Raw genomic sequence first — 57,671 nt, 5'->3', positions numbered from 1 at the left:
ACAAAGCTCTTATCTGATTATTGGGAAATAGCCAACTGGTATTTTGCCCATAATGAAAATGAACAGGCTGAAAGGATATATAAAGAAATTTTAAAAAATGAACCTGATCAAATAGAAGCTGCGTATATGTTAGGGGCACTTTATGATGAATGGGGAAAATACCAGGAAGCAAAAGTTTTATACGACAAAGTATATAAAATTACAGGAAATATACAGTATAAATTATATTCGGAAATGGATTTGAAAAGGATAAAATAATGATCACATGATTCAGAAATAAAATTGCTTATAAGTAGAAAAATTAGTTTGCTAACTCCCAAAGCCTTTCGACTTTGCATAAAAATCACCCCAAAGCCATCAGATTTCGGACAATAAAGTATCTCCAACCCCTTCAGTGCCCCCTCCGGCCCCTTCCATAAGCCCCTATAGCCCCTTGACTAAGGAGGTATCTCCCCTTCGGAACGGCCTGTACCCCCTTATGCAACCCCCTATAACCACTTCACTAAGCCCCTTCACCCCCTTCCATAAGCCCCTTCACCCCCTTCCATAAGTCCCTTCACCCTCTTGGATAAGGGGCTATACCCTCTTCATAACCCCCTCTACCCCCTTAGGTAAGGGGGTAACTGTACCTGCAGAAATATAAAGTGTGAATGAAATCAACCGTTTTTTTAGAAAAAATAACCTGATGTTTGCCTGAATAAAGCACTTTTAAAAATTCTCTCCAACTTTTTCCTATCTTTAAACCACGAATATGCTATTAAAGACTGATCCGGAAAATAAGCCTGAATCACTGAAAGTATAAAACAGAACCCAACACTAAAACCCATACCATTGAAAACAAAATTATTATTCCTGTCATTTTTGAGTTCACTGCTGGCTCATGCGCAAACCCTTAATTTTAAAAGTCTCGCCAATATGTCGGTAGGCAGAGGAGCTGCAACCTGTGTCATTGTAGATGATAATATATACGTGATCAATGGATATCAGGAAAGCGGAGGCAATGCCAACTATATTGAAAAATATAATATTACTGATAACAAATGGAGTGTTCTCAATTCTATTCTAAGTCCCAAAAAATTTGCTAATTCGGAGACTTATGATCATAAAATTTATATTTTTAACGGTTGGGGAAACAGCCATCTTGAAATTGTAGACCTTGCAACCCTTAAAGTAACGAAGGGTGCTGTTAACCGCTCCTACACAGGAAATGCAGGTTCTGCCATCCATAACGGAAAAATATATGTGTTCGGCGGCAGCGGACTCAACGGCGCTGCAACCACTGCCTTTTCCAACAGGTTCCAATATTATGATATTGCTTCCAATACATGGCATCCATTACCGGATATGCCCACAGCCAGAGAAGCAAAGGGTAAGATTGTGAATGACAAGCTTTATGTCATTGGCGGTTTTAACGGTACTTCATCCCGCCTGATCAATATCTACGACATCAACACCAACCGGTGGACCGATCAGATTACAATGCCAGCCGGGATATCCGGACATGCATTAGCGGTATCCGGTGATAAGATTTTTATTGCAGGGGGCTATAACAATCAGACTTTTCTGGCCTATTTTGATACGGCAACCAATAAATTCCATCAGCTGTCATCCAATATGATCCCCAGAAGACACGCTGCAGCGGAAGTATATAACAATAAATTATATATCATCGGCGGAAGTACAACATCTGTAACCAAATCAGCTATTAAAAGCTTACAAGCAGCTGATATTTCTGAAAGCGCTCTCTCTTCAAATGCAGCCGGGGAAAACCGTGAGACTAAAACAAAAGTCTATACCAACGCATCCAGAGACGGTTTCATCATCAGCAATAAAAATAACAGCAATCAATTTGAATTTACCGTGTACTCTTTAGATGGAGAAGTGATCAACAGGGGCTTTGCCTATTATAACAGAAATATAGATTTATCCAAAGTACAAAGAGGAACTTATATTTTCAGTTTTAAAGATGAGAAAGGCATTTTGCAGAAGATTAAAATTGTAAGATGATAGTAAGCTTCAGACACACAATTCCGTCATAATAATCCGGAGACTAATTAATACCAGATACACCAGCATGCAAGACATGTTCTATGGAAGGTATTATTCGATAAATAAAACTTCAACATCAGAATTCTCCTCCTATATTTAAATTTATTCACAAAAGCTTTAGCCGATAGTAATACATGAAAACTACAAATGGAAAATATTTTTAAAAACTACGAAAAAACGTTAACCCGAAAACACAGTATTGGCTTCACTCCCAAATATAAAGAAGAATTCAGAACATTTGTCAACGAAGTACTTTTTATTGCCATTGCAGAAAAAACATTTGAAAAATTAGGCTGGGATATCGTTTATAAAGATGATCAAAGTATCGAAGCAAAATATAAAGATACAGGATGGATAAATGAGCGTTGGACGGAAATTATTACAGCAAATTATAAAAATGGCGGAGTCCTGGTAAAAAGCGAATCTTTAGGTAACGAAATATGGGACAATGGAAAAAACTCTAAGAGAGTTAAACTATTTATTTATGCTTATCAGGAAACCTTAAAAACGTTCAATATACAAGCGCTTAAGGATCTCGAAAAGGAAATAGAAAAGAAAAATAACTGGGATGACTATATAATCCCTGAAACACTACCCCAACCAACACCAGCAAAAATTCCTACTATCACACTACCAGTTATTGGTGGTATATTTATTTCCCTGATTACTGGATTTCTGGTAGCGTGTCTTTCTATAAAAGGGCTATATTTTATTGGTCTTTTTGAGTTTCTTGTAGCAACAGCTCTTGTTTGTGTGATGAAATATTTAATTAAATTCTCTAATTATACTGATTTTAATAAACTGTTATATCTACTAGGCGGAATGATCGTGCTAACATATGCTTCAAATGAATATTTTCAGTATGAAATAATTTTAAACACGAATAATCTTGAGAGAATTGGATTTTGGAATTTCCTAAAAATAAGATTTTTACACGGCTTTACAGTTAACAAAATAAATTTAGGATGGATTGGATGGATCATTATATGGATTGTACAGCTTGGGTTAACAGGTATTTTTGTTTACTTTAGGTTAGCCTCTGTACTTACGAAATATGTCATTGAAAGAGTACCGGCTGAAGTTGTTGATTTTGCATTTTATCATGCAGTTAAAGATAAGTCAGAGGAAGAGATCAGAGCAGAGCTTGCCAACAAAGGATGGTCACATGTACAATCTCAAAATGAAGTTTTTGAGGCCATTGGTGGCCATCAAAATGTAGTAACCCTGAATAGAATTAAATAAATCAGATCATATTCAACATTACTGCCATTATACAAATAGCATGAAAAATATAAATCCAATTGTGATTTTTCTAGCCCTGATGCTTCATTTAAATATCAGTGGACAAACCTTCAATATCACCGAACGCCAAATCCAAATCAATACGAACAATATTTTCAGACCCGCTTCAAAAGTTGAAATGATAACTTCGTTAAAGTTTAAAAATGATTATTATTCAATATTTGAAGAAACCCAAATGTATGACTTTGGCCATAAAAGAAAGTATCTGATAAAATATAACCTTCAGGGGGAGATACTATTCTCAGAAAAATTACCGGAAGAGCTTTCCAATAGCTATTATCTGGATTTGTTTGCACTGGACGGTCATGTATATGTTCAGCTCAATAATAATACAAGATATGTACTTGATACAAAGAGTAATCAGTTTATAGAAACTACTAAAGGCGATGATCTGGTGTATAAAGATGACAATTATAAAGTTATGTATAAAAGTTTTGGAGAATGGGGACAGGCAACATGGTTTATCAACACAAAAGATAAGTCAGAATTTTTTGCAAGCTTAAATGGCAAGAACATTAATTTTTTAGCAGGAAAGTTTTACATCACCAATCTTTCTGTCAAAGTATACAATTTATTTCTTAATCCAAATAATATTTAACCATGAAAAAATTATCTTACATTTCAATTTTCCTGTTTAGTTTACAATCATTTGCTCAGGCTGGACCACCTCCGGTAGCCTACCCAACTGAAGAAAATAAAATTTTAATCGATAAACTGATGGAGACCACCGAATTAAAAAGCTATATCTATAATTACTGCATTGACAGAATAAATCTCGCATCCAGATTAGAAAAATGGGATGAAAACAAGAAGAACGAAATCATAAAAAGCATTCATCTCGAAAAAATGGACGATGCCGTCTATAACTCATTCAGCAGTTATACAAAGGAAGAGTTACAACTGCTCATCAATTCATTCAACAAATTATCAAAAAGAAAATCATATATATTTCCAATGCCTTCAATCTTACAGGTGAGAATGGAAGGGTTTTCTAAATCATTAATTAACGGAAACTATTTATATTTGAATGAAAAGAAGTAAAATATTTTACGTACATAAAATTGATGATATATCTCCGGATTGATAAAAATAAAGAGAAATGGGGCCAGTGAAAGTATAAAACTTAGCCAGCCTGCAACACCGGAAGCTAGATTTGAAAACTAATAACCGTACTATGACTGCTCAGGAACTTGAATTATTATTAACAGACAGAGCCCGGACATCTGATCTCAGACAGAAAGCATTTGACACGCTTCACAAAATACTTTCCGAAGACCCTGACGAACTGATAGGAGGTTTCGCACCCGGTGAAATTACCTTCCTGTTTGACGGCTATCAATATCTGACTGAACAGAGATACAGCGAACCTATTATCAGAGCAAGAATAGGTATATATGTGGAAAATGATATGTATCTTGGAAATTCAGAACCCATCGGATATTATGATCTTGAAATGGATTTTGACGGCGAAATAGTGGATGACTGGTTTGTTATCGAAAAAGAAAAGTACCTGAAAGACATCGGAATCATATCCTATTTTCAGGGAATGAACAAAAAGATGCCTTCTCAATATCTTACCGGAAATCATGGCGAATATGAATTTGTTTCTTACATATCCTTAATCGGAACGTTATTCATCAGCAAAGAATTCGAAAGTTCCGGAGTATTCGTCAACAAAGCAAATACTTATCTGAAAACCGATGGCAAACCCTTACCTGATAAAGATTACTTAAAGGAATGCCGATATTTCCTGAAAATAATGAGCCGCTACCTGATAGAAAACAACCTGATCAGTGAAGAATTGAAACAAAGATTAGACTTGAAACGTGAAAAATAAAGTCTCCATTTTTTATCCCTCCAACTTTCCCTTATATTTGTTTCCACAACGGTCTGATCAATGATGAGGACATAAACCAAACAAAAAATATGACAACAAAAGAAGAATTCTGGGACAGGAAAAGAAAATTAAATGATGATTTTCTCGTAATGAGTTCCCTGTCAAATCCGGCCACCGAAGAACAGATTACAAGGTATGAAGAAAGTACAGGTTTTACATTCAGTGAAGATATTAAGGATTTCCTGACAACATTTGGCTCCTTGCTTTTTGAAGTTAAAGAAGAAATATGGAAACGGCCCGAAGAGTTTGATGTTCTTCCAGCCTGGAAATTCGGGTACGGCTTTTTTGTGTACGGGCTTTCGCAGGATGAAGAAATGCCTTCATGGATGGGGTTTGAAGAGAAACATGCCGAAGCTCTTGAATATAAAGAAAAGCCTCTGGGCCAATTATTTTTCAAACGCAGCGGAAATCTGTACAGAGCCTATACAGACAACGGAATCATAAAAATTGAATATGACAAATATGACGAGGAAGATTATGAAGTATTTGAAGGAAACATTTATGACTTTTTAATCAAAGAAATTGACAAATTAGAAGAAGATTATCAGGAATATATCAACGAAGGAAAGTCATGATCTGAATATGAAAAAAGCATTTGAATTTCTTACCCATTTAAAAGAAAATAACAACCGGGAATGGTTCGCTAAGAACAAATCTGAATATGATGCCATTGTAAAAGAAAATAAAGTTTTATTTACGCAGATCTATCATGAACTTCAGGAGCATGATCAGCTTAAAGGAATGCATATTTTCAGGATTTACAATGACGTCCGTTTTTCCAAAAACAAAACACCCTATAAAACCAATTTCGGAGCGGGATATTCCCGTTCGAAGCCTATGCTGAGAGGCGGATATTATATTCAGCTGGAGCCGGGAAACAGTTTTGTAGGAGGAGGCTTCTGGGGTCCGGAAGCCAAAGATTTACTCCGTATCCGTAAAGAATTTGAAATCAGCAGTACAGAAATTGAAAAAATTATTTCCGATACAACTTTCATCAAATATTTTGGAGAACTTAAAGGTGATGCTGTAAAAACAGCACCACGGGGTTTTGATAAAAATCATCCGGCTATAGACCTGATCAGAAAAAAACAATTCCTGGTAATGCGGGAATTTACTGATAAAGAAGTTTTATCAGATAATTTTCAGAAAGAAGCAGTACTTACCTTGCTTGCCATGCGTCCCTTTTTCGATTATATGAGTGATGTACTTACGACGGATCTGAATGGGGAACCTTTGTTTTAAAGTTGATGTATTCAACTAAATAATCTGTTTTTTATTCTATTCTACTTATTTGTAATTTAGCCAATCCTAAAAAACAAAACCATGAAATCCTACATTTTATTTTCTCTTCTTTTTATTTCCTGCATAGTAACCGGCCAGGGAAAAGAATACCCATCCATAAAAAAGGAGATTTTCCTGAAGGCATTTATATGACCCTGGAAGATGTTTTAAATAAAAAACCGTCTTCCACCGGAAATGTTTACGACTTACAAAAACCTCTTAATTGATGAAAAACTATACCATTATTTGCTTCTTTCTTTTTTCCTGCATGATATGGTCTCAGGAAATAATATATCCCCAATACACTTACAAAAAAACGTAAACAGTATCAATACTATAAAAACAGATAACGTTTATTTCTTCTATTTTAAAGAAGTACAATACATTGGACCTTTTGTTAAAAATATTTCACTTGAGTATGTTGAAAATGATCGATACAGTAAATTACTGGATCATAACTATAGATATGAAAACTTTGATACTCTCAATGATGAACTTAAAAAACGAGAATATAAAGATCTCCGTATTTTTGTGGATACATCTCAAAAAACACCATTATCTAAAACTGATATTGATAGCACAAAAATATCATATGCAGACCGTCTTGCCAAAATAGACAGTTTAAATGCTGGTTTAAAGCTGTCAAAAGAAATCCCACTCATTATAAGGTACTACGACGGATTTCCTGTTACCATTTACAATATGGAGGAAAAGGAACGTTTAATCGGTTTTGGTAATAATATAATACTAGAACTTGAAGGCCTCGATAAAAATCACCAATGGAAAAAAATATACGGTTTCAGAAGATACACATGTGGAACAGGTATTAAGTTTTTCGTCTTAAAACCAAAAGAAATAGCAACTGTGTTTGAACCTCGCTTAAGCGGCAATTTTAAAACAAAATTCAGATACAGATTGGGAAATATTCTTTCGAATGAATTTGATGGAAGTATCAATGATAAATATTTCGAAAATAAAGATTAATTTATTCTTTTGTTAATTACATTTGCCATTATTTTTATTTGTTTTGTGGTTCTTGTATTTTCAGTAGCAAAACTGTATTATCCGGAAGAGAAAGATTATGATTCATTTGAAAAGGAAATGGATAGACAGCATGAATATGACGGGATTTTTCAATACACAGAAAAAGGGTTTTATATTAAGCAAAATAATAACTCTGAATTTATAAAATGGGATGAAATTATTTCAATATATTTTTTCAGTGTCCCAACTCCATTCAGTGATAGAAAACAATCCGGGCTTGAAATCATTACGGGTAATAAAAGCTATGAATTTGATCATAATGTAACACCGGGAATCGTAAAATTAGAAGATCAGCTTTCCTTGAATCTTCCAACCTGGGATATAGATTCTCCAATGGTCAGAATTAATAATTTCGGGCTTGAGAAAACAAAGTTATTTGAAAAAAATAGTTCTAAATTACAATAAGTCAGAACTGTTCTTCAACGAAAAATATTTTCTGCAATAGCATGTAACAATATCACACCTAAAAGTGTCTTATTATAAAAGCTAAATGAAGTTTATTGTAACCTGCCTCGTTTTATTATTCTCTTCTGTTTCCCTTTTCTCACAGAAATCCCAAAACCTGGAACAGCTATTCTCAACGTACGAAAAAGCCGGTCTGTTCAGTGGTTCTGTTCTGATTGCTGAAAAAGGAAAAATTATTTTTGAAAACAGCTATGGCTACAGGAATGCACCTAAGAAGGAGAAAAACACCAATAACAGCATTTACCGGGTTTTCTCCACCACCAAAATGTTCACGGCAGCTGTTATTTTTCAATTGGAAGAACAGGGAAAATTATCTCTGAACGACAAACTCTCCAAATATTATCCTGATTTTCCGAAGGGTGACAGCATTACTATAGCGCATCTGCTTTCCCATACATCAGGAATTCAAAATCATACCAACTCTGAGGATACTGTAGATGAAGAAACATTTTTACAGTTTATTTCTGCAAAACCTTTGAATTTTTCCCCGGGCAAAGACTGGGATTACTCCAATTCCGGATATTATATTCTGGGGTATATTATTAAGAAAGTTACAGGGCTGGAGTATGATCAAGTCATAGAAAATAACATCCTGAAACCTTTGAAAATGAATCACAGTGGATTCAACTTTAATAATGTGACAGATAAAAATAAAGCATTGGGTTATGAATTTCTATCCGATAATAAATCTAATGAAGCATTACGTTTCAAAACTGACCATCCTTTTGCAGCAGGAGCCATGTATTCTACGGTGGAAGATCTTTTCAAGTTTAACGAAGCATTAAAGAATTATACCCTCCTGAAAAAGGAAAGCACTGATAAAGCTTTTACGCCTTATCTCAAGGATCATTATGGATTAGGCTTCCAGATTTCGACTGTTTTTGACAAAAAACGGGTGGGTCATGATGGCGGCGGACCAGGTTACAGGAGCAGATATTACAGAATTCCGGAGGATGATATTTGTGTGATTGTCCTATCAAATTCAGAACTTTCGCACACAGATTTTATCTTTCCCCTGGTGGAAAAAATACTGTACAATAAGCCTTATGATATTCCTGCTATTGCAAGAGTGAGCGCAGAAGACTTAAAAAAGCTGGAAGGAGTTTATTCCACCGAAAATTCAAACTTTTACATCAGAAGTGCTGATGGAAAGCTGGTCTTTAAAGAAGGCAGCTATCCAAGAAATGCCTTGCTTCCAAAAAGCAGGACCTCATTTCAATTGGATGAAAAATTTTCCTGTACTTTTAGGCCGGATCAAAATGGAAAAATAGATACTGCTGTTATACATTTCTGGGACGGAACGGTAAAAACAGCCAAAAGAAACAGCAATACTCTTACATGGGGAATTATTGGAAATGCCACCCCCAACGGCTGGGACGGGAAAGATATTCCGTTACAGGCAGATCCTAAAAACCCGATGTTTATTTTCTGAAAAATTATAAACTGAATAAGGGTAATCTGAAATTCAGGTTTAATAATGACTGGGGGTACAGCCTTGGACTGAATAATGATAATCAAAGTATTGCCTTTGATGCCTATGACTTCCCCATTTCGGAAGATGGAATTTATGATATTGTCCTCGACATGACCGATGCTGTAAAACCACGATACAGCATCAGGAAATCAAACCCATAAAATTGCCATTTGTAAGTAAAAATACACATTTTCAAACCGTTCTGTTTTCAGAACGGTTTTTATTTTTAATATCCATTGTTATTTTTTATTATTTTTATCTCACACAAAATCAAACTACAAAATATATTTTATGCCTCATTTTATTATAGAATGTTCACAGGATATTCTCCGGCAGAGAACCCCCGATGAATTACTGGATGCCGTTTATGAAGCAGCTGATGCAACAGGTCTGTTTGCTCCCAATGATATTAAAGTAAGGCTTCAGCCCTTTCAGTATTACAGATTAGGTACAGGTAAGAAAGACTTTTTACACGTATTCGGTTATATCATGCAGGGCCGTACGACAGATCAAAAAGCTGGTCTTTCAAAACAGATCACCAGCCGGCTTTCCGAATTGCTGCCTGAAATTTCCTTTCTTTCTGTCAACATCAGTGATTTTGAAAGAGCAACATACAGCAACAAAGCACTCCTCAATCCTGAAAATTCAGATCAGGACCGGCATTTCGGATTATAGCATCATTTCTCAAACCCAATAAATATAATATTATGAGCTTAAAAGCATTAGTCAGCAAAAGTGTACAGTACAACAACTGGGTGGTCAACAAATATATTGACTGGCTATCCACAAAGTCAGACGAACAGCTGAACCGGGAAACCATTTCAAGCTTTCCAACAATCTTAAAAACCCTGCATCATATCTGGCAAACCCAGGAATACTGGTGGAGCCACATTTCCGAAAATAATGATTTTGATTTTACCAAAACAGCAGAAGCTACCAGCAAAGAGGATGTTTTCAATGCTATAAAAAACAATTCACAAAAGCTGGTAGATTATGTGGAAAGCTTGACTGAAGAGGATCTTTCTAAAAATGTAAAGATAGAATCCCAATGGTTCCAATGTGACTTTTCCAAGTACGAATATATCCAGCATGCCATTCTTCACGGCACCTACCACAGAGGACAGATTGTAACAATGGGAAGAAATATCGGAATAACAGATGCTCCTATGACAGATTTTAACTTCTGGAATATTTATAAAGACAAGTAATAAAGAGTACAGTTTTGTGGATAAGTTGAAAACTAAATCTCATACCTCTGCAGGATTCCAGGTAAACAACTGGATACAAGTTACTTATATCACAAACATACAGTTATCCACATATTGAAATATCTGTGGATAACTTTTTATATGCCAATGTACCGCTGTGGATAAACTATGGATAAGTTTATCAGTCATTAAAAATAACCCCGATAACATTCTATAATTCAATAAATTAAAAATAAAATTATTTTTTGCAGAATTTTCAGCATAGAAAAGTCTGTGGATAAGTTATGTGAATAAGTTATCCACAGTTACATCTTCATATATTCATCTTTCAAATTCGAATAATGAACATTTATTCATAATTTATTATGTATACTTTTTTATAAATTGCAGTAAAAACAAATCACCAAACAAAGAAATAAATACCACAAAGCAATTCTATTCAAGTAATTAAGGATATATTTACCAAAACAAACTACAGATATGATAACGATTCTTGTTTATTATTCCCGATTAAATAAAATCTAAACAATCATTAACAGACATCTGCGCAAAAATAATTGTAACACTATGATGAAAAAGTTATCCACAAATAAAAACAGATTGAATAACTTAATAATCCCTCATTCAAATGACAACAACAGACATCAAAGAAAACATCATCCCTTATCTCGGGGAAACTGCACCGTACATTTCCATTCCTGAAAAAATTATTTATAACGGAAGCAGGATGGAAGCTGAAATTTCAGATTATGATTTCAGCAATGAAAATTTTCAAAACTGATAAAGATATTATCATCATTAGGTAGCTGTAACCTTTACAGACTTTTAAATACTTCATCCGGAGACCCGATTTATTTTATGGGTGAAAAGGTAAGGATAAGGCAACTTTCCTATAGAAAATCAGATTCCGCCTCCATCACCTGTGAGAGCTTCCTGGAATCCAAAAGAAAAGGTAAATCTTCACTCCTGATGAGAGATCATCACTCCGGGGAACCCCTCTACTCTTTCGAGCTCGATTATCATATTATAGCGAAAGATACGTTCAGACTTTTTTATAAAGACTATTTCAATGATGCTCCTGTGGAATATTATGATGAAAATCTTCCCGAAGGCAGGATTACCATAGAAGATGAACATACATTTAATGTTTTACTTAACCCTTTTACGCCTAACCAATGTAAAGGTCATTTTGAAAATTATCCTATCGTACCTTCTGTTTTTATCATGAACTGTACATTAAGGGAAATTCTTAATTTCATGGGAAATACCGGCACATATGAAATAGACAGCCTGGAAGGTTTTGCTACCAGGGCTATGCCGACAGGAATAGAATACAGAATTGAAATTTCTCACCAGCAGTTCTTAAAGAATCTTATTTTCTTCAAATGTGAAATAAAAGATCTCCTGGGAACACCTTATGCCATTATTATAGTCAACCTGAGATCAACTGATAAAAAATAAATTTCACAGCCCTGTATTTAAATGCAGGGCTGCTTTTACCATCTAAATCATTGAATTTCTAATAGCCTTTTCGTAAATTGGGCTAAAAATAAAGTACACCAATTACTCATTGAAATGGAAAAATATACAATCTCATCAGATGGCCGGAAAATTCATTATAAAGAATCGGGCAACGGAAATACAACTTTAATTTTTATCCACGGATGGCTCGGCAACACAGAGTGGTGGGCAGATCAGCAGCAATATTTTGCCAGCCGGTATCACATTGTACTAACAGACCTTGCAGGACACGGAAAATCTGATTCATCCAGAAAAGAATGGACGAGTGCCCGATATGCCGATGATATTAAAGCGGTTGCTGATGCTGTTCATTCGCAGGAAATAATTCTTGTGGGACATTCCATGTCCGGAGCCTATGTTCTGGAAGCTTCTTTACAGATTCCGGCGGTAAAAGCTATAATTCTGATAGATACATTGAAAAACCTGGACGAATCATTTACTGAGCAGCAAGCTGAAGAAGTGCTCTCTCAATACAGAAAGGACTTCAAATACACTGTGGAAAACTTTCTGCCGCAATTTTTATTTGCAGAAGGAACTCCACCCGCTGTAAAAGAAAGAGTACAGCGTGAATTCCTTCAAAACGATCCTGAACTGGCAATCAATGCTCTGTGGCCTTTATATAAAACAGACTTCAAAACAATTGCAAAACAGATTCAGGTACCCGTTATAGCTATTAATTCAGATGCTTCTCCTACCCATTTGGAAAACAACCGGAAATATCTGAAAAACTATGATTATGTAACCATTGAAGGCGTTGGCCATTATCCTATGCTGGAAAAGCCGGAAGAGTTTAACAGGATACTTGATCAGGTCATAAAAAGATTAGACTAAAAAGCCATTAAACAATCAATATGCAGAATACCCGAATTTTCGCAATGCCTTTTGCAAGTGTTTATCCACATTACGTTCAAAAAGCAGAAAGGAAAGGACGCACTAAAGAAGAAGTTCATGAGATTATATTCTGGCTAACCGGATATAATGAAAAAGAGCTTCAGGAAATATTAGATCTGAAAACAGATCTGAAAACATTTTTCGAAAAAGCTCCTCAGATCAATCCGAATGTTTCACTGATCAAAGGCATCATTTGCGGATATCGTGTGGAGGAAATTGAAGATGAACTGATGAGAAATATCCGCTATATGGATAAACTGATTGATGAGCTGGCAAAAGGAAAGAAAATGGAAAAAATTAAAAGAAAAAATTAAAATTTCAATGTACGAATGGAATTATTTTTACGGAGCTATCATGCTGGATGAGGACTATAGCGGTTTTCTAAACTTCATTAACAATAAAATGCAGTATCAAAAATATTTTTATTTGCATCCGGAAATTTTCTCCCGTGCTACCCAGGAACCAGCTTATTATTATGACAATATTCTTATTTCTTTTGGAAGGACAGAAAGATGGCTTATCGACGATACAAGGGAATTACAAAACTTTATTCGTGAATTTGAAGAAATATTGAGCCATCTTGATTTTGAACATGCTCAGATAAAGACAGGAGGAATAAACTCTGATCATTCTTTCTTCTGGTCAAACAAAGAAAAGATAACAAGGTCTTATCAGTCTGATATGATGATGGGTATTCTGAAACATTATCAGATAAGACTTTATGAAAGCGAAAAGTATTATTTCGGACTGGGAGAGATTAATCTATCTACAGGAATCTTCAACAGAAAAAATGATGACCATGATCTAAGCTCCTTTGACAGACAATACAAGAATTTCAGCTATCCTTTTTAAAGGGCAAAAATTACACAATTCTTTTCCCTAATTCAAAAAACTTCCCGAAATTAGCAGTCTGTGCGTTAAATACTATTCAATGAAATAAAAAATTTAATTACAACATACAGCAAAACTTAGTATAAGTTTTCTTCGGGGCAGGGTGAAATTCCCTACCGGCGGTTACAGTCCGCGACTCCTTTCTTTTGAAGGGACTGATCTGGTGAAATTCCGGAACCGACAGTTAAAGTCTGGATGGGAGAAGAAAATGAGATGATCAGTAAGATTCCTTATGGGCTCTTATTGTATCGTATTTCATTTCCATGTACCGAAGACTATTTTAACTTTTAAAAGTAAAATAACATGGAAAAATTATTGGAACAATTCGGAGCAAACTCCAGAGAACGTGTAGAAAAAGCACTTGCAACGTTACAACAGGGAAAAGGTATTCTTTTAGTAGATGATGAAAACCGCGAAAACGAAGGCGATATCATCTTTCCCGCTTCCACAATTACAGAACAGGACATGGCACTTCTGATCCGCGAATGCAGCGGTATTGTCTGCTTATGTATTTCTGAGGAAAAAAGCCGCCACCTCAACCTCCGTCCGATGGTGGAAAACAACAATTCAAAAATCAAACCGCATTCACAATTTCCATTGAAGCCAGGGAAGGCGTAGAGTCTGGTGTTTCAGCCAAAGACCGTGTCACTACGATCAGAACAGCTGTTGCCACTGATGCACAGGCAGAGCATATTGCAAGTCCTGGCCATGTTTTTCCCTGATCGCCAGAAAAGGTGGTGTATTTGAAAGGCGTGGTCATACCGAAGGCAGTGTAGATCTTGTAAAAATGGCTAATCTGGGTGACGATGCCGTACTTTGTGAACTGACGAATGAAGATGGCTCTATGGCAAGACTTCCTGAAATTGTGGACTTTGCCAACAGAAAAGGGATGAGTGTCGTAACCATCGAAGATATTTATGCTTACCGCAAAATGATAATGAGCAATTAGACTTAACATTTTTAACGCACAGAGCCGCCTGTTGATATGATCAGCAGGCGGTTTTTTCAAAAATTCAATTAAAAACAAAATAAATTAACATTTGAATACTATTTTTTAATTATTTTTAACAAAAATTTCTGACTATGAAAAAATCTTTACTCCTTTTATTAGGAGCATCTGCCATGTTCTCTGCGCAGATCACGCTTACCAAAGCAGCCAATGACCCTATTGCCGGGAATGTTGTTAATTACAACCATGTAACCGGAACTGTAAACAACTCTGCAACAGGAGCCAACGTTACGTTCTCAAACCCAGGCCTTACAATGGGCATCTCGTCACAAACGACCTATTCGGTTCCTACTTCTACTGAGATAACAACTTTTCCAGGTTCTACTATTAAAATGATAGATGGGGCAACTACCGTTTATTATAAGGCATCTGCCACTAAGCTGGAAATCACGGGAATTGTAAACCCTCAGGCCACCTTAAACTTTAGTGTGGACAACGGTACCTATATCAGTTATCCGCTAACTTACGGACCCGCACAAAACGACACAGCCAAAGGAACCTTCTCTTCATCTTCCGCCAACGGATTGTTCAGCGGTACAATGACGGCCGTTGCTGATGCGTACGGAACCCTGATTATAGGAAATCAAACGTACAGCAACGTGCTCAGGGTAAAATATACACAAAACTTTAATCTGTATCCGACTTTTGATATTACTTATTCCAACCCTATCGGAACACTTACCAATACCGCTTATGCTTATTATGATGCTTCTCACAGATACGCACTGCTAAGTTCCACAAGCGGAAATATCAGCATTCCGTTGTTGAGCATCAACCAGACAGTAGCCACCGCATTGGCTTTGAATGAAACATTCCTGTCAACCAGCAATGCCGTAAAAAAAGAAAACTTAATGGTTTATCCTAATCCTGCTCAGGACTTTATAGGCTTCAAAGGAAATACGGATAATTATTCCAAAGCAAATATTTACAGCCTGGATGGAAAGCTGGTTAAAACATCAGATATAAAATCCGGAAACGTACAGATCTCAGACCTTCCGCCAGCGTCTTACTTCATTGAGATCAGCGGAAAAAATGCTGCAGACACAAAAAACACAAAATTCATCAAGAAATAACAAAAGCAAAATCCCCGCTCCTACAAGTGAGCGGGGATTTTTTTATTAAGATTCAAATTAGCCTCTAAAGGTGGCTGCAGGAGCCGTTTCATTATTAAGCTTTCTCTGCATCTCCGTTCTTTTCCTTTTGAAAAATCATAGCTGAGCCCCAGTATAAACATCGGTTTATTGTTCATCATCTGAGTATGAAGTCTATAATCAACCAGGCTCTCCGGTAAACTTTTTGTTTTATACCCGGAAGGCATTCCTATCCAGTACATCCCTATTGAAAATGTCCAGTTTTTATGTTTATAGCTCACAAAAATATGGTTCTGGCTTTCGTTTGTATTCAGGAAAGCCCCGCTAAGGCTGTACACCGGAATATTAACCTGATATTGTACAGAAAAAGATTTATACTCCGGAGAAACTACAAAATAATTTCCTAAATAATCATTTTTAATCAAAGCACCGTTACTTTCAGAAGTAGGTGCAATCACAGTTTTTACTACAAGCAGACTGTTTCCGGAAGGTTTAAAGCCAAAATATTTATTGTTAAAAGAATAGGTCAGGTTATTGGAAAATACCTGTTGAGATTTCAAGAAAGGATTTCCTCTCTGAACAACATTAGGTGCCAATTGCACTACATTACTGCTCAAAGCATTACTCCACGGACTCACCGGACTGTAACCGGATGTAAAACGAAGATTCTGATTGCTTTTAATGAAAAAGTTTTTTACAGTACTGTTTGGTTTTTGCAGGCAGCCTGGTATTCTCACAGGTAGGGGTTAATACTGTTAATCCCCAGAGTATGTTCCATGTAGACGGCGGAAAAGACAATCCGGTTCAGGGAAGCCCCACGGCAGCACAGCAGGCCAATGATTTTGTCATCAAATCAAAGGCAATGCAGGAATATGTCTCCGGATTTTCATTCCCATCTGTTTCCTGAAATACAAGTGAATGACGAAGTATTGGTCTGTGAGGCCATCTTTATGAACCTTTTGAAAGAACGGCCGGAACCAATAGAGATCCTGCAGCAGCCAGCCCAAATCAGCACCACAGAGAAAGAGTTTTATGGATTCTGCTGAAAATTTATCAGTCAGGAAATTTTAATATGTAGTTTTTGGGCTAGGTGTCATGAATTTAAAATGACAGTGAGTACAATCAATTTTTACAATATTTTTTTCTGTTATTATTGATTATTGAGATTTTTGCATACAAAGCTGTTTAAACTTTTTTAAAGAAAGCGTTTCCATAAAATCAGCAATTCAGAGTTGCAAAAAAAAGAACTAAAATCTGGAACTCATAAGCAAAGATAAACCGGTAAGGTTTGAAACTTTGAATATAGCCCGGAGAACTCTACGTTATTTGGCCTTTTCTGTCTTGTTGCTCAGGAAAATAAAAGTTTAAACAAGTTTAATTTTAACAAATAATATTTTTGACTATGAAAAAAACAATACTCTTTTTATTAGGGACTTCTGCCATGTTCTCTGCGCAGATTACGCTTACCAAAGCAGCCAACGATCCTGTTTCCGGAGATCTTGTTAACTACAACCTTGTAACCGGAACTGTAGACAACTCTGCAACCGGAGCTAATGTTACTTTTTCGAACGGAAGTCTTACAATGGGCGCTTCATCACAAACAACTTATTCTGTTCCTACTTCTACTGAACTTACTACATTTCCGGGTTCTACGATTAAAATAATGGATGGAACAAATACCATTTATTATAAGGCATCTGACACTAAGCTGGAAATTACAGGAATTGTAAGTCCACAGGCCACCTTAAACTTTAGTGCAGATAACGGAACTTATAATAATTATCCAACTTCTTTTGGAACCGCTCAAAATGACACCGCCAAAGGGACTTTCACCTCATCCGTAGTCAACGGGCTGTTCAGCGGTACAATGGCTACTCAGGCCGATGCATATGGAACTTTGATTATAGGCAGCCAGACGTACAGCAATGTTCTTAGAGTAAAGTATACCCAGAACTTTAATTTATATTTATCTTTTGATGTAATTTATTCCAACCCTATCGGAACAGTTACCAACACAGCATATGCTTATTATGATGCTTCTCACAGATATGCGCTGCTGATTTCCACAAACGGAAATATCAGCATTCCGTTGTTGAGCATCAACCAGACAGCAGCCACTGCATTGGCTTTAAATGAAACATTCCTGTCAACCAGCAATGCCGTGAAAAAGGAAAATTTAATGGTTTATCCTAATCCTGCGCAGGATTTTATCGGCTTCAAAGGAAATACGGATAATTATTCCAAAGCAAATATTTACAGCCTGGACGGAAAGCTGGTTAAAACTTCAGATATAAAATCCGGAACCGTACAGATCTCAGACCTTCCGCCAGCGTCTTACTTCATTGAGATCAGCGGAAAAAATGCTGCAGGCACAAAAAAAACAAAATTCATCAAGAAATAACAAAAGCAAAATCCCCGTTCCTACAAGTGAGCGGGGATTTCTTATTAACATTCAAATTAGCATCTAAAAGGTGGCTGCAGGAGCCGTTTCATTATTAAGCTTTCTCTGCATCTCCGTTTTTTTCCCTTTTGAAAAATCATAGCTGAGCCCCAATACAAACATCGATTTATTATTCATAATCTGAGTATGAACTCTATAATCTACCAAGCTTTCGGGTAAACTTTTCGTTTTGTATTCCGAAGGCATTCCTATCCAGTACATTCCTGTGGAAAATGTCCAGTTTTTATGTTTATAACTGACAAAAATATTATTCTGGTTTTCGTTTGTATTCAGGAAAGCCCCGCTAAGGCTGTACACCGGAATATTAACCTGATATTGTACAGAAAAAGATTTATACTCCGAAGAAACTACAAAATAATTTCCCAAATAATCATTTTTAATCAAAGCACCGGTACTTGTCTTCACGGTTTCAGAAGTAGGTGTGATCACAGCTTTTACTACAAGCAGACTGTTTCCGAAAGGTTTATAAGATCCTGTAAGCTGTACGCCATACCGCTGTCCGTTTTTACCATTTTCATAAGTGAGTGCATAGCCTCCCAATACGTCATCCTGAACATAATACTGATTGATGATCCTGTTGGTATACCGGTAAAATAAACCTGCATTAAAGTCAAAATATTTATTGTTAAAAGAATAGGTCAGGTTATTGGAAAATACCTGTTGAGATTCCAAGAAAGGATTTCCTCTCTGAACAACATTGGGTGCCAATTGTACTACATTACTGCTCAAAGCATTACTCCACGGGCTCACCGGACTGTAACCTGATGTAAAACGAAGATTCTGATTGCTTTTAATCTGATACGCTAAAATAACCTTCGGAGTAAAAGTCCATTCATCAAAAGTATTCTCTGCACTTTTGTTGTGAATATTCGTAAGACCTGCACCGATACGATAGCTGAATTGATCAACTTTTCCAGAAAATTCTGTATAAAAATACTGCTCCAGATAATTAACGCTGTATTGGGAATAGCCGGCAAGGTTATTGAGGTCGTTGGAAATGGAAGACCTTGAAATACGGTATCCGGACGAAAGCTTTCCTGCTTTAAAATCATGGGTATGTGCCAGCTCCCCTACCAGACTTGTCTGCTTTGCTTTCAGCATCATATCATTATCATATACTGACAGACCTGAACCTACAATCCACTCGCCTGCTGTTTCGGAAGTATTGGTAGTATAGTGAGATCCCACTACATTAATGCTCAGCTCATCTTTTTCACCAATCTTTTTTGAATAGTAAAGATCCAGCCTGGGAATTACATAATCTGAACCATTATTTTTAAACATTGCATGCTCCTCTTTCAGGACATCTTCAGTAAATATACTCTGCCCTGTTCCTTTTGAAAACCTGCTGAAAATATCCATATTCAGCTTGGCCTGAAAAGCATAATCATCAGGGACCAGCCTGGTATACCGCACAGCGATATTCTGGAAAGTATAGCCGAAATGATCCGTCCTGTTTTCATCAGAACGGTAATGTTTACCGTTCAGCTGATAGTCATAGATACTGTTTACCCTTCTGTCATTATAATCCCTCAGATTCAGGGAATATTCCAGCCCGAAATTATTTTTTCCTTTTGTATAATCGGCATAGGCAGATCCATTCACAAAACCTGTATTCAAAGCTGTGGAAACATCAGCACCAAAAACATATCCCGTTTCCGTAGACCTTGTCAGAATATTAACTACAGTATCAGCTCGTGTTGCCCATCTTGCCGGTGGTATATCATAATATTCCACCTTTACTACTTCACTGGGTGCTACACTCCGGATCTGCGTATCCGTAGCTTCAATTCCATTGATAAGAAATAATGTCGTTCCTCCTTTTGTACTGGTAACCGTATTCGCTACAGGATTCAGCTGTAATTCCGGGAGGGTGCGAAGGAGATCTTTTGCATATCGGGCTTTTTCCAGAGCCTCCTTATCAAAAGTATAAACGGCTTTATCCGCAAACTGTTTTTTCCGCTGAGATTTTAAAATAACTTCCTGAATTTCTTTGGCAGCCGCTACATCAGCCGTATCACTTTTCTTCTCCTGAGAAAATATGAAAGTTCCGCAAAGGAAGAAAATGGTATATATAGTTTTTTTCATTCTGAAGATGAATTATACCATTAGGACAACCCATCTCCGATGTTTATTACATTTATAATTACAACTTATTAAAAAATATTCATAATTTCCATGTAAATTCTAATTATTATGTTAAATTCAGCCCGTTTTTTGCTGGTTATTTTTTTACACCGCAAAATGTAAAGTCATGAAAAAGTTATTCATATTAATTCCGTGCTTTCTGTTTCCTGTATTGGAGGCACAGGAGATTCAAAATGATTCGGCAGAAAAGATGAATATCATCAAAACCAATGTCACGGCCTATGCATTCAGAAATATCAATCTGTCTTATGAACGGGCCATTAACCAGTGGTTTTCTGTGAATATCGGCTTTGGAACTATGCCGGAAGGGAAAGTGCCTTTCATTAATGCCTTTCTGAAAGATGAAGATGAGAAAAGATTCCAGAATCTTAGAGTAAAAGCAACCAATTTCACCATTGAACCTAGATTTTATATCGGTAAAGGCTATGGGAAAGGGTTTTATTTTGCGCCTTATTACCGCTACTCCAGCGTCACCTCCAATACTTTTGATTTTTATTATGATTATAAGGGGCCGGGTGGGGTTACCTACCAGATTCCTATTAAAGGGCAGGGAGATACCAAAGGAAACAGCGGCGGGCTGATGGTTGGGGTACAGTTCTTTTTAACAAGAAGCCAGAATCTTGTGCTGGACTTCTGGATTGCAGGAGCTCACTATGGAAGTGGAAAGGGCGATTTTACCATGACCTCAGATTATGTACTGACGCCCGACATGCAGGCCCAATTAAAAAAGAAATAGAAAACCTCGATATTCCATTCGTAAAATATACCGTGGAAACCAATGCCAATGGAGCCAGAATAAAAGTAGACGGTCCCTGGGCAGGTTTCAGAAGCGGACTTTCGATTGGATACAGATTTTAAATACACAATTTATAATAAACCGTTCTTTATCAGTACGGTTTATTTTTTTCTGAAATTTGTATCTTGGATCCCATTATAAAAACTTCCTGAAATTATACGATGAACTCAATCTCAATCACCACCGGCCAAAGAATCAAGGCGATCATAGGCGGATCTATCGGAAATCTTGTCGAATGGTATGACTGGTACGCGTATGCTGCCTTTGCCATCTATTTTTTCGCATTCTTTTTTCCCGGATTCTGATCTTAATGCACAACTGATGAATACTGCGGGAATATTTGCTGTAGGTTTTCTCATGAGGCCAATAGGTGGATGGATGTTCGGGAGTATTGCAGATAAGATCGGAAGAAAAAAGCGATGACGCTTTCCGTTTTGCTGATGTCTTTCGGATCATTACTGATAGCGCTTACTCCAACTTACGAATGTATAGGCATTCTGGCCCCTTTATTACTTTTACTTGCAAGGCTGCTTCAGGGCTTAAGTGTTGGTGGAGAATACGGAGTCTCCGCAACTTACCTCAGCGAAATGTCTACACAGGACAGAAGGGGATTTTATTCAAGTTTTCAATATGTCACTTTAATTGGCGGTCAGCTGATTGCTTTAGGAATTCAGCTTATTTTACAGAAATTGCTTCTGACCGAAATCCAACTGGAAGAATGGGGCTGGAGAATTCCTTTTGTGATCGGGGCCATGCTTTCTATTATCGCATTGTATCTTCGGGCTAATCTCCATGAAACCGAAGCTTTTGAGAATAAGAAAGATGTGAGTGAAAAGAAAAAAGGAACGGTAAAGGAGTTGCTGAAACACCCGAAAGCTTTGCTTACTGTTGTAGGTCTTACATTAGGAGGAACGCTGGCGTTTTATACCTACACAACATATATGCAGAAATTCCTGGTTAATACGGTTCATCTTACCAAGGAACAATCTACCCTGGTCTCCTTTATTTCATTATTTATATTTGCCTGTCTCCAACCTGTATTTGGAGGGCTTTCTGACAAAATCGGAAGAAGACCGCTCCTTTTAGGGTTTGGAATACTGGGAACTTTATGTACGGTTCCGCTTCTTACAGCCCTCAGCACTACCACTTCAATCTGGACTGCATTTTTCCTGATCATGGCTGCATTAATTATTGTAAGCGGCTACACTTCCATCAACGCAGTAGTAAAAGCCGAACTTTTCCCTTCTGAAATCCGGGCACTTGGCGTAGGCCTTCCTTATGCTATTACTGTGGCTGTATTTGGAGGAACTGCAGAATATATTGCACTTTGGTTTAAGAAAATTGGTTCTGAAGAATACTTTTACTGGTACATTACCGGATGTATTCTCTTTTCTCTGGTTGTTTATATCGGAATGAAGGATACTAAAAAAACTCTACCCTGGATAAAGATTAAAGTTCAGAACTTTATAAAAAATTGCGCCGCAGATTCCTGCGGCGCAATTTCTATTTTAATGATAGGCCTGTTTAAATTTTTCAATCATACTGTCCAGATTATGACGCTGGACATATATGCTTTTCACCTCCTGATACCTTGGCGATTTGTAGAAAACCTCGTGGAAATCCATACTTCCGTTTCCCACCTTTACTACTTTCTGTACTTCGATATTCAACTTTCTCAATTCGTCTTTGAAGACTTTAAATTCATCTTGGATACTACTGCTCATTAATATTTTTGGTTTTTAGTTAAAAATTCCACTTACCCCTTCAAATATTAGGGGTTGTCTCTCAAATTCTGAATAAAGTTAGTAAATTTATCAACACAAAATAACACTTTGTCAATATTTTATCATTTTTTTTACAAATAGTCAGTTAATAATATCCGATTGATACATATTTCGTATTTTTAACTTCATAAAAAATCGCAACAACATTATACAAACCATGATTATTAAAGCATTTTTATCATTATTCTTTTTAACACTTCTCACTTTTCTGAATGCTCAGAAAATGGAATTCAAACACCGGATTATGCAGTAATTCAAAAAATATTGAAGATAAAAACTCGGAATTCTATTATCCGAAGCTTTTAAAAAGATTAAAACAGAATGATACGCTTCTTACAGGCAGCCAATATCGTCATCTTTATTTTGGTTATACCTTTCAAAAAGAATATCAGCCCTATAAGACCGGGAAGAAAGCTGAGGAAGTAGCCAAATATTACAGTGGAGAAGGTATTTCACAAAAGACCTCTCAAAAGGAATCCAGCTGTTTTTGGGTGCTCTGGATGAAAATCCGCTGGATCTGCGTGCCATGAATTATCTCGCCTATCTGTATCATTTAAATAATGATGATGAAACTGCAAGAAAAATTGCAGGAAACTTCCATGGGCTATTAGGCGCTATTCTGACATCCGGTGATGGATTGACATGTGAAACAGGCTTTCATGTTATTTCCGTAACTGATGAATACGTACTTCTGAACAGGTTCCAGATGGAAACCCAATCACAAAGCCTGAAAGGAAAATGTGATTATCAGGAGTTTGAAAAAGGCAAATATAAAGTGCCGGGATTTTATTTTGACATCAGCAGATTCTATGGAAGAATATTAGATTAATAATTTTTATAAAATAAATTCCATATGGTTTTACCCTGAATATAAGGGTTTCGGAGAAGGAGAAATAATTTTTTTCATAAAAAATAAATTTTTGTGTAACATTTTTTAAAGTTTCGTCTCTAAAAGACAAATAAACCTTAAAACTTTAGAAATCATGAAAAAATTTACATTCCTTCTTATCATCATGTTATTTTTTTTAGCGGTGTGCAATATATTTGGACAGCAAACAGCATATCCGTTTGAAGTAAAGAAAACCGGAAAAGGTAACCAGTCATTAATTTTTATTCCAGGGTTTGCTTCTTCAGGAGATGTATGGAGCGAAACGACTGCAAAGTTTGAAAACAACTTCACTTGTTATACTTTAACGATGGCAGGATTTGCCGGAACAAAACCGCAGGCAGAGGCCAGCTTTAGAGATTGGGAAAAAGGAATTGCAGCTTATATCAGAGATCATAAAATTGACAAGCCTATCCTTATCGGGCACAGTATGGGAGGGGGCTTGCCTTAGCTATCGCAGCCGATTATCCGGAACTTGCAGGTAAAATCATTATTATTGATACTCTTCCGTGCCTGGCAGCAATGTCTGATCCCAATTTCAGTGTAAAAGAGAATAATGACTGTTCATCCACCATTACTCAATTAACTGCTATGAATGATGAGCAGTTCCGAAAAATGCAGGCTCAGGCAATCCCACGTCTTCTGGCAGATACTTCTATGCAGGAAACTGTAATCGGCTGGAGCATGAAGTCGGACCGAAAAACATTTGCTAAAATGTACTGCGACTTTTCCAATACCGATCTCAGAGAGAAAATAAAAAACATACAATGTCCTTCTCTTATTCTTCTGGAATCGTTTTTTGTTAACCTTAAACCAACGATTGAAAGCCAGTACAGGAATTTAAAAAATGTCAATATGCAGTATGCTTCAAAAGGATTGCACTTCATCATGTATGATGACAAGGATTGGTATTTTAACCAGCTTACTAACTTTTTATCTTCGAAATAATGATTTTTGAAGAGATATACGAACTCTACTGGCAAAGGATATTCCGTTTATGCATGGGATATGTGAACGACACCGAACTTGCCCAGGATCTTGCCCAGGAAACCTTTATCATTGTATGGCAGCAGCTTCCTAAATTCAGGAATGAATCCAGCGTAGGAACATGGATTTTCAGAATTGCTTCCAATAACTGTCTCCGGCAGATTGAAAAGGAAAAGAAATTTGCCAAAGCAGATTTACCGGTTAATCTGGAAGAGAAAAAGCAGGAATCCATGGAACCCCAGATCCAGATGCTCTACCAGTATATTTCTGAGCTGCCGGAAACAGACAGAATCATCATTTCATTGGAACTGGAAGAGGTAAAACAGGCTGAAATAGCCCATATTGTAGGACTTTCAGAATCCAATATCCGGGTAAAGATTCACAGAATAAAAGAAAAATTAACGCAAAAGTTTAAAGAAAATGGATTCTAATATAGATTTTAAAAATATATGGAAGCAGCAGACTTCCAACAAACCCAATATGGAAGAGCTTCTCGGTAAACTGAAAAAATTCAGAAATCAGAATCTGCGCAGACTGATCTTTGCTAATATTGGATTAATTGCTACTTCTTTATTGATTCTTTTCATCTGGTACCGTTACCAGCCTGAAATGATCACTACAAAAATCGGGATTGTACTTGTAGTTTTGGGAATGGTTATTTTCTTACTTGCCTACAACAAAATGTTTATGGTTTTCTACAAAATTGATCAGACCCAGTCAAATAACGAATATCTGCAAAGTTTATATGTGGTAAAAAATAAGCAGAAGTTTATGCAGACCACCATACTCAACCTCTATTTCATGATGCTGTTTCTCGGAATATGCTTTTATATGTATGAATACACTTCAAGAATGACTCTTGGTTCAGCAATTCTGACCTATGCTGTAACCTCGGCCTGGATTGCTTTCAACTGGTTTTATCTGAGACCGCGAACCATAAAAAAACAGCAGGGGAAAATTGACGAATTAATTAATAAATTTGAAGAGATCAATAATCAATTAAAAGAATCATGATATCTTCCGACAACAAAAACCACTGGGAAAACGTATATGAAACCAAAAACCCGGACCAGGTAAGCTGGACCCAGAAAAAACCTCAGACGTCGCTTGACTTTATTACATCTTCAGGATTGGGAAAAGATGCCGGCATCATTGATATCGGAGGTGGAGACAGCAACCTGGTGGATTTTCTTCTTGAGGAAGGCTACGAAAACATTACGGTACTTGATATCTCAGCCAAAGCTTTGGAAAAAGCGCAGGAAAGATTGGGAGATGCAGCCGGCAAAGTAAAATGGATTGCGGCAGATATTACTGCTTTTGAACCTACGGAAACGTATGACATCTGGCATGACAGGGCCGCCTTTCATTTCCTTACAACTCCGGAGCAGGTTTCAAAATATATTGATATTGCAGAAAAGCATGTAAACAATTTTATGATTATCGGAACTTTTTCTAAAAACGGTCCCACCAAATGCAGCGGACTGGATATTCAGCAGTATGATGATGAATCATTAACTGAAAAATTTGGAGTTGGTTTTACAAAGGTAAAGTGTATTACAGAAGATCATATTACTCCTTTTGAGACCATTCAGAATTTTGTTTTCTGCAGTTTTAAAAAGCTTTGATAGGTACAAGCGGATATTTTAAACAAAAAAACTGTATAAATTACAAGCCACAAAAGGTTAGACCAAAAAAGAGAATCATAATGACTCTCTTTTTGTTTATTTATAATTCCTTTGGGCTATGATTCTTTTTCTTCCTCCATTTCCACTTCATGACGAAGCTGGGCTTTGTAAAGTGTAGCATAGTATCCGTTCTTATCCAGAAGCTCAAGATGCTTTCCTTCTTCTACGATTTTACCATGCTCCATCACAATGATCTTATCTGCTTTTTCAATAGTGGAAAGTCTGTGGGCAATAATAATGGAAGTCCTGTTTTTGGTAATTTTTTCTGTTGCTCTCTGGATCAGCTTTTCACTTTCATGATCAATAGAAGAGGTTGCCTCATCCAGAATTAAAATTTTCGGATCTGATAAATAAGCTCTCAGGAAAGATAACAGCTGTCTCTGCCCTAAAGAAATGGATGAGCCTCTTTCGCTCACTACATAATCATATCCGCCGGGAAGCTGCTCAATAAACTGATCGACTTCAATTTCTCTCGCTCCTGCTTTTATTTTATCCAGTGTTATAGTGTCATCACCGAAGGCAAGATTTTCAAAAATACTTCCATGAAAAAGGAATACATCCTGGAGCACAACTCCGATATGACTTCTCAGATTATATAACTCATAATCTTTTAAGTTTACATCATCAATCAGAATATTTCCGGAATTGATGTCATACAGCCTTGTGATTAAACTGATAATGGTAGATTTTCCGGCTCCTGTTGCTCCGACAATGGCTACGGTTTCTCCCGGATTTACCTTGAAATCAATCCCTTTCAGTACTTCCTGTTTTTCATCATAAGCGAAATGTACTTTCTGGAATTCAATTTTTCCGGCAAAATGATCTTTCTTCACTGTTCCGTTATTCGGCATTGAATTTTCTTCATCCATCAATCCCAGCACTCTTTCTGCACCTACGATTCCCCGCTGGATATTATTAAAACGGTCTGCAATCTGCCTCAAGGGGCGGATCAGCATGGAAATATACTGGATAAATGCAATCACCACCCCGGCACTGATGGTAATATACCCCCATAGAAAAGGATAAATCCTATAAATAATGATGAAATAAGTTCTACTACCGGAAAGAAAAGAGAGAAAATAAATACGGTTCTCAGCAATGCCCCTTTCAGGGTAATATTGATATCATCAAATTTCTTAAACTCAGCTTCCTGTCTGTTGAACACCTGGATAATCGGCATTCCGGCAAGCCTTTCCTGTACAAAAGAGTTCTGGTTGGCGGTCCAGTTTCTCTCATCCCCGAATGCTTTCTTCAGTCTTTTCTGGAAGAACCTCGTAATGACTACCATCAAAGGTAAAATAGCCAGTGTAATATAACTCAGGTGAACATTGGTACTGAACATCATGACCAATACAAACAGAATTCTCAGGATATCCCCGAATACCATCAGGAAACCATCTGTATATACTGTTGCAATGGTTTCCACATCTCCTACAGCACGTGTTACCAGCTGCCCGATCGGAGTTTTATCAAAAAATGAAGTCTTGAAATAAATCAGCTTAGCATACAAACGCTCTCTGATATCCCTGATCACATTCTGCGAAATAAAATTTGAAAAATAAACCAGGAAAAATTTAAAATCGTTTCAGCAAATACCAATCCTACAAGGATATAGATATGTTTCATCATCAAAGCCTTATCATGAAGCTTTGTTATGTCATTATCCACCACCTGCATGGTAAGATAAGGCCTGTAAGTGGAAACTATCGAAAGGAATATGGAAATGATAAGGGTAAGGATAAACCAAGAACGAAATTTCATTCCGATAAAGAACAGCCTTTTTATAATTCCCCAGGTATCTTGTTTTTTCATTGTACGAATCGAAAGAAAGAATTAAAATAAAAATTCTATGCAAAAATAAGACTTTATACCCGGACTGCCTTTACAACTTTTGCAAATCGTCATAGAAAGTTTCAGATACCTGTCATTTACAAAATGAATATATTAAACATTCTTTTGCTTCCACTTCAGTTTATATTCTTTGTCAATTCCGGTCCTGATTATTTATACCGACCCATTTTAAAGAATAAACTTAACTTCCAGTCAATGAGAGATGCTCAGATCTTATTCAGAAGTCTTCCCTATTTCTTCAATTTCGACTATTGGTTTTACAGATCTTTCTTTGATAAATTTATTTTCAAGGAATTTATAAACTCCCCAAACGGCAACAATAGAGATCAACCAGCCAACGATATTCACTGCGGAAAATCCTGTATAATTTACATTTTCTGCGGTTTCAGGATCTGTAATACCCAGATACATCCCGTAGGCGAAACCTAACAAGAGCTGGGTTCCTAAATAAATACCGATAGCCAGAACACCATACTGCCATTTTGTTTTTCCAAACCTTTCTGCTAATTGTGCATAATACCGGTAAGCACCGATAAGAATAAAAATTGATAACATGATTATTTGTTTTTTTGTTTAATTTAAAATTCATAGCCTACATCCACCAGATACAACCTGTGTCCCGGAGCTGAAGTTCCTGCAGCGTTACGGTTTTTATCTTCAATTACTTTACGGAGATCCTCAGGCTTCAGTTTTCCGGTTCCTATTTCTACCATTGTTCCGACAATAGCACGAACCATATTTCTCAGAAAACGATTGGCAGAAACTGTGAATTTAAGTTCAGTTCCGTTCTGCTCCCATTCTGCTTTGTAGATTTTACAGATATTGGTTTTGTTGTCTGTTTTTAACTTTGCAAAACTGGTAAAATCTTCATATTCAAAAAGAATTTTGCAGGCATCGTTCATCGCATCAACATCCAGAGATCTTTTCCAGTGCTGCCAGGCAGATTCCTGAGTGAACGGATTTTTTTCCAGGGAGATATAATATTCGTAGGTTCTGTATGTCGCATCAAAGCGGGCATGAAAATCATCTTTTACAGGAAAAATCCTTTTGATGGAAATATCAGGCGGAAGAAAACTGTTCAGCCTTCGGGGAAGCTGATCATCCAACTCTTTTTCCGTATCAAAATGGGCAAATATTTTTTTGGCATGAACTCCCGTATCTGTTCTTCCTGCTCCCGTAGTTTTAATCTCTTCGCGCAAAATTGTAGACAGCGCCTTTTCCAGTTCTTCCTTGTACAGAAATAGCATCCGGCTGTATCTGATAGCCGAAATAATTCTTTCCGTTGTAAGAAAATTCAATAAAGTATCTCAATGTATTGTAATAACTCCACAAAAATACTTTAATTTAACGAAATATTTGTTGAAAAGTCTTTGAGAATATTACATCAATGCTTATGAAAATTCCTATTTTTGCAAACGTATGAAAAGATGGTACCTTTATCCTTTTTCCCTTGGTTATCATTTGGTAACGGGTATCCGAAACACAATGTATGATCTGGGAATTTTTAAGTCGACAAAATTCAAGACTCCGATAATCAATGTCGGGAACCTTTCTGTGGGCGGAAGCGGGAAATCCCCCATGGTGATGTATCTCGCCCAGTTCTTATCCAAACATTACAGAACCGGTGTTCTTTCACGAGGCTACGGAAGGCTGACCAAAGGCTACGAAGTAACCAATTATGAAAGTAATTACAAAATGGTGGGTGATGAAGCGATGCAGCTTTTTGAGCGTTTTAAAAACCGCTTTGTCATTGCGGTTTCCGAAGACCGGGTGCCGGGTGCCAAAAAAGTAATCAGCGATATGGATCTGGAGGTCCTCGTTTTGGATGATGCCATGCAGCACAGAGCCATTAAGGCAGGATTCAATATTTTAATGACCGACTTTAATGACCCGTTTTTCAAGGATTACCTTCTTCCTGCCGGCGATCTCAGGGAATCCAGGTCAGGATATAAAAGAGCAGATATCATTATGGTCAGCAAATGCCCTGACGAACTGACTGAGGAAACAAAAAGGTATTATATTTCAAGAATAAAACCTTCACATGGACAAAAAGTATTCTTTTCATCCATCGGTTACGACGAAAATGTATACGGAAAAGATAAAATGCTTCCGGACAATAACCTGAATTATTATGATATTTTACTGATCACCGGAATTGCCAATCCGAAACCGCTTCTGGAGCATCTGGCAAAATTCTCAAAAAGGGTGAAACATTTAAAATTCAGAGACCATCATAATTTTACCGATGATGATATTAAAAAATCCTTGCCGAGTATAAAAAATTAGGGGAGTATAAGCTGATTTTAACCACAGAGAAAGATTACGTACGTCTGAAAACTTTTGACTATCTTAGAGAAATTGTTTACTACTGGCCTATCAATGTACTGATTGATAAGAAAGAAGAATTCAATCAAATCATCTTAGATTATGTTAGAAAAAATTAAAGAAACTGCAGATTTCATTAAAAATATCATTCAGGAAACTCCTGATTTTGCGGTTGTTTTAGGATCCGGACTTGGGAAATTACAGCATGAAGTAGAGCCTATCCATATTTTAGAGTACAAAGATATCCCTCATTTTCCACAAACTACAGTAGCCGGACATACCGGAAAACTGGTTTACGGAAAGCTGGAAGGGAAAAAGTTCTGATGATGAGCGGCCGTTTCCATTATTACGAAGGACATTCCATGGAAACCGTGACTTTTCCCGTAAGAGTCTTTCATTTACTGGGCGTTCAAAATCTTATTCTTTCCAACGCATGTGGCGGTGTAAATCCAGCTTACAGTGTTGCAGATATCGTTATTCTGAAAGATCATATCAATATGATGCCTGAGCACCCGCTTCGTGGAAAAAATATTGATGAGCTAGGGCCTCGTTTTGTGGATATGAGCGAGCCTTACAACAAAAAAATGATGGCAACGGCGGAACAGGCTGCTGCTGATCAGCATATTAAAATACACCAGGGAGTTTACGTTGCGCTCCAGGGGCCGACCTTTGAAACTCCTGCAGAATACGGAATGATCAAAGCCATTGGCGGAGATATGGTAGGAATGAGCACCGTTCCCGAAGTCATTGTTGCCAGACATATGGGAATGGATGTTTTCTGTATTTCAGTGATCACAGATCTTGGCGGGCCGGATATTGCTTTCGCTGTTTCCCATGAAGAAGTGCTGAATGCCGCCAACAAAGCAATGCCCAATGTAATTGCCGTAGTAAAAGGCTTAATTAAAAACTATCAGTAGAAATAACCTTATATTACAACTGAAGACGTAACATTCCCCTCCTTGGGGTGGCAAAAATTCAAAGGATTTTTGCCGGGTGGTTTCCACATTTCCACTCTCCTACCCATAGAGTCCGTCAATATTATAAATTTTTCCTAATTCCGAAGAAATCAATCTCAGATTGCCATTCATTGTTTAGATTTGTATAAATGAAATTGTACGAGATGAAAAAGTTGATATTAATTTTTATGATGGGAATTTTTGGGATAAGTTATTCACAAAAAGTCCCGGCTGTCCTTAAAACAGGATTTTCAAAAGAAGCCTTACAGCAGAAACTGGAAGATGAAGACGGAAAAAGTGTGACCATACAGCAGATTCTTGAACAGCATAAAGGAAAAGTTTTAGTTATTGATTTCTGGGCAGGATGGTGCAGAGACTGTTTAAATGCACTTCCAAAAGCCAAGGAACTGGAAGAGCACAACAAGAATATCGATTTTGTATTTCTGTCATTAGACCGTTCAAAAGAAGGGTTTGAAAAAAGCCTTGAAAGATTTGATATGAAACACAAAGAAAATTATTGGTTTTCCACAGGCTGGAAAAATGATTTTAATAATTATGTAGATCTTAACTGGATCCCAAGATATATGGTTATTGATCAGAAATCTTCCATTGCAAAATATTACGCAATATCACCTGCAGATCCTGAACTTCAGCAAACCATTGATCAACTTTTAAAATAATTGTCATTAACTTTAAAAACATACAAACTCATTGGAAATGATCAACTTTCAATGAGTTTTAAAATTTTATTCATATAACACCATGATCACAAGAGAAGCTACGGAACAGGATTTAAAAATCCTTTTAGAATTTGAACAGGGCATTGTGACTGCTGAAAGACCTTTCAACAGTACACTTATTGAAGGAGAGATTCATTATTATGATTTAAAACATCTGATACTGTCTCCGGACGCGACAGTAATTGTTGCAGAAGAAAATAATGAGATTATTGCATCAGGATATGCCCTGATTAAAAAAGCAGAGAAAGAGTATTATCAGTTTAAAGAATATGCCTATTTAGGTTTTATGTACGTCAAACCTGAACATCGTGGAAAAGGAATCAATAAAATGATTACCGATGAACTTATTTCCTGGTCAAAATCCAGAGGGATAAATGAGGTAAGACTGGATGTATATGCTCAGAATGAATCTGCCATAAAAGCTTATGAAAAGACTGGTTTTGAGCCTCACCTTCTTACCATGAGACTGAAACCGTAAAAGGCCGGAAGCAGGAAGACGGGAGATGGAAGTTGTTCATGTCCTAAGAATAATTTGTGACTTTTCTAATCGGTTTTCGATAATTAAGACATAAATTTCCCTATCGATTTCATTAATTTCAAGCCTCCAGCTTCAAACTTCCATACTATAAAAAATTTACCGTAAATAAAGGAATCCATATCTTTGTATATGGATTTTTCTTTGCCTCTTCGTAAAATTATTCATGTGGACATGGATGCATTCTATGCTTCTGTGGAGCAGCATGATAATCCTGCACTGAAAGGCAAGCCTATCGCTGTGGGAGGGCAGCATCGCGGTGTAGTGGCAGCAGCAAGCTATGAGGCAAGAAAATATGGTGTCCGTTCTGCCATGCCCAGTAAGACCGCCAAAGAAAAATGCCCGCAGCTTATTTTTGTTCCTCCCCGCTTTGCCAGATATAAAGAAATTTCAAAAAAAATCAGGGAAATTTTCTACGAGTATACTGATCTTGTGGAACCCTTATCACTGGATGAAGCCTATCTGGATGTTACCGAAAATAAAAAGGGAATGGAGTCTGCCAACCTTATCGCCAAAGAAATCCGTCAGAAGATTTTTGAACAGACCGGGCTGACAGCTTCCGCAGGAATTTCGGTCAATAAATTCCTGGCAAAAGTAGCTTCCGACATCAATAAACCGAATGGCCAGAAAACAATCCACCCGGATAAGATGGAACAATTCCTGGAAGAATTGCCTGTGGAAAAATTTTATGGTGTGGGAAAGGTTACGGCTAACAAAATGTTTAGTTTAGGGATTTATAAAGGAAAAGATTTAAAGAAAAGATCGCTGGATGAACTGGTGAAAATTTTTGGAAAATCCGGTAATCATTATTACAATGTGGTGCGTGGCATTCATACTTCTGAAGTAAAGCCTCACAGGATTCAGAAAAGTGTGGCTGTGGAAAGAACATTTTTGAAGATCTTCTGGATGAACAGCAGATTAATGAAAAACTGGAAAGCCTCGCGCAGGAACTCCATCAGAGATTACAGAAAAACAATATTCTCGGAAGGACATTAACGTTAAAAATAAAGTATAAAGATTTCTCTCTTTTCACAAGAAGTATCACCAAGGAAGATTATTTTTCTTCCCCGAACAGTATTTTAATACCGGGAAAAAACTCTGGGAACTTCGTCCGTTCGATAAGGCTGTACGCTTACTAGGGCTATCCCTCTCCCATCTGAATACAGAAGAAAAAAGCAGATTTCCGTTCAACTAAAAATTCCGTTTGAAGAATTTGAAAATGATTAGGTCATATTTTTTTACTAAATTGTAACCACCAAATCAGTAATTGTATGAACCCAACCATGATTCAGTTTTTCCACTGGTATTCTGAAGGAGACGGAAAATTGTGGAAAGAGGCCGAAAAACAGGCCGGATATTTAGCAAAACTTGGAATAACATCTGCATGGCTTCCTCCAGCTTATAAAGGTACAAATGGCGGCTATTCAATCGGATATGATGCCTATGACCTGTATGATCTTGGAGAGTTTGATCAAAAAGGAACCATTCCCACAAAATACGGCACCAAAAACGATTATATCAAAGCTATTAAAGCCTTAAAAAACATAATATACAAGTGATTGTAGATATTGTTCTGGGACATAAAGCAGGCGGTGACGAACTGGAAAAATTCAAAGTAGTAAAAGTAGATGAAGAAAACAGGGAAAAAGTAATTTCTGATGTCATCGAAATTGAATCTTACACCAAATTTACTTTTCCCGGAAGAGGAAAAAATATTCTGATTTTGAATGGAATTTCACCTGTTTCAGTGGTGTAGATTATGCTGAAGGCATGGAATCCCATATTTATAAAATACAATCTGAATATGGAAATGACTGGGAAGAAATGATTCATGATGAAAAAGGAAATTATGATTACCTGATGTATAATGACATCGAACACCGGAATCCTTTTGTAAGGGAAGAACTTAACAATTGGGCAAAATGGTATTTTGACCAGACAGATTTTGATGGAGTGAGGCTGGATGCATTAAAGCATATTTCTTTCGACTTCTATAAGGAATGGCTTACACTGCTCCGTTCCAATTCGGGTAAAAATATTTTCGCTGTAGGAGAATATTGGGCTCCCGGCTATCTTCATCTGCTCCAGAAATATATTGAAGTGACTGAAGGCTGCATGAGCCTTTTTGACAGCTCTCTTCAGAATAATTTTCATAATGCTTCAAAAGAAGGCGGTTCCTATGATCTCCGTAAAATTTTTGATGAAACTCTTACCCAGGCAGATCCGATGCATTCTGTAAGTCTGGTGGCCAATCATGATACCCAGCCGCTGCAGGACCTTGAAGCTCCGGTAGATTCGTGGTTCAAACCTCTTGCCTATGCTTTGATATTATTAAGAAAAGATGGCTATCCATGCGTATTTTATCCTGATTTGTATGGTGCCCATTACATCGATAAAGACTCAGGAGGTCATGACCAGGAGATATTCATGCCGAAAGTAGATGGGATTGAAGAATTATTAAAAGCAAGAAAAGATCATGCATATGGTGATCAGCATGATTATTTTGAGGACGCCAACTGTCTTGGATGGGTTCGTACAGGAGACGATGATCATACAGGCTGTGCAGTAGTCTTAAGCAATAAAGATGCTTATAATAAACCCATGGAAGTAGGAAAGCTTTACGCCGGAAAGAAATTCAAAGATTTGCTGAAACGATGTAAAGACAAGGTGACCATTGATGAAAATGGCTGGGGCAATTTTCCTGTTCCGGCGGGAAATGTGAGCGTCTGGATCCCGGAATAAAATAAACTTCTATACATAAAAAGGCATACATGGTTATCATGTATGCCTTGTATTTTATCAGACTGGATTTAGCAATAGATATACTGGCAGTACCAGATATCTTTAGCCCATTCACAGCATTGTCCGTCTTCGTTGGAAGTACAGCATACTCTGTCCCTGTTGAGATCTCCGGCTTTCAAACTTTTTAATTCCCGGCGGTTAAGTTTTCTTACTTTGAAATCTTTGTTTGTTCTCATAATTATTATTTTATGGTTTAGTTATTAAATATACATCAAAAACCACAATATGAATGAATATTTTATGTTAAAAACACATATCAATATATAAAATTTACATCAAAAAAGGAAAACAAGTATTGATACTTTGGTTTACCGCCCCTTCAAAATTCTTTGAATTTTTGCCACCCCTCCGCAGGAGGAATGTTTACGCATTTGATTGGGATATGGAGTAAGATGAGAAGCTCCTGTGAACTTTATGTATTGTTACATCTTCCGGAGTTCCAGAATTTCCGGCTTTTCGGAGGTATCAGATATTTTTCCGTCACGTGCAAATTCTGCCCAGAGTGCTCTTAGTTTTTTACCCTGTTCATGAATACGGCTCCAGGGAATATTTTTCAGCAATCCGGAAGATTTCCAGGCGGCTTCATTACCAAAGATTAAAGGAAGATCAATACAATGCGGTGCCCCGATATAATTATCTTCTGATTTTGAATGAATTCTAAACAGGTAAACATTTCCGCCGGCATCTGCCAGATTTTCTGCAAACTGCCTTGCCGGAGCTCCATAAATGAATTCTGTAGTCTTTTCAACAGTTTTATCCATGATTTTCAACCCCAATCCTTTTCCGAAATATTTATTTAAAGCCTCGGATGTCTTGAGATAAAATGCCGTTTCATCATTATTCAGACCAATCAGAACATCATATTTCCGCGCATTTTTTTCCACATCTCCACCGAATCTTCTTCTTTACATAAAGGAAAGAATCCATACTGAGTTCCAAAAGGCATTGCTGCTTTCAAACCATATTTTATCACTGAAGGAACGAATGTCTTATATTCATCCATCATTTTTAAAACATCGGTCTCATCTTTCAATACGTCTGTTTTTTTCAGAAATTCCGCAGACATTTTCTGTCTTTTATGACGTAAGCCCAGAGGAGCGCTCTGGATAATCACCCGCTGAAATAAACCTTCCACTCCCTCCGAAATCATCAAATGGGCGATAGCATCGCCTCCCGAAGATTGCCCCAAAAGAGTAATATTATTTTCATCTCCTCCAAGATCTGAACTATTTTTCTTAATCCACTTCAATGCTTCAATGATATCCAGAAGGCCAAGATTGGCGGGTCTTTTTCATCTCCTCCCAGGAAGCCGAAAAGCCCCAGACGATATGAAACAGTAATAACTATAATATGCTGTTCTTTCACCCATTCAGCAGGATCAGCAGTGGTAAGGTCACCACAGCCTATTTCATGGGAGCCTCCGTGGATCCAAACCACGACAGGCAGTTTTTCATTTTCAGAGATTATTTCCGGCCGGGTTATGGAAAGATACTGGGTAGATTCATCAGGTTCAAAACTTTCAACAGGAGTAGCCCCAATCATTTTTTCAACAAGCGGACTTAAAGCCTGAGGGCATACCGGAGTTTTTTCAGGAGAAATAATATCAGATGATGAAAATTTTAAAGCAACAGGTTTTTGAAATCTCTCAGAATGGGCATAGCGAATACTTTTAGCCCTGATAATCCCTTGTTCTTTCAATGCTATAATTCTCCCGAAACGGGTATTAAAAATAAAGGTTTCTTGCTGATTTGGTGTCATCTTTGGAAGGTGAAAACTTTTCTCTTTAAATGTAATTATTTAAACACAAATGTCACTAATGAATGCACAAATATTCACGATTTAAATAGTGCTGTCTGTGAAAAAATCTGTGTTATTCGTGTTGAAAAACTAGTTCAGGGTTTTATATTCACTCGGAGAAATACCAACTTTAGTTTTGAACAGCCTTGTAAAATGCTGCGGATATTTGAAGCCTAAATCATAGGAAATTTCACTGATTGTTTTTGCCTGATCCAGAATTTGTTCTTTAGCTACCTCAATAAGCTTATTATGGATAAATTCCTGGGCGGAAATCCCCAGTTCTTTTTTAATCAGATCACCGAAATAATTGGCAGACAGGTTCAGTTTTTCTGCAAAGTAATTGACCATGGGAAAGCCTATATTTTTGGGTCCTCGGATTTTAAGTAATCATCGACCAGATTTTCAAATTTCCCGATCACTCCCTGGTTAATGTGATCTCTGGTAATAAACTGACGGTCGTAAAAACGCATGCAGTAATTAAGGAACAGTTCAATATTATTAACAATTAACGATTTACTGTGTTTATCAATAGCCTGTTCCAGTTCCAGCTTAATATTTTTAAAGCAGTCCAGTACCACTTCCCTTTCTTTTTCTGAGAGGTGTAAGGCTTCATGCACATCATAAGAGAAAAAGGAATAGTCTTTCATATTCTTTCCCAAGTTGGTTCCTTTTATTAAATCAGGATGAAAAATTAAGGCAAAGCCTGCAGGCTGAACAAACTTATCTTTATTATAGATTCCATAGGTTTGTCCTGGAGCAATGAAAACCAGTGTCCCTTCCTGATAGTCGTAGCTATGCTTTCCATACAGCATGTCTCCGCACATGACATCTTTCAGAAAAACGGTATAAAATCCGAATTTTCTTTTATGCTGGCAGATAAGATCGGATCTGGAAAAATCTATGATGCTTACCAGGGGATGCAGGGTTTCCTGATTGGCCATTTTATTATATTCCGAGACACTGTTATAGATTTCAACCTCCTGATTTTCCATGAAGTATATTTTTATTTCTATTCAAAATTACCACTTTCCTGTGTAACTGAAATAGTGTCTGTAAAATTGGTAAGTAATTCGGTAATCTGTATAAGTACAGTTTATTGAAAAGTTTCGACTTTTGTAGTGTTATGGATTTCCACTCCGAACGGCTTACTTGGCAACGGATGGTAAAGCAACAAGACCATAACAAATGAAAAACACTACAATTATCCTAAATAAACCAAATATAAAAGATGAGTACAATTACAGTAAAAGCTTATGGAGCAGAGTCTACCACGGCAGATCTGAAAGAAATGAATATTGAAAGAAGAGAAGTCACCGCAAAAGATGTAGAAATTGAAATTCTCTACTGCGGAGTATGCCACTCTGATCTTCATACTGCAAGAAACGACTGGGGCGGATCTTTGTATCCTGTGGTTCCGGGGCATGAAATTGTGGGAAGAATTACAAAAGTAGGAAGCGAAGTTTCAAAATTTAAAGCAGGAGATCTTGCGGCAGTAGGATGCATGGTTGATTCATGCGGACATTGCGACAGCTGCAAACACGATTTGGAACAATATTGTCAAAACGGATTTACAGGGACTTACAACGGAAAAGACAAACATCTTGGCGGCCATACTTTTGGAGGGTATTCCCAAAAAGTAGTGGTAGACGAACATTTTGTTTTAAGTGTACCAGAAAACCTGGATCTGGCAGCAGTAGCACCTCTTTTATGCGCCGGGATTACCACATGGTCACCGTTAAGACACTGGAACGCCGGCCCGGGTTCAAAAGTAGCTGTTGTAGGGTTGGGCGGTTTAGGACACATGGCTATTAAATTAGCAAAAGGATTAGGAGCAGAAGTTACCTTATTCTCAAGAACGCCGGGAAAAACGGATGATGCGAAACAGCTTGGAGCAGATCACGTAGTAATTTCTACGGATGATTCACAGATGGATTCTGTAAAGGGTAAATTTGATCTTATCATTGATACGGTACCTTATGAGCACGACATCAATCCTTATATGCAAACGCTGTCTCTGAACGGAACTTTGGTTCTTGTAGGATTCGTAGGTGAATTCCAGGAAACGCAGGTAAGTACGAGACCTATGATCTTCCAACGCCGTTCTGTTGCAGGATCTTTGATCGGAGGTATTGCAGAAACTCAGGAACTGCTGGATTTCTGTGGAAAGCACAATATTGTCTCTGATATTGAACTGATTAAAATGCAGGATATCAACAATGCCTACGAAAGAATGCTGAAAAGCGATGTAAAATACCGTTTTGTTATTGATATGCAGTCTTTATAGTTCTTCCATAGAATATTAACAGAAACAGGCGCTTCAGATTGAAGCGCCTGTTTTTATTTTTTCAAATTCCGGCCAAAAGCATTCTGATCCTGATTGGTTATATATCTGTTTCCTTCAGCACATTTGTTATCATTCCTTTCCATATCCTGAAAAGCCCATGCAGCCATTGCATCAATAACGGGAGCAAGCTCATTACCGGCTTCACTTAATTTATAAGTAACATGGGGAGGAATTACAGGTTTAGCCGTTCTGATAATCAATCCGTCTGCTTCAAGTTGCTTCAGGTGCTGAATCAGCATTTTTTCTGTAACGGCAGGAATTGCTTTTTTCAATTCGCTGTATCTTTTTTCTCCGGTGGAAAGATTGAACAGGATAATCGGTTTCCAGAATCCGCCGATTCTTTCCATAACGTACATTACCGGGCAATCCTGTACCGTCTTTTTATTCTCCTGAATGGTTGAACTTTCTTTGATGGCTGTCATATCTACACACTTTAGGGTAAGTACTTGTATAAAAGTAAGTACAAATATAACTTTGTTCCCGGAAATAAAAAAATATTTACATATGAAAATCGTAATCACAGGATCATTAGGAAATATAGCTAAACCATTAGCCCAACAATTAATTGCCGAAGGGCATGCTGTTACAGTAGTAAGCAGCACTGATGCCAGAAAACCGGATATTGAATCTCTGGGAGCAACTCCGGCTATAGGATCTATCACAGACGTTAACTTTTTAACTCAGACATTTGAAGGAGCTGATGCTGTTTTTGTAATGACTCCTCCAGCTATCAGTCCGGATAAGATTGTGGAAAACACAACCAATGCAGGAAAAAATTATGCTGAAGCTTTAAAGAATACTCATGTTAAAAAAGCAGTAATGTTAAGCAGCGTAGGAGCAGAATCTCCCGTAGAAAACGGTCCTATCGCAGGTCTTCATAATATTGAGAAATTATATAATGAAGTAGAAAACACCTCTTTTACTTTTTTAAGAGCCGGATATTTTTACAATAATTTTTTTAACGACATTCCATTAATTCAGAATGCGGGGATCATTGGAGGGAATTATCCTGGAAATGTTGAGATACCGGTAGTACATCCCAATGATATTGCAAGAGCTGCGGCTGAAGAACTGGTAAAAGGAGGAAATGCCAGCAATATCCGTTATATTGTGAGTGATGTAAGAACAGCTTCGGATTTTGCAAAAGTCCTGGGAACTTCAGTCAGCAAACCGGAGCTTCCATGGGTAGAATTCTCTGATGAAGAATCTTTAAACGGAATGCTTCAGGCTGGCTTACCTGCAGATATGGCTCATCTGTATGTTGAAATGGGCAGAGGAATAAGAACAGGGGTTGTGCAAAAAGATTTTATTGATCACGGTTCTCCTGTTACGGGAAGTGTTAAATTGGAAGATTTTGCGAAGGAGTTTTCTTCTCAGTTTTAATTTCCAAGTCAATTTATAACTTCAGTTTCGGCGCACCAAAGGTGCGCCGAAACTGAAGTTACACTATATTTTTATCAGCAGGTTATTTTTTCTCTTTCAGTGTTTCCTTTAAAACTTTAAGCTTGCCGTCTATAGGCTGATCAATTTTCAGCCCTAAAATTTCTGCAACCAAAGGATAAACATTGATATTGGCAAATTCTCCGATTGTCAGATTATTTTTAAATTCCGGTCCCCACGCAAAGAATGTAGCTTTCATTTCCGGAACAGTTTTAGGATTGTAACCATGTTTTCCTACAGATGTTTTCTTTCCTTTTTCCAGAAAAATCTTAGGGGCTTTCGGGATCAGTAAAATCTGTCCGATTCTGTTGTATTGATCATCTCTGGCTGCAAAGTGCAGGTATCTTGGCAGTTTTTTATCAAGATATACTTCGTAATCATCCGTTTTATTCGCTTTCAGTTCCTTATACACTTTTTTTACCTCATCCGGGTTTTTAACATAAACTCTTAGCAAGGTCTGGGAATTATAAAAATCGAATCTGTTTTTATCAAAAAGAACAGCCGGAATTTCAAGAGGTGCACCACCGTCTACTTTGATCATACCATGATCTGAAACGAAAATAAAGTTGACATCTTTTAAGCCAAGTCCGTTTACTTTCTGAACAAGATCGCCAACAGCCTGATCTATCAGGTGTACTGCATTTTCAGTTTCTTTAGCATCAGGACCATAATGATGTCCGCTTCCATCCACTTCAGGAAAATACAATGAAATAAAATGAGGTCTTTTATCTTCCGGTAATTTCAGCCAGTTTATCACTTTTTCAACTTTTTCAGAAGGCGTGAATTTCTCGTGGTACGGATAATAATAAGCAGGCCTCATCCCTCCTGCATCACTGGCAGATCCAACCCACATTAAAGAGGCTGATACCATTCCCTGTTTTTCAGCAAGTCCCCAAAGCGGAGTTCCTCCATACCAGCTTCCGTCTTCGGCATTTTTCTTACTGCTCATTGCATATCCTTCTTTTCTCTTGTAATCGTAGAAAAAATTATCAATCAGACCATGATGAGATGGATAAAGTCCGGTAATTAAGCTCCAGTGGTTAGGAAATGTAATGCTTGGATAGCTTGGAATCATTGCTTCAGCCTTTACGCCGCCATTGGCCAGCTTCAAAAGGTTTTCTGCATTATACTTCCGGGCATAATCATAACGGAAACCGTCTGTAGATATCATAATCACATAAGGCTTTGACTGTGCTTCGGTACTGTTTTGTCTTCCTGGGATGACAACCTGGGCTGTATCAATATTTACCTGCTGTGCAAATGTCGTAAAAGAGATCAGCAGCAGTAAAAAATGGATTCCTCGCTTCATTGTTTTAAATTTTCCGCAAAGTTACATTCTATACTCCTGCCTGAAAAGTTTTAAGGATTAAAAGTATATTAAAACGTTTATTTTTTGGATCAAAATTAAGGATCATTCAATAGTTCTTTTCATTTCAAACTGTGACAACCAATTATTAAGTCCTACTTTTTCACTAAGGAATTTGCTGGTACCTTCCGAGGAATCATCCACATTATTCAGGGCTATGGTCTGTCCGCCATTTTTTTCTCTGATGGCATTAAAAAGTTTTGTGCCAATCCCGCGGTTTCTGTAATTTTTATCTACTGCAAACTGGTATATTTTTTTAGCTGCCGGTCCATAAACAATATACCCAACGAGCTGATCTCCATCATAAGTGCCCAAGGTAATATAGTTTTCCGGCATCGGGTCCAGTACGAAAACAGATCCCTGCCATGATGGCTCAATATCCCAGAAAGAACATAACAAGTCCCATCTTAAATCTCTTAACTCCTTAACAGAAACCTCATTATTTTCTTTTCCCTGCTGAATACTTCCATTAAAACAAAGTAATCTCCGCGCAACCGTAAAACCCAGGTTTTCATAGGCTCTGATTGCCGGCTGATTTCCTTCAATCACCTCAAGCAATAATGTATTGGCATTTCTTTCTTTTAAAACGGGAATAATAAAATCATACATTTTTCTCACCAATCCCTTACCCCTGCTTTCCGGAATAACTCCCGTCCCGCCATTGTAAATAATCTTTTCCCCATTTTCAACTTTTTCAGACTGGAGGATAAAGCCGACAAGTTTTCCATCTTCAAATGCCCCGGCAGATAAATTCATATCCAATTTTTCTGCCGCAATTTTTGAAGTAAGCACCTCTTTCGTTAAATGAAAAGGAACAACATAATCTGAAAATGAATAATTGAATACTGATAAAAGCTCATCTGTTGTGATGTTGGCTAAAGTTTTAAATTCCATTGTGCGTAAAAATTATAGAGCTAAAAAGCGGCTTTTTGTTAAGAATCCGGATATACACAAATATATGAATTTTACCGCAACCGCCCTGGACTTGGTATGTTGTAAAAAAATGACACCCCTGAAAGATCAGGGGTATCTGTTTAAAAAAATATTTAGGTGTGTTTTTTCTGAAGAGATTACTCTTTAATCAGTTTTTCATAAGATGTAGTTCCGTCTTTAAGCAGGATTTCAACATAATAACTTCCTGATTTTAAATCTGCAACACTGATGCTTTCGCCTTCAGGTTTTACCGATTTTACCTTTCTGCCGGTTGCCTCATAGATATCAACAGACTTTATTTTATCAAAGTTTTTGAAACTTACTGTTGCTTTAGCAGGATTTGGGTAAAGATTTACCTTTTGCTGTTGGCTGCAATTTCATTGGTTGATAAAGAAGCTGCAGTCATCGTTAGTGTTGCGTATCCTCTTCCTGCATCGTGATATCCTAAAGAAGTACCCCCGCTTTTACGGGAATAGAAGATATTAATAGTTCCCGCGGCATTAGCGATAGCAAAGTCCCCCGATCCTCCGGTAAGAGATCTTGTTGCCACTATAGTTCTTGTAGATCCGGATACAGTATTGGAAGTTTCAGTCCAATCCTGGGCAGCATCAGCAGTAGGCGTTGTCATTCCGATAAACGTATAGTCTCTGTTAGCTGATGAGTTGTAGATAAACCCATCTGATCCCGGAGCCATTCCCACAGTTCCAAAGCCGATTCCTAACATAGAGTTGCTGTCACCTGTTACTGTAATCGTTACTCCGGTAGGAGTCGTATCTAATTTCACCGTCATAGAAGTTGCCGGTAAATTTACCGTTCCTGACGAAAACTGCGCCAATGCAAAATTGGCAAGAAGTACGCTAAGCGCTAGTAGAGTTTTTTCATATCAATTTTTTAAGAGATTAATTATTTCTTTGTTATTGGTTTGCAATGCATATTCAAAAGGTGTCATTCCCATTGAATCTTTCTTTGTTTTATCTGCTTTATATTTCAGCAGCTGCTCTATCAGCTCTTTATTTCCTGATTTTACAGCCCAGAATAAAGGGGTATATCCTGTGGCATCTGCAATATTGGGATCTGCTTTTTCTTAAGCAGATGTTCCACCAGATCTTTATTATACTTTATAGCAAGACCGGCCAGTGCAGTACCTTCACGACTTTTATAATTGACATCTTTTACATTGTCAATCAGAAAATCTGCAACGCTGATATTTCCTCTGTAACAGGCCAGAATAAGTGGTGAGAAACCATTTTCATTGACCTCATTTATAACATCCGGATTTTGTTTCATCAGCTCCTGTACTTCAGCAATGGTTCCGCTTCTGGCAATATCAAATATTGATTTTGCCTTTTCCTGGGCAGACAGGCATACCCCCAGAAAGAGTCCTAACACTAAGATTATATTTCTCATTGTTTAACCATTACATAGTTGTATTCGATTTTTACATTCTCAGCAACTTTTTTGGTAACCATTTTAGGAATAGTCACTTTATAGTCTGCAGGCTTTGCCATAAAACTACCCTGCATATAGATCTTACCATCTTTTGAATATAATGTGGCAGCAGAAGCAACAGCTTTGTCTACCCCATGAAAGTTTAGTGTTCCCTGAACCGTATATTTCTGAGGACTGGCCGTAAGTTTTGTCTTATCAAAGTTGACAATTTTACCTTTGAAGGTTGTTTTCGGGTATTTCGCAGATTCCGCATAGCTCTCATTGAAATGTTCTTCCATTAATTTGGTTTTAAAATGAAAGTTTTTAACGGTTGAAACAGATGCCATTTCACCATTATCTGCATTCAGAATCACAATATTATTATCATCCTGGGCAAAAATGTCATCAAATAAAGGAACCGAAGCTTCAAAGGTTACTTTGCCTGTCTTAGAACTGTATTTTTGGGCTGAAGCGTACCCGGCAGAAAGTAGTAATACGCTTAATAATGCTAATTTTTTCATATCAATTTTTTTTAATTTTCATTGAGTCCGTCAGCTTTCCATTTTATGAAAATATTGATCTGGGCAGCAGACAAAGATCCCCCTGAGGCATTTTCCCGGGGTCTCCGTTAGGTCTTTGGATACGGTCCAGAATTCCGTCTATGTTATTTTTTACCTGATCATAAGTAACCAATGGTTTAAAGCTTCCTGCAGAATGGCAGCTGATGCAGTTGTTATCCACAATTGGCTTTACATCTGCTGTATATTTTACAGGTACTGTAATGGGTGTATTCTCAGAAATCTCTTCATAAGTTCTGCTGTCACAAGCCATCAGTATAACTGCTGACGACAATATCAATAAGGATGTTAACTTTTTCATATTAAAAAACTCTGTAAAGATTAAAACCAAAGAAAATATGTCCCTTTCCCCATGCTCCGGTGGCATTGGTAAGATATCCGATATCAGAATTAATCTGGGAGTTTGTAAGTAAAAGCTGGAACACATGTCCTCCGGTTTCTATATCTACCCCTAGTGACAGTGGGTTTTTATAAAAACTGTGATCGTCAAAATTCACAAAGTATTCTGCATTCACAGAAACTCTTTTTGAAACTTTATAGCGTCCTCCCAAACCTGCCAAAAACTGATTTTTGTTTTCAATAGTAGGTTCGTAAAGGTTTTTATGAACAAAAGAAGGTGTAAGCTGTAACGAAAGCTTATCATTGAATCTTCTTGAAATTAATGCCTGTGTAAGATAAGAAAGTCTGTCACTGAATGTAAGGTGTGGATAGGTCTCTTTTTTCAGCTCCGTATTGGCAGCCATTACATTGTATCCCACAATATCTACCGGGAAATTTTCATTTTGTCTTACCAGCCTGTATTTTACGGCTCCTTCAAACGTTTTCATATTTGTTTCTCTGGACAGGCTTACTGAAATGGCATCTGAGATACCGTAGATCACTCCCAGTTTGGTTGAGGCATGATCCAGACCGAAAAAGTCTTTGAAACCTGCACTTATATCTCCAAATCTATGGGCCACCACGATATACCATTCTTTTTAGCAGCCAGTTTTGTTGATTGCCCGGTAGCAATCTGAAGGGCTTTGAAGGCAGGTTGTGAAGTTTCCGTATTGGTTTTAACCGTGTCGATATCTTTCAGCAGGTCTTCCTGTGCAAAGGCAAGACCCGAAGAAAATACCGACAAAAATAAGAGAGTTTTTGTCATATACAATTTGAATTAAATTATGATACAACAAACTTATTGAGTTCCCAATTCAAAATCAGGTGATAAAAGTCACCAGTCGAATTGTTTTTATCAATTACAGAAATAAACTTTTCAAACAATTGAAATTAGACTATCCTAACATTTTCATTTACAGCAACTTTTATTCCTTCTTTAGTCTGAACAATTTCTCCTTCGCTTTCAATTTTTTCAAAACCCTGCTTACTACTTCCCTGGAAGTTCCCAGACTGCTGGCAATTTCACGGTGAGTGATCTTAATAGGATTGTTTCCGGTGGACAAAATCTGCTGTTTGATATAATTCAAAACCCTCTTATCCAACTTGTGAAAAACAGCATCATTTACCATATTCATCACTTCGGAAAACCGGCGGTCATATTCATGGTAAAACAGTTTGTTGATCTCCGGGAATCTGATCAGCCATTCATGCATTACAGAAACAGGGATGAGAATCGCTTTGGAATCTTCTTCAGCAATAGCATATACTCTACTGATATAATCCGTCAGAATAGAAGAAAAAGTCATAAGACAGCTATCTTTCGGTTTAATATAATAATAGATAAGTTCTCTCCCATCATTAAGAGTAAAAACCTTGATAGAACCTTTTATTAAAAAGGGAACAAATTTATTTTTCTGCCCTTCCCTTATGATTTCTGTTTTTGCTTTTATATCAATAACAACAGCATGCTTTTCGAGCTCGGATAAAAAATCAGCGCCAAGAAAGCCAAATTTACTTACAGCGAACGAATTATCAATCATATCTTATATTTTCTACATTTTCATAAACAAAGATATAAAAATGATATATCGTTACTATATATTTTTAATTTATTAAAGAAAATTAACAATTGATCAAAATCAGTTTTATTCTTTCTTATCTAATGGCATAAAAATACCCTGGCCAAAACCAGGGCATTTTATCATCACAAACTTTATGGAGTAAGTTTTTGAATTTAAAATCTGTATTTAACATTGAACCCATAAAAGAAATAAGCTTTTCCGGGGCCGGGATTAAGATCTGTCGGAATTGTGTAGTTACTTCCTTTATCTGAATCATTGATATTATTTCCCAAGAATAAAAATGTATAGTTAATCTGGTTCGTAAGATTATTGCCCATCACATACAGGTCCAGATCCAGTTTATTGAATGACTTTTTAAACCCTAATTTTGAATTAAGCAATCCAAAGCCTTTTACCAGATTCGCATTGTTAAAATCTGAATATACATTTCCAAGATAATTATAGGTATTCACAAGATAAAATCCTGGTTTGGTAAAAATATCCAATCCTACAGCGTATTTATTCCTCGGAACTCCTACCACTGATTTGTGATCATAAGTTTCTTTTTTCCTCCAGCTATGGTTGTAAAATCTTTATACTTTGCATCATAATAAGAAAGATTTACAAAAGGAACAATTCTTTCGATAAAAGAATCTTCTGCTCTGTACTGATACCCTACGCTAAACTCAAGTCCTGTATTTTTCTGACTTCCGGTATTAGCCCAGTACGTTTGTCCGCTTGTATTGCCTGGTAAAAGCAGCTGTGTAAGCTTATCGGAATAGTCTATTCTGAATGCTGAAATACGGTAATCTAATTTTGTGTTGAGTAAAAGCCCATGTACACTGAAATCCAGCATTCTTGCACGCTCAGGTTTCAGATCATCATTTACAGTGTTGGTGGCCGTTATAAACGAAGAAGCTGCCGTAGGAGAATTGTAGCCTTCACTATAGCTTAGATTAAAGATCTGATGTTTCCATTCTTTCTGTAAGGCAAAGTGAGGCGTATAGGCCATGTCATATTTCTTATTGAAAGACTGGTCCTTACGGCCGGCGACCAACCCCGGCAAAGCAAAAAGGTCTTTCCTGTCATAGTTGGTTCTGTTGCCGCTTATTCCTGCCAGCAATGTAAGTCCCCAGGGCTTATAAGTCAGATAATCGATCACAAAATAAGTAGATTGATTATTATTATACTTAAAATAAGAGGCTCCGGACATGCCTGTGGTCAGTAATGGTTGTGACGGGTTAGTCCCATCGAAGCGATAACTGGAAGTTGTAGAAACAGAATTCTGTATCTCAGCCCCAAAATCCAGTCGGTTTTCAAAGTCTTTAAATTCATTTTTCAGGGTAAAAGTAGAGCGCAAGCCTACGTTAGGGGAACTTGTCACTCCATATGCTCCTGCTGAAACACTTTCTGTATTTCCGTTATAATAAAATAAAGTGGTATAATTTCTCAGGTTTGAGGTAAGGCTTACGGAATTACTCAATCCTACTCTTGTGGATTTTATTTTTGTGCCGGCATTTTTACTGATATATGCGGTATTTCCGTTATCAATCCCTGCATAATAATCAGCATATGAAATCTGTCCTGAAGTATGTTCATAGGAATAAGCCTGACTTGCAAAGAAACTTAACTGATCTTTCTTGCTTAATTTGACCGTACCATTGACATTGAAAAAGTTTTTCAAACCGCCTCCGTTTGGTCTGTATCCATCTGTTTCAAGATGTCCGTATGCAGCGCTTATTGAATAGTTATCATCGGCAACATTCAGCTGTGTTCTTGACTGAAAGGTTTTGAAAGCACCCAACATAGCATTTTCTGAAACTGATGCTCCTTTTGTAAAATCCGGACGCGTATAGAAACGAACTGCTCCACCTACACCTCCTCCATACATGGTTGCAGCGGGACCTTTAATCACTTCAACGTTGGTCACATAAGCAAAATCCACATCGTCCAAAACGGTGATTCCTTCGGCGTTGGTTAAAGGCATATTATTCCAATAGGCTTTTACTCCCCAGTTATTAAATTTCTGATCATTCCCATATCCTCTCAGGACGAGCCTCTGTCCTCCGAAATTTGTCCGTTTATCTACCTGAAGTCCTGGCATTGTGGATAGAGTCTGGTCGATTGCTGCGGGATTATTTCTGTTAAGATCTTCTTCAGACAGGGTTTCTACAGATTGTGCATGTCTTTTGAATTCTGCGCGTTCCTGCTTAATTTTTTTCTTCCAAGGATATTGACCTCATCAATTGATCCTTCCTGTGTCTGCTGAGCATGTGCAATAGTACAGCCTAACAAAGCTGCTATGCCTATATATTTTTTCATTATTTAAATTTATTACCATTAATATCATATTTCATTGTAGCATCAATGAATTTCCGGAGGGGAAAAATAATGGATAAATAATGAGTATTTTCCTGTTGATTATAATGTTTGGAAATGGTTTTTAAGAAGTGATTTGAAAAAACGGAATTCCTTTTTCAAAAACAGCAAAGAAGCCTGGTGTCTTAAGGATGCTTTTATTGTTACCGGGAAGGTCAATCTGCAGCTTTAAGCATGTTTTTTTAAAAGCGAATTTTTTGGAAAAGTCTAATAAAGAATTGATGATAATATCTTTTTTATCAATATAACAGAAAAAATATTTTTTCCATTCACTGTACTGATCCGGATAATATCATAGGAAAATCCATGAAGTATAAATTCTTTTCTTCTTTCCATTCTGCTTCAGTGAGATCTTTTTCGGTAAAACAGATCGTTTCGGATTTCCTGAAATTATTCTTTGCAATACTGTATTGTGTCTTTTCATACAGTTCTCTTTTAACATGAGAAACTACAGAATACATCACATTGCTGAATAATATGATTACCGGAAAACAGAGCAAAATAAAAAGTAGTTTTTTATTCAAAGATTGAAATTAATTTTAAGGTGCAGGTTCTTCAGATGTTTCTACGGATATAAATTTTTCAAAATTTATTTTATGCAATACCTGTGATCCTTTTACAGTATATTCTATCCAATTGTCTTTTGGATTTAATTTTTGCGGAACAGGATTTTCTACAGATGACCCAGCCGGCATCTGATCAGCAGTCTTTATATCATCATCATTTTTATAGGGAAGATTTCCGCTTATTGTTATTGTATTTCCTGTATTCTTCTGCACAAATGGAATGGTATTTCCTTCCGCCCTAAAAGTTTTTACAGTGATGACACTGTTATTTTTCTGCTTCAGTTTAACAGTATATATTGCTCCCCTTACTCCAGCTCTTCCTCCTATCCATTCTTTTTTTCAGCAGACATCACGGATACTGTCTTATCCTGAGATAAAGAGGATACCGGCATCCCGCAGGAAGCCAGCATCCAAAATAATATTAAATACAATTGATTATTCATTTCCTAATCATCATCACCTCCGGTACGTCCCAATACCAGGAAGTTACCGCTATATACGATTTCACCTTTAGACTCGGCTTTCAAAATATAATTTCCAGGTACGAGTTTTTGTCCAAACTCTTCATCAGACTTTACATTTTTCTTACTGTATACTAATCTTCCCGAGCCATCCACTATGCTTATATCCACACTGCTGTATTTAGCAGTATCAAATCTCAAATGAGAAATTCCTTTTGAAGGATTCGGATATATAATGTTCATGTCTTTCTTAGATTTAGTTTCAGCTGTTGACAAAGCAGGTACTGTATTTTGGGTTGTCCATGCTCCTCTCCCATATGTAGAAACCAAAACTGTTTTGGTAACAGGTCTGTAATCTAAGTTGGTAATTCTTACATTTCCTATATTCCCTGTCACTGAAGCCCATTCCGGAGTTGTTGCAAGGAAATTAGTTGTTCCCCAAACTCCCATTTCGGTTCCTACCAGCACTTCATTCGGATTGTCCGGGTTTCTGAGTACTGTTCTTACCGGCATATCAGGAAGGTTTCCTTCTTTGTTCTGCCAGGTTGTTCCTCCATCTGTAGAATAAAACACACTGGTAAGATTATAATTGGAGAAAGTTACGATAATTTCATTTTCGTTGGCACCAAATTCTATATCAGAAACAGTTCCTGTTACCGGTGAGGTTAACAAAGTTGCTGCATATGCTGTGGTGTTGGCATTTGTTACTTTAAAAATTCTTCCCAGATTGGTTCCTACAAAAAGTGTTGTGGAAGCAGTTGTATACGGAGATACTTTCATCCATGAAATCTGCTCGTTTGTTTGTGCTGTTCCCACTGTAACCACATTATTGGTAAAAGATGTTGCAGATGCCGAAAGCCCGCTTGTCCTGAAAAGTGTCAGCCCGGAACGGTAAGAATAGAAAACATCATTGGTTCTGTCTAAAGCAATTTCGTTTACAAAATGCCCCATGTTTCTGTTAGCACTGGTAGAAATAAGGTAATACGAGTTGTTAGTCAATAAATAGTGGCTATTGTAAACATAACTTGCAATTTCATAATTATCCTGATCGTCATACTCGGTATACATTCCGTCTCCCCCTGTAGCAGATTGAGAGGTAAGGAAATTATTTGCCTGGGGTACTCCATACAGCCACCAGGAACCATTATCCTGTGCGCCTGCCAGCAGCTCCTCATTAGCCGGTGTTTTTATCGGGTTCAGCATGGCTGAGTAAAACTGAGTAACGTTATACCTGGTATTTCTGGAGGCAAACCCACCTGCAACGCCGATATTAGCTTTATTGGCGGCATAATAGAGTCCTCCGTCATTTCCAAACATCATTTGCCCTGTTCCATAATTATTGTAAGGATTGAATACAATTTCATGCTGGTCTGCATGTACCTGTGAAACCTGCAAAGCGGCCATGTTATTGTTATTGGACCACTTGGAGATCTGCGTCCAGCTTGTTCCACCATTGGTAGATTTATATAAATCGATGCCTCCTATATACAGTGTATTATCATCCAGAGGATCTGCCGCAATGATCAGGTCATAATAAGACTGCCCTCTTGTAAAGTCATTGGCAGGAATACTTGTATCTGCTGCGGTAGGCAATGCCAAAACAGGTGCAGCATCATTAGTTGCCTGCCAGGTTGTTCCTCCATCTGTAGATTTGGCAATTCTGATAGGTTCTGAAGAAGATGCTCCCTGCATGAATGCATATATTTTATTGGCATCTGTTCTGGAAAGTGTAAAATTAACTCTTGAGCCACTGTTTCCTACGTTATACACCTGATTAAATGTATTCCCGTCAGCAGATTTAAAAATTCGTCCTCCGGAATCTATATTTGAGAACCTGGAAGATCTGGTAGAAACCCACACTGCGTTATCTGCCCCTATTTCTATCTGTTGTATGGAATATCCGGTTGTACTGGTTACCCCGGTAGTTGTATTAAGAGCTAATAAGCTGTTATTTTTTGTAAATGTAGCTCCTCCGTCTGTAGATTTGTACAATCCAGCCTGACTTAATCCCTGCCATCCGTCGTTAAATGAAATTCCTACATAAGAACCACTTACTCCGGCATATATTTCAGAAACTCCATTATTATTTCTTACTTTGATATCATTAATATAAAAGTTACCGTTTCTTACTCCGGATGAAGAATAAGTAACCGGAATGGTGAAAATCTGGGTCCATGTTGTACCACCGTCAGTAGATTTCCATATTCCCGATCCTATTGCATCTCCAGTTGGGGCTTCCCTGTTCCTACATAAAAAATCTGTGGGTTGTTTGGGTCGTAAGTAATACTTGAAATGGAAGTATTCGCCCAGAATGTACTTAATGGCTGCCATTCATTAGCTGCTACAGAAGGATCCTGATTTACCCAAAGCCCTCCGGAAACACTTCCTGCAAAAACCCGTTTACCTGTAGCGTCATTTGGGTCGTACATGATTGCCCTTGTTCTCCCTCCTACGCTATACGGACCTCTTTCAATCCATGGTTCATTCACTATTTTACTTGTAGCAGAGGCATTGCTGGAAATAAAAGACATAGGCTGTGAAGGTTGGTATTTACCTGTTAGGATATCTTCGTTTACCTTTGCCAGCCCTTCAAAGTTTGTTCTCCCTGTTACAGGATCCATGGTTCTTTTATAATCTTCCTCATTGTATAAATTAGGAGGTATTCCTGCCGCTTTTGCAATTTTATGGGCCTTTTTAAGGTCTTTGTCATATTTAGCATAAAGCTCCTGCAGATGTTTTTGATTGTCCTTAAGTGTATTTTGCTTTTGTGCATATACATTCATGCAGAGTAAGGCCGCTGCAATAGGGTAGATTTTCATTTCATTCAATTTTTTACAAATTTAATAAAGAAAAATGAATTATTTAACCAATTTAAATGAATTATTAATAATTTATAACAAAAGATTAACATTAATGTATCAAATTAAGTTATTTGCATTTTTTTAGTATATTTTTAAAATAAAATTGCGAAAAATAAAAAAATGAAAAAAGAAACCGATTAGTGAATTATATGCAAAAGCAGGTAACAAAAAATGCCCTGATAAAAACCAGGGCATTCTTTATTTATTGTAAAAGAAATCTTACGCTTGAACGTTGTTTCCTCCTAATACGAAAGGCTCAACTTCTTTGATTTCTCCGAACTGCTGCTCGTAGTTAGCGATGTTCTGTTGAAGAGCGTTTAATACTCTTTTAGCGTGAAGTGGAGCAAGAATTACTCTTGATCTTACTTTCGCCTGCTGAACACCTGGCATCAACTGAATAAAGTCTACTACAAATTCAGATGGAGAGTGGTTTACTAAAGCTAGGTTAGCATAGATACCAGCAGCTACCATTTCGTTTAATTCGATGTTGATGTTTCCGTCTTGTGGATTTTGATTGTTGTCCATTGTTATAAATTATGTTTTTAAAATTCGAAATTTGAGATTGTGAAAATATAAAAATAATTTCAAATCCCAAATTTCAAATCATTAATTTTAGTTAAGGTCTTCGAATTCCTTCTTAGAACCTACAATAACGTTCTGATACTCTTTAAGACCTGTACCTGCAGGAATTCTGTGACCTACAATTACATTTTCTTTAAGACCGTTAAGATCGTCTATCTTACCAGCAACTGCTGCCTCGTTAAGAACTTTAGTGGTTTCCTGGAACGATGCTGCAGACATGAATGATTTAGTCTGAAGGGCAGCTCTTGTAATACCTTGCAATACAGGAGTTGCTGTAGCAGGAAGAGCTTCTCTTACTTCTACCAATGCTAAATCTTCACGCTTCAACTTAGAGTTTTCATCTCTTAATTCTCTTGCAGTAATCATCTGACCTGGTTTGAATTCTTTAGAATCACCAGCATCTACTACTACTTTAAGACCGAATACTCTGTTGTTTTCTTCCAAGAAATCATACTTGTGCTCAAGAGCTCCTTCAAGGAACTGAGTATCACCTCCATCCACGATAGATACTTTCGTCATCATCTGTCTTACGATAATTTCGAAGTGCTTGTCGTCGATTTTTACCCCCTGTAGACGGTAAACTTCCTGGATCTCATTTACTAAGTATTCCTGAACGGCTGTTGGACCTTTAATTCTTAAGATATCTTCCGGTGTGATAGAACCGTCAGAAAGCGGAGAACCTGCTCTTACGAAGTCATTCTCCTGAACAAGAATCTGGTTGGAAAGTTTTACCAGGTAAATCTTTCTTTCACCAGTTTTAGCCTCAACAATAAGTTCACGGTTACCTCTCTTGATTTTTCCGTAAGAAACTACCCCGTCGATTTCAGTAACAACCGCTGGGTTTGAAGGGTTTCTTGCTTCGAATAATTCGGTAACTCTCGGAAGACCTCCGGTGATATCCCCTGCTTTTGCAGATTTTCTCGGGATCTTGATCAAGACTTTACCAGCCTTAATTTTTTCACCATCGTTAACCATCAAGTGGGCTCCTACCGGTAAGTTGTAAGCTTTTTGCTCAACTCCTTTAGAGTCTACCACTTTCAAGGTAGGTACGGCTTTCTTATTTCTGGATTCAGAGATTACTTTCTCTTCAAATCCTGTCTGTTCGTCAATTTCAAGCTGGAATGAAATACCCTGGATGATATCCTCGTATTCTACCTTACCTGAAGTTTCAGCAATGATAACCGCGTTATACGGATCCCATCTACAGATTGTATCTCCTTTCTTCACTTTATCACCCGGTTTTACAGATAATATCGATCCGTAAGGTACGTTAGCTACCATTAATGGAGTTCTTGACTCATTATCAGCAACTAATCTGAATTCTGTTGAACGAGAAACCACAACCTCAGCAGTATTACCGTTTTCATCTTCAGAAGTAATTGTTCTTACTTCATCCATTTCAACGATACCATCTCTTCTTGCCACGATAGATGGGTTTTCTGATACGTTTCCTGCAGTACCCCCCTGGTGGAAAGTTCTCAACGTAAGCTGAGTACCCGGTTCCCCAATTGACTGTGCTGCAATTACACCTACCGCTTCGCCCATGTGGATCATCTTACCTGTTGCTAAGTTTCTACCGTAACATTTCGCACAGATACCTTTCTTCGCCTCACAAGTTAATGGTGAACGAACCTCAACAGCTTCTAATCCGGCTTCTTCAATTCTCTTCGCTAATTGCTCAGTAATTACCTGGTCAGCCTCAGTGATTAATTCATCTGTTTCAGGATCGTAAATATTATGAAGAGATACTCTACCCAAGATTCTTTCAGAGATTTTTTCAACGATCTCGTCATTTTTCTTAAGTGCAGTAACTTCTGTACCTCTTAGTGTTCCACAGTCGTCTTCTGTAACGATAACGTCCTGTGCAACGTCTACCAATCTTCTCGTTAAGTAACCGGCATCGGCTGTCTTAAGAGCGGTATCCGCAAGACCTTTACGGGCACCGTGGGTAGAGATAAAGTACTCTAGAATCGAAAGACCTTCCTTAAAGTTGGCAAGGATCGGGTTTTCGATGATTTCCGCTCCGGTAGAACCAGCTTTTTGCGGTTTCGCCATCAAACCTCTCATCCCTGATAACTGACGGATCTGTTCCTTAGAACCCCTCGCTCCAGAGTCAAGCATCATGTATACAGAGTTGAAACCACCCTGGTCAGTTTTCATTCTGCTCATGATCATTTCAGTTAATCCGGCGTTGGTATTAGTCCAAACGTCGATTACCTGGTTATAACGTTCTGTATCTGTAATCAGACCCATGTTATAGTTAGCTCTGATTTCGTCTACCGTTTCGATTGATTGTGCAATCATCTGTTTTTTCTCAACAGGAACTACGATATCTCCAAGTGAGAAAGAAAGACCTCCTTTGAATGCGTTTGAATACCCTAAGTCTTTCATTGCATCAAGGAACTTCACAGTTGTAGGGAAATCTGTATCAGCAAGGATCTTACCGATAACATTTCTCAATGATTTTTGGTAAGAAGTTCATTGATATATCCTACCTGCTTAGGTACAATCTGGTTGAACAGGATTCTACCAACAGTAGTTTCGATCAGTCTTGTTACAATTTCTCCGTTTTCCTTAACAGGTAATTTACATCTTACCTTAGCATTTAAGGAAACTTTTCCTTCTGCGTAAGCGATTTCCGCTTCTTCAGGAGAATAGAATGCAAGACCTTCTCCTTTTACTTTCATGGTATCAGTAGAGCTTAATTCTTTAGTCATGAAATAAAGACCAAGAACCATGTCCTGAGATGGTACCGTAATTGGAGAACCGTTTGCAGGGTTCAGGATATTTTGAGAACCTAACATCAATAACTGAGCTTCAAGGATCGCTTCTGGTCCTAACGGTAAGTGTACCGCCATCTGGTCACCATCGAAATCGGCGTTGAAGGCCGTAGTTACCAACGGGTGCAGCTGGATTG

The 57,671-nt window shown here is 37.4% G+C and carries 63 protein-coding genes, 9 pseudogenes and 1 riboswitch (2 of these 73 cut by a window edge); of the genes and pseudogenes, 41 read left to right on the top strand and 31 right to left on the bottom strand.

Annotated features, from left to right (window positions below):
* From OWR28_RS05475 to OWR28_RS05380, 20 genes and pseudogenes are all read left to right on the top strand, one after another.
* Window positions 1-258 carry the 3' portion of a tetratricopeptide repeat protein gene (locus OWR28_RS05475; RefSeq protein ID WP_332385781.1) on the top strand. The gene continues 144 nt to the left of window position 1, outside the view, so 258 of the gene's 402 nt are visible here — the last part of the coding sequence; the start codon falls outside the window, past its left edge; it ends in the stop codon at window positions 256-258.
* A 573-nt stretch (window positions 259-831) separates the two neighbouring features.
* A complete protein-coding gene (locus OWR28_RS05470; RefSeq protein WP_332385780.1) occupies window positions 832-2,007 on the top strand; it encodes a Kelch repeat-containing protein in 1,176 nt (391 codons plus the stop codon).
* Window positions 2,008-2,196: 189 nt separating this feature from the next.
* Window positions 2,197-3,291, top strand: coding sequence for a hypothetical protein (locus OWR28_RS05465; RefSeq protein WP_332385779.1), 1,095 nt, complete (start codon window positions 2,197-2,199; stop codon window positions 3,289-3,291).
* A gap of 178 nt (window positions 3,292-3,469) precedes the next feature.
* The gene (locus OWR28_RS05460) at window positions 3,470-3,949 is read left to right on the top strand and encodes a hypothetical protein (protein WP_332385778.1); all 480 of its coding nucleotides are present in this window, start codon (window positions 3,470-3,472) and stop codon (window positions 3,947-3,949) included.
* A 2-nt stretch (window positions 3,950-3,951) separates the two neighbouring features.
* Complete coding sequence (locus OWR28_RS05455) at window positions 3,952-4,392, top strand: hypothetical protein (protein ID WP_332385777.1); 441 nt, start codon at window positions 3,952-3,954, stop codon at window positions 4,390-4,392.
* A gap of 112 nt (window positions 4,393-4,504) precedes the next feature.
* Window positions 4,505-5,188: a hypothetical protein gene (locus tag OWR28_RS05450; RefSeq protein WP_332385776.1), complete on the top strand. Its 684-nt coding sequence runs from the start codon at window positions 4,505-4,507 to the stop codon at window positions 5,186-5,188.
* Window positions 5,189-5,277: 89 nt separating this feature from the next.
* On the top strand, window positions 5,278-5,823 hold the full coding sequence (locus OWR28_RS05445) for a hypothetical protein (protein ID WP_332385775.1): 546 nt from the start codon (window positions 5,278-5,280) through the stop codon (window positions 5,821-5,823).
* Between the two features lie 7 nt (window positions 5,824-5,830).
* The gene (locus OWR28_RS05440) at window positions 5,831-6,490 is read left to right on the top strand and encodes a DUF2461 domain-containing protein (RefSeq protein WP_332385774.1); all 660 of its coding nucleotides are present in this window, start codon (window positions 5,831-5,833) and stop codon (window positions 6,488-6,490) included.
* Window positions 6,491-6,724: 234 nt separating this feature from the next.
* A complete protein-coding gene (locus OWR28_RS05435) occupies window positions 6,725-7,513 on the top strand; it encodes a hypothetical protein (protein ID WP_332385773.1) in 789 nt (262 codons plus the stop codon).
* A gap of 9 nt (window positions 7,514-7,522) precedes the next feature.
* Window positions 7,523-7,978 carry a hypothetical protein gene (locus OWR28_RS05430; RefSeq protein WP_332385772.1) on the top strand — a complete coding sequence of 152 codons (456 nt, stop codon included), beginning with the start codon at window positions 7,523-7,525 and terminating at the stop codon, window positions 7,976-7,978.
* Window positions 7,979-8,063: 85 nt separating this feature from the next.
* Window positions 8,064-9,470, top strand: a complete 1,407-nt coding sequence (locus tag OWR28_RS05425; protein ID WP_332385771.1) for a serine hydrolase — start codon at window positions 8,064-8,066, stop codon at window positions 9,468-9,470.
* 333 nt (window positions 9,471-9,803) lie between these two features.
* Window positions 9,804-10,187, top strand: a complete 384-nt coding sequence (locus OWR28_RS05420) for a 5-carboxymethyl-2-hydroxymuconate Delta-isomerase (RefSeq protein ID WP_332385770.1) — start codon at window positions 9,804-9,806, stop codon at window positions 10,185-10,187.
* Window positions 10,188-10,219: 32 nt separating this feature from the next.
* Window positions 10,220-10,720, top strand: a complete 501-nt coding sequence (locus OWR28_RS05415) for a DinB family protein (RefSeq protein WP_332385769.1) — start codon at window positions 10,220-10,222, stop codon at window positions 10,718-10,720.
* Between the two features lie 628 nt (window positions 10,721-11,348).
* A complete protein-coding gene (locus OWR28_RS05410; RefSeq protein WP_332385768.1) occupies window positions 11,349-11,501 on the top strand; it encodes a hypothetical protein in 153 nt (50 codons plus the stop codon).
* 77 nt (window positions 11,502-11,578) lie between these two features.
* Window positions 11,579-12,181 (top strand): hypothetical protein, encoded by a 603-nt coding sequence (locus tag OWR28_RS05405; protein WP_332385767.1) that lies wholly within the window; start codon window positions 11,579-11,581, stop codon window positions 12,179-12,181.
* 114 nt (window positions 12,182-12,295) lie between these two features.
* On the top strand, window positions 12,296-13,072 hold the full coding sequence (locus OWR28_RS05400; protein ID WP_332385766.1) for an alpha/beta fold hydrolase: 777 nt from the start codon (window positions 12,296-12,298) through the stop codon (window positions 13,070-13,072).
* 20 nt (window positions 13,073-13,092) lie between these two features.
* Window positions 13,093-13,446, top strand: coding sequence for a DUF2200 domain-containing protein (locus tag OWR28_RS05395; protein WP_332385765.1), 354 nt, complete (start codon window positions 13,093-13,095; stop codon window positions 13,444-13,446).
* A 7-nt stretch (window positions 13,447-13,453) separates the two neighbouring features.
* Entirely contained in the window at window positions 13,454-13,984 is a 531-nt protein-coding gene (locus tag OWR28_RS05390; protein ID WP_332385764.1) for a hypothetical protein, read from the top strand.
* A 124-nt stretch (window positions 13,985-14,108) separates the two neighbouring features.
* Window positions 14,109-14,234: riboswitch (FMN riboswitch) on the top strand.
* A 92-nt stretch (window positions 14,235-14,326) separates the two neighbouring features.
* A pseudogene (gene ribB, locus OWR28_RS05385) lies at window positions 14,327-14,972 on the top strand (3,4-dihydroxy-2-butanone-4-phosphate synthase).
* A 134-nt stretch (window positions 14,973-15,106) separates the two neighbouring features.
* Window positions 15,107-16,105, top strand: coding sequence for a T9SS type A sorting domain-containing protein (locus tag OWR28_RS05380; RefSeq protein ID WP_332385763.1), 999 nt, complete (start codon window positions 15,107-15,109; stop codon window positions 16,103-16,105).
* A 20-nt stretch (window positions 16,106-16,125) separates the two neighbouring features.
* Here OWR28_RS05380 and OWR28_RS05375 read toward each other — a convergent pair whose 3' ends face one another.
* On the bottom strand, window positions 16,126-16,761 hold the full coding sequence (locus tag OWR28_RS05375; protein ID WP_332385762.1) for a hypothetical protein: 636 nt from the start codon (window positions 16,759-16,761) through the stop codon (window positions 16,126-16,128).
* Between the two features lie 68 nt (window positions 16,762-16,829).
* Between OWR28_RS05375 and OWR28_RS05370 the strand changes: the two genes are divergently transcribed.
* Together OWR28_RS05370 and OWR28_RS05365 are read left to right on the top strand one after the other, a co-directional pair.
* Window positions 16,830-17,030, top strand: coding sequence for a hypothetical protein (locus OWR28_RS05370; RefSeq protein ID WP_332385761.1), 201 nt, complete (start codon window positions 16,830-16,832; stop codon window positions 17,028-17,030).
* A 495-nt stretch (window positions 17,031-17,525) separates the two neighbouring features.
* Window positions 17,526-18,524, top strand: coding sequence for a T9SS type A sorting domain-containing protein (locus OWR28_RS05365; protein ID WP_332385760.1), 999 nt, complete (start codon window positions 17,526-17,528; stop codon window positions 18,522-18,524).
* A 63-nt stretch (window positions 18,525-18,587) separates the two neighbouring features.
* On the opposite strand, the gene OWR28_RS05360 is transcribed toward OWR28_RS05365, so the two are convergent.
* Complete coding sequence (locus tag OWR28_RS05360) at window positions 18,588-20,672, bottom strand: TonB-dependent receptor domain-containing protein (protein ID WP_332385759.1); 2,085 nt, start codon at window positions 20,670-20,672, stop codon at window positions 18,588-18,590.
* Window positions 20,673-20,838: 166 nt separating this feature from the next.
* On the opposite strand from OWR28_RS05360, the gene OWR28_RS05355 reads away from it, so the two are divergent.
* The 9 genes and pseudogenes from OWR28_RS05355 to OWR28_RS05315 all read left to right on the top strand — a co-directional run bounded on the left by OWR28_RS05355 (window position 20,839) and on the right by OWR28_RS05315 (window position 26,810).
* Complete coding sequence (locus OWR28_RS05355; protein WP_332385758.1) at window positions 20,839-21,468, top strand: DUF3575 domain-containing protein; 630 nt, start codon at window positions 20,839-20,841, stop codon at window positions 21,466-21,468.
* A gap of 221 nt (window positions 21,469-21,689) precedes the next feature.
* Window positions 21,690-21,833 carry a hypothetical protein gene (locus OWR28_RS05350; RefSeq protein ID WP_332385757.1) on the top strand — a complete coding sequence of 48 codons (144 nt, stop codon included), beginning with the start codon at window positions 21,690-21,692 and terminating at the stop codon, window positions 21,831-21,833.
* A gap of 114 nt (window positions 21,834-21,947) precedes the next feature.
* The gene (locus OWR28_RS05345; protein ID WP_332385756.1) at window positions 21,948-23,255 is read left to right on the top strand and encodes an MFS transporter; all 1,308 of its coding nucleotides are present in this window, start codon (window positions 21,948-21,950) and stop codon (window positions 23,253-23,255) included.
* A gap of 269 nt (window positions 23,256-23,524) precedes the next feature.
* A pseudogene (locus OWR28_RS26830) lies at window positions 23,525-24,141 on the top strand (DUF4919 domain-containing protein).
* A gap of 154 nt (window positions 24,142-24,295) precedes the next feature.
* Window positions 24,296-24,649 carry an alpha/beta hydrolase gene (locus tag OWR28_RS05335; protein WP_332385755.1) on the top strand — a complete coding sequence of 118 codons (354 nt, stop codon included), beginning with the start codon at window positions 24,296-24,298 and terminating at the stop codon, window positions 24,647-24,649.
* A 71-nt stretch (window positions 24,650-24,720) separates the two neighbouring features.
* A complete protein-coding gene (locus tag OWR28_RS05330) occupies window positions 24,721-25,146 on the top strand; it encodes a hypothetical protein (RefSeq protein ID WP_332385754.1) in 426 nt (141 codons plus the stop codon).
* Window positions 25,146-25,616 (top strand): RNA polymerase sigma factor, encoded by a 471-nt coding sequence (locus OWR28_RS05325; RefSeq protein WP_332385753.1) that lies wholly within the window; start codon window positions 25,146-25,148, stop codon window positions 25,614-25,616. The genes OWR28_RS05330 and OWR28_RS05325 overlap by 1 nt, the downstream gene beginning before the upstream one ends.
* Window positions 25,606-26,199 carry a hypothetical protein gene (locus OWR28_RS05320; RefSeq protein ID WP_332385752.1) on the top strand — a complete coding sequence of 198 codons (594 nt, stop codon included), beginning with the start codon at window positions 25,606-25,608 and terminating at the stop codon, window positions 26,197-26,199. Before OWR28_RS05325 ends, OWR28_RS05320 begins: the two co-directional genes overlap by 11 nt.
* A complete protein-coding gene (locus OWR28_RS05315; RefSeq protein ID WP_332385751.1) occupies window positions 26,196-26,810 on the top strand; it encodes a class I SAM-dependent methyltransferase in 615 nt (204 codons plus the stop codon). The genes OWR28_RS05320 and OWR28_RS05315 overlap by 4 nt, the downstream gene beginning before the upstream one ends.
* A 116-nt stretch (window positions 26,811-26,926) precedes the next feature.
* Here OWR28_RS05315 and OWR28_RS05310 read toward each other — a convergent pair.
* The 3 genes and pseudogenes from OWR28_RS05310 to truA form a co-directional block, all read right to left on the bottom strand.
* A pseudogene (locus OWR28_RS05310) lies at window positions 26,927-28,682 on the bottom strand (ABC transporter ATP-binding protein).
* Window positions 28,683-28,934: 252 nt separating this feature from the next.
* Entirely contained in the window at window positions 28,935-29,276 is a 342-nt protein-coding gene (locus OWR28_RS05305; RefSeq protein WP_332385750.1) for a hypothetical protein, read from the bottom strand.
* A 23-nt stretch (window positions 29,277-29,299) separates the two neighbouring features.
* A pseudogene (gene truA / locus OWR28_RS05300) lies at window positions 29,300-30,032 on the bottom strand (tRNA pseudouridine(38-40) synthase TruA).
* A gap of 108 nt (window positions 30,033-30,140) precedes the next feature.
* On the opposite strand from truA, the pseudogene lpxK reads away from it, so the two are divergent.
* From lpxK to OWR28_RS05260, 8 genes and pseudogenes are all read left to right on the top strand, one after another.
* Window positions 30,141-31,165, top strand: a pseudogene (gene lpxK, locus OWR28_RS05295) (tetraacyldisaccharide 4'-kinase).
* Window positions 31,149-31,963: pseudogene (locus tag OWR28_RS05290) on the top strand (purine-nucleoside phosphorylase). The pseudogenes lpxK and OWR28_RS05290 overlap by 17 nt, the downstream one beginning before the upstream one ends.
* Before the next feature lie 203 nt (window positions 31,964-32,166).
* A complete protein-coding gene (locus tag OWR28_RS05285) occupies window positions 32,167-32,682 on the top strand; it encodes a thioredoxin-like domain-containing protein (RefSeq protein WP_332385749.1) in 516 nt (171 codons plus the stop codon).
* A gap of 82 nt (window positions 32,683-32,764) precedes the next feature.
* Window positions 32,765-33,220, top strand: a complete 456-nt coding sequence (locus tag OWR28_RS05280) for a GNAT family N-acetyltransferase (RefSeq protein WP_332385748.1) — start codon at window positions 32,765-32,767, stop codon at window positions 33,218-33,220.
* A 189-nt stretch (window positions 33,221-33,409) separates the two neighbouring features.
* Window positions 33,410-34,504, top strand: a pseudogene (dinB, locus tag OWR28_RS05275) (DNA polymerase IV).
* A 44-nt stretch (window positions 34,505-34,548) separates the two neighbouring features.
* The gene (locus OWR28_RS05270; protein WP_332385747.1) at window positions 34,549-34,836 is read left to right on the top strand and encodes a hypothetical protein; all 288 of its coding nucleotides are present in this window, start codon (window positions 34,549-34,551) and stop codon (window positions 34,834-34,836) included.
* Window positions 34,833-35,033: a hypothetical protein gene (locus OWR28_RS05265; RefSeq protein WP_332385746.1), complete on the top strand. Its 201-nt coding sequence runs from the start codon at window positions 34,833-34,835 to the stop codon at window positions 35,031-35,033. Before OWR28_RS05270 ends, OWR28_RS05265 begins: the two co-directional genes overlap by 4 nt.
* The gene (locus tag OWR28_RS05260; RefSeq protein ID WP_332385837.1) at window positions 34,952-36,019 is read left to right on the top strand and encodes an alpha-amylase; all 1,068 of its coding nucleotides are present in this window, start codon (window positions 34,952-34,954) and stop codon (window positions 36,017-36,019) included. Before OWR28_RS05265 ends, OWR28_RS05260 begins: the two co-directional genes overlap by 82 nt.
* A gap of 68 nt (window positions 36,020-36,087) precedes the next feature.
* Here the strand turns inward: OWR28_RS05260 and OWR28_RS05255 are convergent, their stop codons facing one another.
* The 5 genes and pseudogenes from OWR28_RS05255 to OWR28_RS05235 form a co-directional block, all read right to left on the bottom strand.
* Entirely contained in the window at window positions 36,088-36,255 is a 168-nt protein-coding gene (locus tag OWR28_RS05255) for a hypothetical protein (protein ID WP_332385745.1), read from the bottom strand.
* 246 nt (window positions 36,256-36,501) lie between these two features.
* Window positions 36,502-36,963 carry a carboxylesterase family protein gene (locus OWR28_RS05250; RefSeq protein ID WP_332385744.1) on the bottom strand — a complete coding sequence of 154 codons (462 nt, stop codon included), beginning with the start codon at window positions 36,961-36,963 and terminating at the stop codon, window positions 36,502-36,504.
* On the bottom strand, window positions 36,930-37,328 hold the full coding sequence (locus OWR28_RS05245; RefSeq protein WP_332385743.1) for a carboxylesterase family protein: 399 nt from the start codon (window positions 37,326-37,328) through the stop codon (window positions 36,930-36,932). Before OWR28_RS05245 ends, OWR28_RS05250 begins: the two co-directional genes overlap by 34 nt.
* The gene (locus OWR28_RS05240; protein WP_332385742.1) at window positions 37,325-37,837 is read right to left on the bottom strand and encodes a carboxylesterase family protein; all 513 of its coding nucleotides are present in this window, start codon (window positions 37,835-37,837) and stop codon (window positions 37,325-37,327) included. The genes OWR28_RS05245 and OWR28_RS05240 overlap by 4 nt, the downstream gene beginning before the upstream one ends.
* A gap of 129 nt (window positions 37,838-37,966) precedes the next feature.
* A pseudogene (locus tag OWR28_RS05235) lies at window positions 37,967-38,868 on the bottom strand (helix-turn-helix domain-containing protein).
* Between the two features lie 236 nt (window positions 38,869-39,104).
* Between OWR28_RS05235 and OWR28_RS05230 the strand changes: the two are divergent.
* Window positions 39,105-40,160: an NAD(P)-dependent alcohol dehydrogenase gene (locus OWR28_RS05230; protein ID WP_332385741.1), complete on the top strand. Its 1,056-nt coding sequence runs from the start codon at window positions 39,105-39,107 to the stop codon at window positions 40,158-40,160.
* A gap of 53 nt (window positions 40,161-40,213) precedes the next feature.
* On the opposite strand, the gene OWR28_RS05225 is transcribed toward OWR28_RS05230, so the two are convergent.
* Window positions 40,214-40,642 (bottom strand): winged helix-turn-helix transcriptional regulator, encoded by a 429-nt coding sequence (locus OWR28_RS05225; protein WP_332385740.1) that lies wholly within the window; start codon window positions 40,640-40,642, stop codon window positions 40,214-40,216.
* A gap of 82 nt (window positions 40,643-40,724) precedes the next feature.
* Here OWR28_RS05225 and OWR28_RS05220 point away from each other — a divergent pair, with 82 nt between their 5' ends.
* Window positions 40,725-41,603, top strand: a complete 879-nt coding sequence (locus OWR28_RS05220; RefSeq protein ID WP_332385739.1) for an NAD(P)H-binding protein — start codon at window positions 40,725-40,727, stop codon at window positions 41,601-41,603.
* Window positions 41,604-41,685: 82 nt separating this feature from the next.
* On the opposite strand, the gene OWR28_RS05215 is transcribed toward OWR28_RS05220, so the two are convergent.
* The 20 genes and pseudogenes from OWR28_RS05215 to rpoC form a co-directional block, all read right to left on the bottom strand.
* Window positions 41,686-42,969 (bottom strand): alkaline phosphatase family protein, encoded by a 1,284-nt coding sequence (locus OWR28_RS05215; RefSeq protein WP_332385738.1) that lies wholly within the window; start codon window positions 42,967-42,969, stop codon window positions 41,686-41,688.
* A 102-nt stretch (window positions 42,970-43,071) separates the two neighbouring features.
* A complete protein-coding gene (locus tag OWR28_RS05210; protein ID WP_332385737.1) occupies window positions 43,072-43,920 on the bottom strand; it encodes a GNAT family N-acetyltransferase in 849 nt (282 codons plus the stop codon).
* Window positions 43,921-44,096: 176 nt separating this feature from the next.
* Entirely contained in the window at window positions 44,097-44,258 is a 162-nt protein-coding gene (locus tag OWR28_RS05205; RefSeq protein ID WP_332385836.1) for a T9SS type A sorting domain-containing protein, read from the bottom strand.
* Between the two features lie 53 nt (window positions 44,259-44,311).
* Window positions 44,312-44,794: a hypothetical protein gene (locus OWR28_RS05200; RefSeq protein ID WP_332385736.1), complete on the bottom strand. Its 483-nt coding sequence runs from the start codon at window positions 44,792-44,794 to the stop codon at window positions 44,312-44,314.
* 48 nt (window positions 44,795-44,842) lie between these two features.
* Window positions 44,843-45,025 carry an ankyrin repeat domain-containing protein gene (locus OWR28_RS05195; protein ID WP_332385835.1) on the bottom strand — a complete coding sequence of 61 codons (183 nt, stop codon included), beginning with the start codon at window positions 45,023-45,025 and terminating at the stop codon, window positions 44,843-44,845.
* Window positions 44,983-45,366 carry an ankyrin repeat domain-containing protein gene (locus OWR28_RS05190; RefSeq protein WP_332385735.1) on the bottom strand — a complete coding sequence of 128 codons (384 nt, stop codon included), beginning with the start codon at window positions 45,364-45,366 and terminating at the stop codon, window positions 44,983-44,985. Before OWR28_RS05190 ends, OWR28_RS05195 begins: the two co-directional genes overlap by 43 nt.
* On the bottom strand, window positions 45,363-45,908 hold the full coding sequence (locus OWR28_RS05185) for a YceI family protein (RefSeq protein WP_332385734.1): 546 nt from the start codon (window positions 45,906-45,908) through the stop codon (window positions 45,363-45,365). Before OWR28_RS05185 ends, OWR28_RS05190 begins: the two co-directional genes overlap by 4 nt.
* Window positions 45,909-45,951: 43 nt before the next feature.
* Window positions 45,952-46,266 carry a hypothetical protein gene (locus tag OWR28_RS05180; protein WP_332385733.1) on the bottom strand — a complete coding sequence of 105 codons (315 nt, stop codon included), beginning with the start codon at window positions 46,264-46,266 and terminating at the stop codon, window positions 45,952-45,954.
* A 1-nt stretch (window position 46,267) separates the two neighbouring features.
* Window positions 46,268-46,927 (bottom strand): DUF5777 family beta-barrel protein, encoded by a 660-nt coding sequence (locus tag OWR28_RS05175; protein WP_332385732.1) that lies wholly within the window; start codon window positions 46,925-46,927, stop codon window positions 46,268-46,270.
* Window positions 46,900-47,109: a hypothetical protein gene (locus OWR28_RS05170; protein WP_332385731.1), complete on the bottom strand. Its 210-nt coding sequence runs from the start codon at window positions 47,107-47,109 to the stop codon at window positions 46,900-46,902. Before OWR28_RS05170 ends, OWR28_RS05175 begins: the two co-directional genes overlap by 28 nt.
* Before the next feature lie 160 nt (window positions 47,110-47,269).
* Entirely contained in the window at window positions 47,270-47,884 is a 615-nt protein-coding gene (locus tag OWR28_RS05165) for a Crp/Fnr family transcriptional regulator (RefSeq protein ID WP_332385730.1), read from the bottom strand.
* A 194-nt stretch (window positions 47,885-48,078) separates the two neighbouring features.
* Window positions 48,079-48,447: a hypothetical protein gene (locus OWR28_RS05160; protein ID WP_332385729.1), complete on the bottom strand. Its 369-nt coding sequence runs from the start codon at window positions 48,445-48,447 to the stop codon at window positions 48,079-48,081.
* The gene (locus OWR28_RS05155) at window positions 48,441-50,030 is read right to left on the bottom strand and encodes a TonB-dependent receptor plug domain-containing protein (RefSeq protein WP_332385834.1); all 1,590 of its coding nucleotides are present in this window, start codon (window positions 50,028-50,030) and stop codon (window positions 48,441-48,443) included. Before OWR28_RS05155 ends, OWR28_RS05160 begins: the two co-directional genes overlap by 7 nt.
* 44 nt (window positions 50,031-50,074) lie before the next feature.
* A complete protein-coding gene (locus OWR28_RS05150; protein WP_332385728.1) occupies window positions 50,075-50,227 on the bottom strand; it encodes a hypothetical protein in 153 nt (50 codons plus the stop codon).
* Between the two features lie 326 nt (window positions 50,228-50,553).
* Window positions 50,554-50,808, bottom strand: a complete 255-nt coding sequence (locus OWR28_RS05145) for a hypothetical protein (protein ID WP_332385727.1) — start codon at window positions 50,806-50,808, stop codon at window positions 50,554-50,556.
* Window positions 50,809-50,823: 15 nt separating this feature from the next.
* Window positions 50,824-51,063 carry a hypothetical protein gene (locus tag OWR28_RS05140; protein WP_332385726.1) on the bottom strand — a complete coding sequence of 80 codons (240 nt, stop codon included), beginning with the start codon at window positions 51,061-51,063 and terminating at the stop codon, window positions 50,824-50,826.
* A 233-nt stretch (window positions 51,064-51,296) separates the two neighbouring features.
* Complete coding sequence (locus tag OWR28_RS05135) at window positions 51,297-53,642, bottom strand: T9SS type A sorting domain-containing protein (RefSeq protein ID WP_332385725.1); 2,346 nt, start codon at window positions 53,640-53,642, stop codon at window positions 51,297-51,299.
* Window positions 53,525-54,130 carry a hypothetical protein gene (locus tag OWR28_RS05130; protein ID WP_332385724.1) on the bottom strand — a complete coding sequence of 202 codons (606 nt, stop codon included), beginning with the start codon at window positions 54,128-54,130 and terminating at the stop codon, window positions 53,525-53,527. The genes OWR28_RS05135 and OWR28_RS05130 overlap by 118 nt, the downstream gene beginning before the upstream one ends.
* Window positions 54,131-54,391: 261 nt before the next feature.
* Entirely contained in the window at window positions 54,392-54,697 is a 306-nt protein-coding gene (locus OWR28_RS05125; protein WP_002976436.1) for a DUF3467 domain-containing protein, read from the bottom strand.
* 87 nt (window positions 54,698-54,784) lie between these two features.
* Window positions 54,785-57,671 (bottom strand): annotated as a pseudogene (gene rpoC, locus OWR28_RS05120) (DNA-directed RNA polymerase subunit beta'); it runs 1,378 nt beyond the window's last position.

It is taken from the genome of Chryseobacterium sp. 1B4 (genome assembly GCF_036631475.1).
In the GTDB taxonomy this organism is placed as follows: domain Bacteria; phylum Bacteroidota; class Bacteroidia; order Flavobacteriales; family Weeksellaceae; genus Chryseobacterium.
Note: the sequence above shows the minus strand (reverse complement) of the source record. Positions and strands in the feature narration are given on the sequence as shown.

Bases quoted from the DNA above. Each gene is read 5' to 3' on its own strand.
- OWR28_RS05465 (WP_332385779.1), top strand. From the start codon at position 2,197: ATGGAAAATATTTTTAAAAACTACGAAAAAACGTTAACCCGAAAACAC.
- OWR28_RS05460 (WP_332385778.1), top strand. From the start codon at position 3,470: ATGATAACTTCGTTAAAGTTTAAAAATGATTATTATTCAATATTTGAA.
- OWR28_RS05455 (WP_332385777.1), top strand. From the start codon at position 3,952: ATGAAAAAATTATCTTACATTTCAATTTTCCTGTTTAGTTTACAATCA.
- OWR28_RS05445 (WP_332385775.1), top strand. From the start codon at position 5,278: ATGACAACAAAAGAAGAATTCTGGGACAGGAAAAGAAAATTAAATGAT.
- OWR28_RS05440 (WP_332385774.1), top strand. From the start codon at position 5,831: ATGAAAAAAGCATTTGAATTTCTTACCCATTTAAAAGAAAATAACAAC.
- OWR28_RS05435 (WP_332385773.1), top strand. From the start codon at position 6,725: ATGTTTACGACTTACAAAAACCTCTTAATTGATGAAAAACTATACCAT.
- OWR28_RS05425 (WP_332385771.1), top strand. From the start codon at position 8,064: ATGAAGTTTATTGTAACCTGCCTCGTTTTATTATTCTCTTCTGTTTCC.
- OWR28_RS05420 (WP_332385770.1), top strand. From the start codon at position 9,804: ATGCCTCATTTTATTATAGAATGTTCACAGGATATTCTCCGGCAGAGA.
- OWR28_RS05415 (WP_332385769.1), top strand. From the start codon at position 10,220: ATGAGCTTAAAAGCATTAGTCAGCAAAAGTGTACAGTACAACAACTGG.
- OWR28_RS05410 (WP_332385768.1), top strand. From the start codon at position 11,349: ATGACAACAACAGACATCAAAGAAAACATCATCCCTTATCTCGGGGAA.
- OWR28_RS05405 (WP_332385767.1), top strand. From the start codon at position 11,579: ATGGGTGAAAAGGTAAGGATAAGGCAACTTTCCTATAGAAAATCAGAT.
- OWR28_RS05400 (WP_332385766.1), top strand. From the start codon at position 12,296: ATGGAAAAATATACAATCTCATCAGATGGCCGGAAAATTCATTATAAA.
- OWR28_RS05395 (WP_332385765.1), top strand. From the start codon at position 13,093: ATGCAGAATACCCGAATTTTCGCAATGCCTTTTGCAAGTGTTTATCCA.
- OWR28_RS05390 (WP_332385764.1), top strand. From the start codon at position 13,454: ATGTACGAATGGAATTATTTTTACGGAGCTATCATGCTGGATGAGGAC.
- OWR28_RS05380 (WP_332385763.1), top strand. From the start codon at position 15,107: ATGAAAAAATCTTTACTCCTTTTATTAGGAGCATCTGCCATGTTCTCT.
- OWR28_RS05365 (WP_332385760.1), top strand. From the start codon at position 17,526: ATGAAAAAAACAATACTCTTTTTATTAGGGACTTCTGCCATGTTCTCT.
- OWR28_RS05360 (WP_332385759.1), bottom strand. From the start codon at position 20,672: ATGAAAAAAACTATATATACCATTTTCTTCCTTTGCGGAACTTTCATA.
- OWR28_RS05355 (WP_332385758.1), top strand. From the start codon at position 20,839: ATGAAAAAGTTATTCATATTAATTCCGTGCTTTCTGTTTCCTGTATTG.
- OWR28_RS05350 (WP_332385757.1), top strand. From the start codon at position 21,690: ATGAACTCAATCTCAATCACCACCGGCCAAAGAATCAAGGCGATCATA.
- OWR28_RS05345 (WP_332385756.1), top strand. From the start codon at position 21,948: ATGACGCTTTCCGTTTTGCTGATGTCTTTCGGATCATTACTGATAGCG.
- OWR28_RS05335 (WP_332385755.1), top strand. From the start codon at position 24,296: ATGAAAAAATTTACATTCCTTCTTATCATCATGTTATTTTTTTTAGCG.
- OWR28_RS05330 (WP_332385754.1), top strand. From the start codon at position 24,721: ATGTCTGATCCCAATTTCAGTGTAAAAGAGAATAATGACTGTTCATCC.
- OWR28_RS05325 (WP_332385753.1), top strand. From the start codon at position 25,146: ATGATTTTTGAAGAGATATACGAACTCTACTGGCAAAGGATATTCCGT.
- OWR28_RS05320 (WP_332385752.1), top strand. From the start codon at position 25,606: ATGGATTCTAATATAGATTTTAAAAATATATGGAAGCAGCAGACTTCC.
- OWR28_RS05315 (WP_332385751.1), top strand. From the start codon at position 26,196: ATGATATCTTCCGACAACAAAAACCACTGGGAAAACGTATATGAAACC.
- OWR28_RS05305 (WP_332385750.1), bottom strand. From the start codon at position 29,276: ATGTTATCAATTTTTATTCTTATCGGTGCTTACCGGTATTATGCACAA.
- OWR28_RS05285 (WP_332385749.1), top strand. From the start codon at position 32,167: ATGAAAAAGTTGATATTAATTTTTATGATGGGAATTTTTGGGATAAGT.
- OWR28_RS05280 (WP_332385748.1), top strand. From the start codon at position 32,765: ATGATCACAAGAGAAGCTACGGAACAGGATTTAAAAATCCTTTTAGAA.
- OWR28_RS05270 (WP_332385747.1), top strand. From the start codon at position 34,549: ATGAACCCAACCATGATTCAGTTTTTCCACTGGTATTCTGAAGGAGAC.
- OWR28_RS05255 (WP_332385745.1), bottom strand. From the start codon at position 36,255: ATGAGAACAAACAAAGATTTCAAAGTAAGAAAACTTAACCGCCGGGAA.
- OWR28_RS05240 (WP_332385742.1), bottom strand. From the start codon at position 37,837: ATGACACCAAATCAGCAAGAAACCTTTATTTTTAATACCCGTTTCGGG.
- OWR28_RS05230 (WP_332385741.1), top strand. From the start codon at position 39,105: ATGAGTACAATTACAGTAAAAGCTTATGGAGCAGAGTCTACCACGGCA.
- OWR28_RS05225 (WP_332385740.1), bottom strand. From the start codon at position 40,642: ATGACAGCCATCAAAGAAAGTTCAACCATTCAGGAGAATAAAAAGACG.
- OWR28_RS05220 (WP_332385739.1), top strand. From the start codon at position 40,725: ATGAAAATCGTAATCACAGGATCATTAGGAAATATAGCTAAACCATTA.
- OWR28_RS05215 (WP_332385738.1), bottom strand. From the start codon at position 42,969: ATGAAGCGAGGAATCCATTTTTTACTGCTGCTGATCTCTTTTACGACA.
- OWR28_RS05210 (WP_332385737.1), bottom strand. From the start codon at position 43,920: ATGGAATTTAAAACTTTAGCCAACATCACAACAGATGAGCTTTTATCA.
- OWR28_RS05190 (WP_332385735.1), bottom strand. From the start codon at position 45,366: ATGAGAAATATAATCTTAGTGTTAGGACTCTTTCTGGGGGTATGCCTG.
- OWR28_RS05185 (WP_332385734.1), bottom strand. From the start codon at position 45,908: ATGAAAAAATTAGCATTATTAAGCGTATTACTACTTTCTGCCGGGTAC.
- OWR28_RS05180 (WP_332385733.1), bottom strand. From the start codon at position 46,266: ATGAAAAAGTTAACATCCTTATTGATATTGTCGTCAGCAGTTATACTG.
- OWR28_RS05170 (WP_332385731.1), bottom strand. From the start codon at position 47,109: ATGACAAAAACTCTCTTATTTTTGTCGGTATTTTCTTCGGGTCTTGCC.
- OWR28_RS05165 (WP_332385730.1), bottom strand. From the start codon at position 47,884: ATGATTGATAATTCGTTCGCTGTAAGTAAATTTGGCTTTCTTGGCGCT.
- OWR28_RS05150 (WP_332385728.1), bottom strand. From the start codon at position 50,227: ATGAAAAAATATATAGGCATAGCAGCTTTGTTAGGCTGTACTATTGCA.
- OWR28_RS05135 (WP_332385725.1), bottom strand. From the start codon at position 53,642: ATGGCAGCCATTAAGTACATTCTGGGCGAATACTTCCATTTCAAGTAT.
- OWR28_RS05130 (WP_332385724.1), bottom strand. From the start codon at position 54,130: ATGAAAATCTACCCTATTGCAGCGGCCTTACTCTGCATGAATGTATAT.
- OWR28_RS05125 (WP_002976436.1), bottom strand. From the start codon at position 54,697: ATGGACAACAATCAAAATCCACAAGACGGAAACATCAACATCGAATTA.